The organism is Halobacillus sp. B23F22_1, from assembly GCF_043497005.1.
In the GTDB taxonomy this organism is placed as follows: Bacteria; Bacillota; Bacilli; order Bacillales; family Halobacillaceae; genus Halobacillus_A.
The window spans coordinates 749,035-806,705 of record NZ_JBIEKE010000001.1 but is presented as its reverse complement, the minus strand read 5'-3'; the positions used below and the strand labels follow the sequence as shown (position 1 = coordinate 806,705).

60 protein-coding genes and 3 pseudogenes (1 of these 63 running past the window's edge) are annotated in these 57,671 nt (G+C 39.4%); 11 read left to right on the top strand and 52 right to left on the bottom strand.

The window, feature by feature from the left end; genetic code table 11:
- From uxuA to ACGTNH_RS04055, 13 genes and pseudogenes are all read right to left on the bottom strand, one after another.
- Positions 1-987: the 5' portion of a mannonate dehydratase gene (gene uxuA, locus ACGTNH_RS04115; protein WP_394585170.1), read on the bottom strand. The gene continues 102 nt to the left of window position 1, outside the view; only the first 987 of its 1,089 coding nucleotides appear in the window; the start codon lies at positions 985-987; its stop codon lies off the left edge, out of view.
- Positions 987-2,399 (bottom strand): glucuronate isomerase, encoded by a 1,413-nt coding sequence (gene uxaC / locus ACGTNH_RS04110; RefSeq protein ID WP_394585169.1) that lies wholly within the window; start codon positions 2,397-2,399, stop codon positions 987-989. Before uxaC ends, uxuA begins: the two co-directional genes overlap by 1 nt.
- A gap of 37 nt (positions 2,400-2,436) precedes the next feature.
- Entirely contained in the window at positions 2,437-3,195 is a 759-nt protein-coding gene (locus ACGTNH_RS04105; RefSeq protein WP_394585168.1) for an SDR family NAD(P)-dependent oxidoreductase, read from the bottom strand.
- A gap of 17 nt (positions 3,196-3,212) precedes the next feature.
- Complete coding sequence (locus ACGTNH_RS04100; protein WP_394585167.1) at positions 3,213-4,490, bottom strand: TRAP transporter large permease; 1,278 nt, start codon at positions 4,488-4,490, stop codon at positions 3,213-3,215.
- Between the two features lie 16 nt (positions 4,491-4,506).
- Positions 4,507-4,983, bottom strand: coding sequence for a TRAP transporter small permease (locus tag ACGTNH_RS04095; RefSeq protein WP_394585166.1), 477 nt, complete (start codon positions 4,981-4,983; stop codon positions 4,507-4,509).
- 12 nt (positions 4,984-4,995) lie between these two features.
- Positions 4,996-6,009: a C4-dicarboxylate TRAP transporter substrate-binding protein gene (locus ACGTNH_RS04090; RefSeq protein ID WP_394585165.1), complete on the bottom strand. Its 1,014-nt coding sequence runs from the start codon at positions 6,007-6,009 to the stop codon at positions 4,996-4,998.
- A gap of 74 nt (positions 6,010-6,083) precedes the next feature.
- A complete protein-coding gene (locus tag ACGTNH_RS04085) occupies positions 6,084-6,767 on the bottom strand; it encodes a GntR family transcriptional regulator (RefSeq protein WP_394585164.1) in 684 nt (227 codons plus the stop codon).
- 403 nt (positions 6,768-7,170) lie between these two features.
- Entirely contained in the window at positions 7,171-7,632 is a 462-nt protein-coding gene (locus ACGTNH_RS04080; RefSeq protein WP_394585162.1) for a RidA family protein, read from the bottom strand.
- 7 nt (positions 7,633-7,639) lie between these two features.
- The gene (locus ACGTNH_RS04075; protein WP_394585161.1) at positions 7,640-9,253 is read right to left on the bottom strand and encodes an N-acyl-D-amino-acid deacylase family protein; all 1,614 of its coding nucleotides are present in this window, start codon (positions 9,251-9,253) and stop codon (positions 7,640-7,642) included.
- 11 nt (positions 9,254-9,264) lie between these two features.
- Positions 9,265-10,356, bottom strand: a complete 1,092-nt coding sequence (locus ACGTNH_RS04070) for an alanine racemase (protein WP_394585160.1) — start codon at positions 10,354-10,356, stop codon at positions 9,265-9,267.
- Positions 10,357-10,367: 11 nt separating this feature from the next.
- Complete coding sequence (locus ACGTNH_RS04065) at positions 10,368-11,855, bottom strand: sodium:solute symporter family protein (protein WP_394585159.1); 1,488 nt, start codon at positions 11,853-11,855, stop codon at positions 10,368-10,370.
- Positions 11,856-12,017: 162 nt separating this feature from the next.
- Positions 12,018-12,677 (bottom strand): helix-turn-helix transcriptional regulator, encoded by a 660-nt coding sequence (locus tag ACGTNH_RS04060; RefSeq protein ID WP_394585158.1) that lies wholly within the window; start codon positions 12,675-12,677, stop codon positions 12,018-12,020.
- Between the two features lie 273 nt (positions 12,678-12,950).
- Positions 12,951-13,556 (bottom strand): annotated as a pseudogene (locus ACGTNH_RS04055) (SDR family oxidoreductase); the annotation flags it as partial.
- Here ACGTNH_RS04055 and ACGTNH_RS04050 point away from each other — a divergent pair.
- From ACGTNH_RS04050 to ACGTNH_RS04035, 4 genes are all read left to right on the top strand, one after another.
- A complete protein-coding gene (locus ACGTNH_RS04050) occupies positions 13,528-13,638 on the top strand; it encodes a glucuronate isomerase (RefSeq protein WP_394585157.1) in 111 nt (36 codons plus the stop codon). The pseudogene ACGTNH_RS04055 and the gene ACGTNH_RS04050 overlap by 29 nt on opposite strands.
- A gap of 110 nt (positions 13,639-13,748) precedes the next feature.
- Positions 13,749-13,925 (top strand): hypothetical protein, encoded by a 177-nt coding sequence (locus ACGTNH_RS04045; protein WP_394585156.1) that lies wholly within the window; start codon positions 13,749-13,751, stop codon positions 13,923-13,925.
- Between the two features lie 22 nt (positions 13,926-13,947).
- On the top strand, positions 13,948-14,226 hold the full coding sequence (locus tag ACGTNH_RS04040; RefSeq protein ID WP_394585155.1) for an AbrB/MazE/SpoVT family DNA-binding domain-containing protein: 279 nt from the start codon (positions 13,948-13,950) through the stop codon (positions 14,224-14,226).
- A gap of 92 nt (positions 14,227-14,318) precedes the next feature.
- Positions 14,319-14,480, top strand: a complete 162-nt coding sequence (locus ACGTNH_RS04035) for a hypothetical protein (RefSeq protein ID WP_394585153.1) — start codon at positions 14,319-14,321, stop codon at positions 14,478-14,480.
- Between the two features lie 145 nt (positions 14,481-14,625).
- Here ACGTNH_RS04035 and ACGTNH_RS04030 read toward each other — a convergent pair whose 3' ends face one another.
- Entirely contained in the window at positions 14,626-14,970 is a 345-nt protein-coding gene (locus ACGTNH_RS04030) for a hypothetical protein (protein ID WP_394585150.1), read from the bottom strand.
- Positions 14,971-15,019: 49 nt separating this feature from the next.
- A complete protein-coding gene (locus ACGTNH_RS04025; protein WP_394585148.1) occupies positions 15,020-15,163 on the bottom strand; it encodes an anti-repressor SinI family protein in 144 nt (47 codons plus the stop codon).
- A 448-nt stretch (positions 15,164-15,611) separates the two neighbouring features.
- Between ACGTNH_RS04025 and ACGTNH_RS04020 the strand changes: the two genes are divergently transcribed.
- Positions 15,612-15,797, top strand: coding sequence for a hypothetical protein (locus ACGTNH_RS04020; protein WP_394585147.1), 186 nt, complete (start codon positions 15,612-15,614; stop codon positions 15,795-15,797).
- A 121-nt stretch (positions 15,798-15,918) separates the two neighbouring features.
- Here ACGTNH_RS04020 and ACGTNH_RS04015 read toward each other — a convergent pair whose 3' ends face one another.
- The 9 genes and pseudogenes from ACGTNH_RS04015 to ACGTNH_RS03975 all read right to left on the bottom strand — a co-directional run bounded on the left by ACGTNH_RS04015 (position 15,919) and on the right by ACGTNH_RS03975 (position 21,444).
- Positions 15,919-16,365, bottom strand: coding sequence for a hypothetical protein (locus ACGTNH_RS04015; protein WP_394585145.1), 447 nt, complete (start codon positions 16,363-16,365; stop codon positions 15,919-15,921).
- A gap of 103 nt (positions 16,366-16,468) precedes the next feature.
- Positions 16,469-16,804 carry a Spo0E family sporulation regulatory protein-aspartic acid phosphatase gene (locus ACGTNH_RS04010; RefSeq protein ID WP_394585144.1) on the bottom strand — a complete coding sequence of 112 codons (336 nt, stop codon included), beginning with the start codon at positions 16,802-16,804 and terminating at the stop codon, positions 16,469-16,471.
- A 283-nt stretch (positions 16,805-17,087) separates the two neighbouring features.
- Entirely contained in the window at positions 17,088-17,240 is a 153-nt protein-coding gene (locus tag ACGTNH_RS04005) for a hypothetical protein (RefSeq protein WP_394585143.1), read from the bottom strand.
- Positions 17,241-17,399: 159 nt separating this feature from the next.
- Complete coding sequence (locus ACGTNH_RS04000; RefSeq protein WP_394585142.1) at positions 17,400-17,771, bottom strand: zincin-like metallopeptidase domain-containing protein; 372 nt, start codon at positions 17,769-17,771, stop codon at positions 17,400-17,402.
- Between the two features lie 506 nt (positions 17,772-18,277).
- Positions 18,278-18,775 (bottom strand): annotated as a pseudogene (locus tag ACGTNH_RS03995) (ABC transporter permease); the annotation flags it as partial.
- 349 nt (positions 18,776-19,124) lie between these two features.
- On the bottom strand, positions 19,125-20,411 hold the full coding sequence (gene dnaB / locus ACGTNH_RS03990) for a replicative DNA helicase (protein WP_394585140.1): 1,287 nt from the start codon (positions 20,409-20,411) through the stop codon (positions 19,125-19,127).
- Positions 20,408-20,734: a replicative helicase loader/inhibitor gene (locus tag ACGTNH_RS03985; protein ID WP_394585138.1), complete on the bottom strand. Its 327-nt coding sequence runs from the start codon at positions 20,732-20,734 to the stop codon at positions 20,408-20,410. The genes dnaB and ACGTNH_RS03985 overlap by 4 nt, the downstream gene beginning before the upstream one ends.
- Positions 20,731-20,943: pseudogene (locus ACGTNH_RS03980) on the bottom strand (DnaD domain-containing protein); the annotation flags it as partial. The gene ACGTNH_RS03985 and the pseudogene ACGTNH_RS03980, both read right to left, overlap by 4 nt.
- Before the next feature lie 18 nt (positions 20,944-20,961).
- Positions 20,962-21,444, bottom strand: a complete 483-nt coding sequence (locus ACGTNH_RS03975; protein ID WP_394585136.1) for a hypothetical protein — start codon at positions 21,442-21,444, stop codon at positions 20,962-20,964.
- A 550-nt stretch (positions 21,445-21,994) separates the two neighbouring features.
- Here ACGTNH_RS03975 and ACGTNH_RS03970 point away from each other — a divergent pair.
- Together ACGTNH_RS03970 and ACGTNH_RS03965 are read left to right on the top strand one after the other, a co-directional pair.
- Positions 21,995-22,231, top strand: a complete 237-nt coding sequence (locus ACGTNH_RS03970) for a hypothetical protein (RefSeq protein WP_394585134.1) — start codon at positions 21,995-21,997, stop codon at positions 22,229-22,231.
- A gap of 543 nt (positions 22,232-22,774) precedes the next feature.
- Entirely contained in the window at positions 22,775-22,975 is a 201-nt protein-coding gene (locus tag ACGTNH_RS03965) for a Spo0E family sporulation regulatory protein-aspartic acid phosphatase (RefSeq protein WP_394586132.1), read from the top strand.
- A gap of 274 nt (positions 22,976-23,249) precedes the next feature.
- On the opposite strand, the gene ACGTNH_RS03960 is transcribed toward ACGTNH_RS03965, so the two are convergent.
- The 8 genes from ACGTNH_RS03960 to ACGTNH_RS03925 form a co-directional block, all read right to left on the bottom strand.
- Positions 23,250-24,215 (bottom strand): 2-hydroxyacid dehydrogenase, encoded by a 966-nt coding sequence (locus tag ACGTNH_RS03960; RefSeq protein WP_394585132.1) that lies wholly within the window; start codon positions 24,213-24,215, stop codon positions 23,250-23,252.
- 33 nt (positions 24,216-24,248) lie between these two features.
- Entirely contained in the window at positions 24,249-25,736 is a 1,488-nt protein-coding gene (locus ACGTNH_RS03955) for a xylulokinase (RefSeq protein WP_394585130.1), read from the bottom strand.
- 32 nt (positions 25,737-25,768) lie between these two features.
- Positions 25,769-26,593, bottom strand: a complete 825-nt coding sequence (locus tag ACGTNH_RS03950; RefSeq protein ID WP_394585128.1) for a class I fructose-bisphosphate aldolase — start codon at positions 26,591-26,593, stop codon at positions 25,769-25,771.
- A 25-nt stretch (positions 26,594-26,618) separates the two neighbouring features.
- Positions 26,619-27,656: a zinc-dependent dehydrogenase gene (locus ACGTNH_RS03945; RefSeq protein WP_394585126.1), complete on the bottom strand. Its 1,038-nt coding sequence runs from the start codon at positions 27,654-27,656 to the stop codon at positions 26,619-26,621.
- A 105-nt stretch (positions 27,657-27,761) separates the two neighbouring features.
- Complete coding sequence (locus ACGTNH_RS03940) at positions 27,762-29,039, bottom strand: TRAP transporter large permease (protein WP_394585125.1); 1,278 nt, start codon at positions 29,037-29,039, stop codon at positions 27,762-27,764.
- A 15-nt stretch (positions 29,040-29,054) separates the two neighbouring features.
- The gene (locus tag ACGTNH_RS03935) at positions 29,055-29,546 is read right to left on the bottom strand and encodes a TRAP transporter small permease (RefSeq protein ID WP_394585123.1); all 492 of its coding nucleotides are present in this window, start codon (positions 29,544-29,546) and stop codon (positions 29,055-29,057) included.
- 63 nt (positions 29,547-29,609) lie between these two features.
- On the bottom strand, positions 29,610-30,650 hold the full coding sequence (locus tag ACGTNH_RS03930) for a DctP family TRAP transporter solute-binding subunit (RefSeq protein ID WP_394585122.1): 1,041 nt from the start codon (positions 30,648-30,650) through the stop codon (positions 29,610-29,612).
- Positions 30,651-30,815: 165 nt separating this feature from the next.
- On the bottom strand, positions 30,816-31,682 hold the full coding sequence (locus ACGTNH_RS03925) for a MurR/RpiR family transcriptional regulator (protein ID WP_394585120.1): 867 nt from the start codon (positions 31,680-31,682) through the stop codon (positions 30,816-30,818).
- 405 nt (positions 31,683-32,087) lie between these two features.
- Here ACGTNH_RS03925 and ACGTNH_RS03920 point away from each other — a divergent pair, with 405 nt between their 5' ends.
- Together ACGTNH_RS03920 and ACGTNH_RS03915 are read left to right on the top strand one after the other, a co-directional pair.
- Entirely contained in the window at positions 32,088-32,387 is a 300-nt protein-coding gene (locus tag ACGTNH_RS03920; RefSeq protein ID WP_394585119.1) for a helix-turn-helix domain-containing protein, read from the top strand.
- Positions 32,388-32,740: 353 nt separating this feature from the next.
- Entirely contained in the window at positions 32,741-32,977 is a 237-nt protein-coding gene (locus ACGTNH_RS03915) for a hypothetical protein (protein ID WP_394585117.1), read from the top strand.
- A gap of 353 nt (positions 32,978-33,330) precedes the next feature.
- Here the strand turns inward: ACGTNH_RS03915 and ACGTNH_RS03910 are convergent, their stop codons facing one another.
- From ACGTNH_RS03910 to ACGTNH_RS03815, 20 genes are all read right to left on the bottom strand, one after another.
- Positions 33,331-35,109, bottom strand: coding sequence for a hypothetical protein (locus tag ACGTNH_RS03910; protein ID WP_394585115.1), 1,779 nt, complete (start codon positions 35,107-35,109; stop codon positions 33,331-33,333).
- Positions 35,110-35,112: 3 nt separating this feature from the next.
- Positions 35,113-36,255, bottom strand: coding sequence for a CapA family protein (locus ACGTNH_RS03905; protein WP_394585113.1), 1,143 nt, complete (start codon positions 36,253-36,255; stop codon positions 35,113-35,115).
- Between the two features lie 16 nt (positions 36,256-36,271).
- On the bottom strand, positions 36,272-37,549 hold the full coding sequence (locus ACGTNH_RS03900; protein WP_394585112.1) for a lipopolysaccharide biosynthesis protein: 1,278 nt from the start codon (positions 37,547-37,549) through the stop codon (positions 36,272-36,274).
- A 159-nt stretch (positions 37,550-37,708) separates the two neighbouring features.
- Complete coding sequence (locus tag ACGTNH_RS03895; RefSeq protein WP_394585111.1) at positions 37,709-38,632, bottom strand: glycosyltransferase family 2 protein; 924 nt, start codon at positions 38,630-38,632, stop codon at positions 37,709-37,711.
- A gap of 29 nt (positions 38,633-38,661) precedes the next feature.
- On the bottom strand, positions 38,662-39,693 hold the full coding sequence (locus tag ACGTNH_RS03890; RefSeq protein WP_394585110.1) for an EpsG family protein: 1,032 nt from the start codon (positions 39,691-39,693) through the stop codon (positions 38,662-38,664).
- A gap of 156 nt (positions 39,694-39,849) precedes the next feature.
- Positions 39,850-40,638: a glycosyltransferase gene (locus ACGTNH_RS03885; protein ID WP_394585108.1), complete on the bottom strand. Its 789-nt coding sequence runs from the start codon at positions 40,636-40,638 to the stop codon at positions 39,850-39,852.
- 21 nt (positions 40,639-40,659) lie between these two features.
- Complete coding sequence (locus tag ACGTNH_RS03880; RefSeq protein WP_394585105.1) at positions 40,660-42,021, bottom strand: phenylacetate--CoA ligase family protein; 1,362 nt, start codon at positions 42,019-42,021, stop codon at positions 40,660-40,662.
- Positions 42,022-42,085: 64 nt separating this feature from the next.
- Positions 42,086-43,252, bottom strand: a complete 1,167-nt coding sequence (locus ACGTNH_RS03875) for a glycosyltransferase family 2 protein (RefSeq protein WP_394585104.1) — start codon at positions 43,250-43,252, stop codon at positions 42,086-42,088.
- Positions 43,253-43,269: 17 nt separating this feature from the next.
- Complete coding sequence (locus ACGTNH_RS03870; protein WP_394585102.1) at positions 43,270-43,896, bottom strand: acetyltransferase; 627 nt, start codon at positions 43,894-43,896, stop codon at positions 43,270-43,272.
- 16 nt (positions 43,897-43,912) lie between these two features.
- Entirely contained in the window at positions 43,913-44,536 is a 624-nt protein-coding gene (locus tag ACGTNH_RS03865; protein ID WP_394585099.1) for a sugar transferase, read from the bottom strand.
- A gap of 5 nt (positions 44,537-44,541) precedes the next feature.
- Entirely contained in the window at positions 44,542-45,651 is a 1,110-nt protein-coding gene (locus ACGTNH_RS03860) for a DegT/DnrJ/EryC1/StrS family aminotransferase (RefSeq protein WP_394585096.1), read from the bottom strand.
- Positions 45,652-45,844: 193 nt separating this feature from the next.
- Positions 45,845-47,176, bottom strand: coding sequence for a UDP-glucose dehydrogenase family protein (locus ACGTNH_RS03855; RefSeq protein WP_394585093.1), 1,332 nt, complete (start codon positions 47,174-47,176; stop codon positions 45,845-45,847).
- A gap of 20 nt (positions 47,177-47,196) precedes the next feature.
- On the bottom strand, positions 47,197-48,075 hold the full coding sequence (gene galU / locus ACGTNH_RS03850; RefSeq protein ID WP_394585092.1) for a UTP--glucose-1-phosphate uridylyltransferase GalU: 879 nt from the start codon (positions 48,073-48,075) through the stop codon (positions 47,197-47,199).
- Positions 48,076-48,098: 23 nt separating this feature from the next.
- Positions 48,099-49,949: a polysaccharide biosynthesis protein gene (locus ACGTNH_RS03845; protein ID WP_394585090.1), complete on the bottom strand. Its 1,851-nt coding sequence runs from the start codon at positions 49,947-49,949 to the stop codon at positions 48,099-48,101.
- Between the two features lie 30 nt (positions 49,950-49,979).
- Entirely contained in the window at positions 49,980-50,750 is a 771-nt protein-coding gene (locus ACGTNH_RS03840) for a tyrosine-protein phosphatase (RefSeq protein WP_394585089.1), read from the bottom strand.
- A gap of 285 nt (positions 50,751-51,035) precedes the next feature.
- Positions 51,036-51,803 (bottom strand): tyrosine-protein phosphatase, encoded by a 768-nt coding sequence (locus tag ACGTNH_RS03835; RefSeq protein WP_394585088.1) that lies wholly within the window; start codon positions 51,801-51,803, stop codon positions 51,036-51,038.
- 312 nt (positions 51,804-52,115) lie between these two features.
- Positions 52,116-52,880: a tyrosine-protein phosphatase gene (locus tag ACGTNH_RS03830; protein ID WP_394585087.1), complete on the bottom strand. Its 765-nt coding sequence runs from the start codon at positions 52,878-52,880 to the stop codon at positions 52,116-52,118.
- Between the two features lie 106 nt (positions 52,881-52,986).
- Positions 52,987-53,313: a helix-turn-helix domain-containing protein gene (locus ACGTNH_RS03825; protein WP_394586131.1), complete on the bottom strand. Its 327-nt coding sequence runs from the start codon at positions 53,311-53,313 to the stop codon at positions 52,987-52,989.
- 280 nt (positions 53,314-53,593) lie between these two features.
- The gene (locus ACGTNH_RS03820) at positions 53,594-54,361 is read right to left on the bottom strand and encodes a tyrosine-protein phosphatase (protein ID WP_394585086.1); all 768 of its coding nucleotides are present in this window, start codon (positions 54,359-54,361) and stop codon (positions 53,594-53,596) included.
- A 135-nt stretch (positions 54,362-54,496) separates the two neighbouring features.
- The gene (locus ACGTNH_RS03815) at positions 54,497-54,826 is read right to left on the bottom strand and encodes a helix-turn-helix domain-containing protein (protein ID WP_394585085.1); all 330 of its coding nucleotides are present in this window, start codon (positions 54,824-54,826) and stop codon (positions 54,497-54,499) included.
- Positions 54,827-54,945: 119 nt separating this feature from the next.
- On the opposite strand from ACGTNH_RS03815, the gene ACGTNH_RS03810 reads away from it, so the two are divergent.
- Together ACGTNH_RS03810 and ACGTNH_RS03805 are read left to right on the top strand one after the other, a co-directional pair.
- Positions 54,946-55,725, top strand: a complete 780-nt coding sequence (locus ACGTNH_RS03810) for a CBS domain-containing protein (protein WP_394585083.1) — start codon at positions 54,946-54,948, stop codon at positions 55,723-55,725.
- Entirely contained in the window at positions 55,718-57,442 is a 1,725-nt protein-coding gene (locus tag ACGTNH_RS03805) for an ABC transporter ATP-binding protein (protein WP_394585082.1), read from the top strand. Before ACGTNH_RS03810 ends, ACGTNH_RS03805 begins: the two co-directional genes overlap by 8 nt.
- Positions 57,443-57,671 lie beyond the last annotated feature (229 nt).

Sequence of the window (57,671 nt, the reverse complement as noted above, 5' to 3'; positions counted from 1 at the left end):
TCCAGGCCTGCAGGTTTCATCCCAAATGTGCCGGCCATGATCCGGCCTTACATAACCGGTGAATCCTTGTTTACGATAAGCTTTTACAATTTCATAAATGTCTAGAGAACCATCTTCCGTCCGATGAGAGGTTTCTACAAAATCTCCATTGTCATAACGTTTTAAATTACGGATATGAGCAAAATGAATGCGCGGCCCGAATTTGTGAATCATAGAGGGGATGTCATTTTCCCCGTTTGCTCCTAGTGAACCACTACATAACGTAAGCCCATTATTTGGACTGTCCACCAGGTTAAGAAATCGACTAATATTCCTTTCATTCGTAATGATTCTAGGCAGTCCAAAGACAGACCAAGGTGGATCGTCCGGATGGATCGCCATGCGAATATCCAACTGTTCGGCTAGTGGGATGATTTCATCTAGAAAATATTTTAAATGACTCCAAATCATCTCTTCGGTAACTTCCTGATAGGCGTCAAACAGCTCTGACAGCTTGGCTAATCTTTCTGGTTCCCAGCCAGGTAATGTAAAGCTTTTTTCTTTTAAAATTTGTTGAGCCAGTTCATCTGGTTCTATACCTTCCACTTTTGCCTTCTCATAAAATAACGCTGTTGATCCATCCTCAAGCTCTTTAAATAACTCCGTTCGTATCCAGTCAAAAACAGGCATGAAGTTATAACAGATTACTTTCACGCCGGCTTCTGCTAAGTTCTTCATCGTTTGTTTATAATTTTCAATATAATAATCTCTTGTGGAACGTCCTAATTTAATGTCTTCATGCACGTTCACACTCTCAACAACGTCTATATTGAAACCAGAGGACTCCACCGATTTTTTTACTTTTTCAATTTCATGTAACGTCCACTTTTCGCCCGCTGGTATGTGATGCAGGGCCCATACAATCCCTTTCACCCCAGGGATTTGTTTGATGTGCGAAAGAGGGATATGGTCGTTATCCTCTCCGAACCATCTAAAAACCATTTCCATTAATCGTCACCCCGTTTGATTTGCAAATATTCCATAATATTGTTAAAACAAATATCTTCTACCATCTTCTTAAGCATGGAATGGTCTAAAGGGTATTCTCCATTTTCCACCCAATTGCCAATCACATTACATAGAATCCTTCGAAAATATTCATGCCTCGTAAAGGAGAGGAGGCTTCGTGAATCTGTGAGCATTCCAACAAATGCGGGCAATAGACCGCAATTTGCTAAAGCTTTTAGTTGTTCAACCATTCCATCCCGCTGGTCATTAAACCACCATCCACTTCCAAATTGAACTTTTCCTGGAATTTCACCCTGGAAATTTCCGATCATCGAAGCGATCATGTAATTATCCCGCGGATTTAAATTGTAAACAATCGTCTTCGGAAGAGAATCTGTATAATCTAATGAGTCAAGGAGGGAAGATAAATCCTCCGCATAGGCAAAGTCGGCAATTGAATCGAACCCTGCATTTGCACCGACTTGCTTCAACTTTTTCGTATTATTGTTACGCAATCCGCCTATATGAAGCTGCATGGCCCATCCTTCTTTAGCGTATAGTCTGCCTAATGACTGAAGGACGGCTGTTTTAAACTTAATAACTTCTTCTTCAGTTAACGACTCTCTTCGTCTCCCTTTAGTAAAAATTTCATTTACTTCCTGCATGCTGGCTTTCATATAAAAATTAGAGTCTAATCCGTGATCAGCTAATCGACACCCCTGTTCATGAAAGTAGTCCACTCTTACTTCTAAGCCGTTAATGAAATTCTCATAGGAATTGATTGGGAGTCCGGTCAATTCCTGCAGTTTTTCGATCCATTGTACAAAGGAAGCATTCTCAATATTAAGAGCTCCATCCGGCCGGAATGTGGGCAGCACCATTGCTTTAAAGCTTTCATTTTCCTTGAGCTCTCTATGGTACCTTAGATCATCCAGTGGATCGTCTGTTGTACAAAGACCATGAACATTTGAACGCTTGATTAGTTGTTGAGGTGTAAAATCTTCTGTGCTTAATAATTTATTGCTCTCTTTCCAAATCTCCTCCGCTGTCGCGGGGCTTAAAGGGGTATGGATGTTAAAATAACGCTGTAATTCTAAATGGGTCCAGTGATACAAAGGATTTCCTATAGCATAAGGTATCGTTTCAGCCCACTTATAAAACTTAGCTTTTTCATCAGCATCACCGGTAATGAACTCCTCATCTATTCCCATGGTTCTTAGAGCTCTCCATTTGTAATGGTCTCCATCCAGCCAAACTTCTGTTAGGTTAGAAAATGATTTATTCTCTGCTATCTCTTTTGCCGAAAGGTGACAATGATAATCAAAGATCGGCATATCCTTCGCATACTCATGATATAGTACTTTAGCTGTTTCTGTTTCTAGTAGAAAATTTTCATCCATGAAGGGTTTCATGGGGAGCCCTCCTTTCCAAGTGTTCAAAAACTATTCTTTAATCCATTAGAAGCCCGCCATTAACTTCAATGATTTCGCCAGTCACATAACTAGCAAGAGAAGACGCTAAATATAAGGCCGCACCTGCTACTTCCTCTGGCGTTCCTTCACGGCCGAGAGGTACCTGGCCGGCCATTTTCTCTCTTACATCAGTAGAAGTGTAACGGTCATGAAAAGGCGTGGAGATAATTCCAGGTGCAATTCCATTGACCCTGATATTGTCATCTACTAATTCTTTAGCGAGCCCTCTGGTAAATGTGCTAACGGCTCCCTTAGCAGAAGCATAGGCCACAGCACCTCCCCCTCCTCCATTTCTAGCAGCAAGGGAAGACATATTTATGATACTAGCTTCCTTCTGGCTCTTCAGCAAAGGCAATGAGGCTTGCGTAACGTGAAAGACAGAATGTAGATTAATATCTATTATATTCCTCCAGTCTTCCTCTTCTAAGTCTTCTATTTTTGAACGCGTGACCATAGTGCCGGCATTATTAATCAATACATCTAATCTTCCAAAATGCTCTTGAATTTCCGCTACCATCTTACTGACAGATTCTCTATCCGTTACGTCTCCAGCAACGAGCAGCGCGGAAACTCCTTTTTCTTCTACCATTTTTTTCGTCACTTCAGCTTGTTTGATGTTAGAGTTTCCGTGAACGACCACACTGGCTTCATGTTCAGCGAAAGCAAGCGCAATGGCTCTGCCAATACCGGTGCTGCTGCCCGTAATCCATACAACTTTCCCTTTAAATGAATTCACTTCCTCACCTCTTCAAGTTAGAATAAATTTGGTAAAAACATTGATATTTCTGGTACAAATGTGAGTAATCCTATCAATATAAAGATACATATTATAAAAGGAAATGATTCTTTCACATAATCTTCAATAGATACATTAGTAAGTGAACATACCGTGTACATCGTTACACCGACAGGAGGGGTCATTCCCCCAAACGTTACAATCGTCATCATTAAAATTCCAAAATGGACTGGATCCACACCTATCTGGGTAATAATAGGCAGAAAGATCGGAGTCAAGAGAAGCACCAGTACAGTAGATTCAATAAACATCCCGGCAAAGATAAGAAATATTAAAATTAAAATGAGTAATAAACTGGGGCTGCTTGTCACTCCTAATAGAAATTCAGCCGTACTCTGCGGCAAGCGATCATAAGTAATTAAAAATCCTAAAATAGAAGATGTAGAAATGATTAATAAAATAATCGCATTGTCCGTGACGGATTGGCCGACAGCTTGTTTAAAAGATTTCCAGTCCAGCTCCCTGTACACGAGGAAACCGATAATTAAAGCATAAACCACAGCAAAAGCTCCAGCTTCTGAAGGGGTAAAGACACCAAGACGAATGCCGACCACTAATATGACTGGAAATAATAAAGCCCAAAAGCTCTTACGGAAGGTGGTTAAGACTTCTTTGAAGGAGGCTCTTTTCATTACTTGTTCCTGATCATAACCTCTTTTTTTAGCTATAATATAAGCCGCCACCATGAGTAGAGCCATCATTAATATCCCTGGGATAATCCCAGCAAGAAATAATTCCCCAATCGAGACTTCTCCTACATATCCATACAGAATCAGCCCAATGCTCGGAGGAATCGTTGCCGTTATTAATGAACTTAACGCAATCACCCCTACTGTATATCCTCCTGAATAGCCCCTGGCCATCATTTGCGGACCAAGGATCCTACTTTGCATGGCAGCATCAGCGTTTGCTGAACCTGAGACACCACCCATCACGGTACTCAGAACGATAGACACATGGGCAAGGCTTCCTACTAAGTGTCCTGTAAGGGCCTGGGCAAAAGCCATTAAACGTTTTGTAATCCCAGAAGCATTCATTAAATTACCTGCAAGAATGAAGAAGGGGACGGCTAATAGTGGGAAAGATTGTGTCCCTGCAATCATTCGCTGCGTAGATATCTCCACCGGCAGACCCGGTTCAAAAAAGAAAAAAGTTACGCTTGAAATCCCGATAGCAAAGGCCACCGGCATATTTAAGAAAAGCAAAGCAAAAAATAGTATGGTGACAACAAGCATCTAATCCCCCCTCTCTCTAGCTCTCTGAACCTAAAGAAATTACTTTATCTTTTAGTTTGAAAATAATGCTGATTACCATAAGAAAGCTTGCAACTGGAATAGACACTGTAACGTAGAAATTACTAATGCCAAGGTTTCCGATAGTTCTTGAGGAGTTCTGAACACTTAATTCCCATCCGAAATAAATAAGGAAAAGGAGAAAAGCAGACATAAGAAGAAGCACCAGGATTTCAATGCTGATTCTGATTTTCTCAGGCAATTTGTTAGTGAAAAAATCCACACCAATGTGTCTGCCTTCTCTCAATGCCCGATTAGCACCTAAGAAAATCACCCATACAAACAGCAGGGTAGCGAACTCAACAGACCATGAAATAGGCGACCCCGCCCATCTCATGAGTGCTGCAATAAATACGAAGAACACGACACCTATCATTAATAAGTTAGTTATAAACTCTTCTATATTTACGTAAAGGCTGGAAATCTTTTTAATCATAAAGATCACTCACTACTTTTCTAGGATTTTGTTAATCTCTTCTCTCAAATCTTCGTACCCCTCAAATTTTTGGTAGACGGATTCGGTCTGCTCTTTAAACAAATCTTTATCTACTTCATGAATCTCTACACCTTCATCTTTAATATCCTGTTCAAATTCTTCTAGTGATTCTTCTGTATTATAGGAAGCTTCTTCCCCTGCCTTAGCAGCTTCTTCATAAATAATATCCTGGTAATCTTCAGGAAGCGTAGCCATCCAGTCAGCTCCCGCGACAATACCTGTAATCAACTGGAAGTGGCTTGTTTTTGAAATATGATCAACCACTTCGTAAAGGTTAGCTCCATAAACTGCTGGAAGCTGGGCTTCAGCACCATCAATTACCCCTTGAGAAATTCCAGGGTACACTTCTGACCAGGCCATTCCAGTCGGACTTCCTCCCATAGCTTTAATAGACTCCAGCCAGACTGGCGCTTCTGGCGTACGCAGCTTAAGCCCTTTTAAATCTTCCGGTTTCTCTACCTTTTTGTTAGAAAGAATATGGCGGTCACCTTGATACCAATTAAAAGAAAGAATGTCCAAACTTTCTTGCTCCACTAACTTTTCTTCCAAGTCTTTAAATAGATCCGATTGGACCACTGTATTGGCCTCATCGTAATTATCTACAATATAAGGGGCAGAAAGAATTCCCATCTCTGGCACTAATTCGGCCAGCCGCCCTGAATCAACAAGCACTGCTACGTTAGCCCCAGCTTTAGCTTGTTCAAGGATATCGGAGTCCTCTCCTAAAGAACCGCTCCCCATGATCTCAATATCTACATCCCCATTTGTCTGTTCTTCCACATTTTTTTCAAATTCTTCGATTCCCTGATAAATCGGATCAGATTCCGTAAGAGCCGTTCCCACTTTCAACTTATAAGTGGCTTCCTCGTTTCCATCCTCCCCGTCAGCACTGGATCCGTCACTACAAGCACTTACAATTAAGAGTCCACCTATCATCAACACACTGATTAACTTTTTCATTAACATACGTACGCCTCCTTGAAGATTTTTTTATAACTTATCGCTTTATATAAAGCGCTTTCACAAAGGATTAAAAAAAATTACTTGAAATATTTCATATATTCACTCGTCAGGCTTTCTTGTTCAAAGGTAAGTTTCTTCAGATGTTCCTCCATGAGCTGATCGGCTAAATCCGGGTTTCTGGTTTCAATGGCATAAATAATCGTTTCGTGTTGTTCTAAAATCAATTCCCAATTATAATGAGCGGCCAGACTCAATACTCTAATTCGATTTAGATGAGCATTCATTTGCTGGATTACGGACCAAATTCTCTCTTTTTCACTGCCAACAGCAATCGTGTAGTGAAACTCTTCATCTAATTCAAATAATTTTGTATAGTTCTTTTCTTCCACACTTTGCTTCTGCTTTGCCAAGTTGTCTTTCAATTGAAGCAGGTTCTCCTTCGACAGCACTTCACAGGCAACACGAACCGCAGCTCTTTCTAAATGTTCGCGAATAAACCGAACTTCTTCCACATGTTTTAAATCGATTAAGGACACGAAAGTACCCCTTTGTGGATACACTTCTAATAATTCTTCTTGAGCTAACTTCATAAAAGCTTCCCTGACAGGTGTTCGACTGACTTGCAGCATTTCTGATATTTCTTTTTCAGAAATACTTCTCCCTGGTGCCAGTTCTAATGAAATGATGTTCTCCCTCAGCCAGCTGTATACTTGATTTCTTGTTGAAAAACCGATTCTCTTATCCAAACTATGTTTCAGCATATTTCAACATCCTCCCTCGTACAACTACCATACTAACATGTTAGTATACTTGTATGGTAGTGTTTTTTTAAAAAATTTAGAATACTCTATTTTTATGTCGTATCAATCGCGTTTTTATCACGAAAAAAGACAGTCTTTTTCACCGCGTTCATTTCTAGGCAGGGTGAGCTAGGTGAAGGAGAGTCTTAATCTATCTTAAAGAAATCCCAAGGAGCGACGCCCCTTCCACTCCTGCGGAAGAACGAGGGAGCCGAGATCGCCGAGCGGGGGTTTCGCGAGGAAGCTCGGGCGCTCGTCCGCGGAAAGGGGAGGGGCTTTCCCTCCTGGCGGCAAGAAAAAAGCTTGTGGAGAAACAGGGGTTTCTCCACAAGCTGAAGCCAGCCGCAGCTGCTTTTTACCACTACTATTCAATCTCAACAATCATCTCAATCTCAACCGGCGTATTAAACGGCAGCTCATTCGATGCAATCGCCGAGCGGGCATGCTCTCCTTTTTCTCCAAAGATTTCTTCTAACAATTCAGACGCTCCATTAATAACGTACGGTTGTTCGACAAACCCGGGTGCTGAATTCACAAAGGCCAACAGCTTGACGACCTGCTTGATTCGGCTTAAATCACCGATCTCTGCCTGCAGGACGGCCAGGCAGTTAATCATTGTCTGGCGGGCCGCTTCGTATCCTTGTTCCACAGTCAGGTCACTTCCTAGTTTTCCTTCATACAGCAGGGTGCCGTTGACGCGGCAGTCCTGGCCGGAGGTGTATACTAGGCTGCCGACTGTTTTAGCGGGTACGTATACGGCTCCCGGCTTTGGTGCTTCTGGAATGTGAATGCCTAATTCGTTGATTTTTTCTTTTACGTTTAACATTTTTCGATCACCTCGTAAGCATAGTTTGGGATGCAGAATTAATAAAGCAGCCGCATGTTTCGGAAGTATGCTGCTTGTCTTTCGTCGTCAGTTTTCCGTTTACAAATACATATTCAATGCCTTCAGGATAATTTTTCGGGTCGCCATAAGTAGCTTTATCTTCGATTTCATTGCAATCAAAGATCACCACGTCGGCGGCGTATCCTTCCGTTAAAAGGCCGCGTTTGCCAAGTCCGAACCTTTTAGCTGGAAAAGAAGTCATTTTTCTGACGGCATCTTCTATCGTAAGGATGTTTTCTTGTTTTACATATTTAGAAAAAACTCGCGGAAACGTCCCGTAAAGCCGCGGATGGGGTTTTCCTGTGTAGCACGTTAAACTGTCGGATGCGATTAAAGCATTCTGGTATTGCATGACATGCTTAACGTCTTGTTCATCCATATGGAAAAAAACAATCCCGATATTTCCGTTTTCTTCTATTAATAGATCAAAAGCCTGGTCTGCTGGATCTTTGCCATTTTCTTTGCTGATAGAGGCTACGGAGCTGCCTTCATATTTCTTAAGCTGAGAGGAATGAATGGAGGAAATAATGACACTCTCCCACCCTGTGGAAGCCACAAGGTTATCCCACTCCTCTTGTTCTTCGCTGAGTTCCTGTTTTATTTCTTCTCTCGTGCGAGGATTTTTTAATCTTTCTAAGACGGAAGTTAATCCTCCCTCTAACGCCCAGGGCGGCAGTAAAGTGGTCAGCATCGTCGACCCCGCGGAATAAGGATACACATCACAGGTAACATCCATTCCTCTGCTTCTCGCCTTCTCAATTAATTCCATCGCTTCCTGGATCTTGCCCCAGTTTCTTCTGCCGGCGGCTTTTAAATGACTGACATGAAGAGGGACGTTTGCTTGATCAGCAATCCAGATCACTTCTTGTACAGATGGGATTAAATTGTTGCCTTCGCCTCGAATGTGTGTGGAAAACAGTCCGTTATACTTAGCGACCACCTGACATAATTCGGCCAGCTCTTCTTTCGTAGAGTAGCTTCCGGGAGAATACAAGAGTCCGATCGAAAGACCAATGGCTCCTGCCTTCATTCCTTGTTCGAGAATGTATTTCATCTCTTCCATTTCTTCTTTAGTTGGCGGTCTGTTCTCAAAACCCATTACCGCAATGCGCAATGAACCATGAGCGACATAGGAAGCCACATTTTCTGAGATTAGACTTTGATCGAGCTCATTGAAATAATCACTGATCGTCTGCCATTTCCAATCCTTATTGGCTTTTCCTAACACAGGTTCAACATAGCTCTGCAAATCTACTTTATAGAGCGGATTGACGGGAACCGGGGCTAACCCGCAGTTTCCTACGACTTCTGTCGTGACTCCCTGCTGAAGCTTAATCTCGCTTTCCGGGAAATCAAGAAGCATTAAGTCGGAGTGGCAGTGGCCGTCAATAAAGCCTGGTGATACCATTCTTCCCTTCGCATCGATCATTTCTTTCGCGTCATGCATGCGATCATTTCCGACGTAAGCGACTGTCCCATCCTTTATGCCGACGTTTCCGTAAAACCATGGATTGCCTGTACCATCTACGATTTTGCCATTAGTAATAAACGTATCAAACATGCTTAGCCTCCTTACTGCAGCATTCCTCTGGCTTCGACCTTCACCTTTTCATACTCACCGTTCTCTTTTTTCAAATAGACATAGTTATGAAGATTGATCGTGCTGCAAATATGGTTAGGGATCACCTTGACTTGTTCGCCGATTTTCAGCTCGTGATGATTGGTTAAAATTACCCCATGCTCTTCATTCATGCGGGCGAACTCAGCTTCTGGATAGCTTTGAATAGCCCCAAATCCTTTTAAATTAAGCGGCGCGTGATTGGGCTGCACATCTGTTGCAAACGTTTTACTTCCACCGTCGATGACCGCCCGCTCTTCAGACGGCCGGCTGACAACTGTAGTCACTACCTGCGCCGCACAATCGTCCCATTCACTTACGCCTAACTTCACTTGCATCGAATCGTTAAAGATGTAAGTGCCCGGGCGGATTTCTGTTACACCTTCGACTGCAGCGACCGAAGCTGCGGTTGGAGTGGAGCCTACACTAACGTCTTCTACTTTAATTCCGCTTTCCTTCAGCTGAGCAGCTAAGGCTGCCATCCGTTCCCCTTCCTCTACACCTGCCTTAACGGTGTCGGTCGTCGCTTCCCCCTTATAAACGGGACCTTTAAATGTAAAGATTCCTTGTAAATTCAGCGCCTCCAATGAGGTGATTTGTTCAGCTAATTCAAGGGCATACGGCTCACCCACGCCTGTTCTTGATAACCCTGTATCAATTTCTAACCGCACGTTTAAGGTCTGCTGATGCTTCTGTGCACACGTATTTAAAACCTTTGCCCCTTCTATGCTGTCTACGCCCACAATCAAATTAGACAGCTTTTGATTAAGAGCACAGAGTTTCTCTGCTTTCGCTTCACTGACAACGGGGTAAGCAATGAAAATATCATCAATCCCATACTCAGCCATCACTTCCGCTTCTGAAATTTTGGCAACGGTAATCCCGACCGCTCCTTCCGCTAATTGCAATTTAGCGATACGTGGGATTTTGTGTGTTTTAATGTGAGGTCTTAAATTCACCCCATTTTCTTTGGCTAATTGGCTCATGTTTCTAATGTTTTTCAGTAAAATTTTTTCATCAATTTCGATGTAAGGTGTGTGATCCATGTAAACTCCTCCTATTGTACTTTCTTCTGATCAGGGATAACGGTGGTCCCTTCGTCCAGTCTCGTCCGCTCTTCTTCCAATATTCGAAGTGCCTTTTCTTTTGAGATAGCTTGCGCTGGAGTGACCAGGCTGACGATAATATTAGCAGCTAACGCCACCATAATCGCGGGAAGAATTGGATTCCCCCAAAAGGCGGTCATACTCTCGCTGCTTAAAATAATAAACGAAGTCACCGACCCACCGATTAAACTGGCAATGCCTCCCTGCCAATTCGCACGGCTCCAGAACTTACCTAGCAGTGCAGCGACAAACAATCCGGCCATTACAGTAGATATAAAATTAGAAATGTACGTAATAATGTTGTTCGTAAACAAAGTAAAGAACAACGCAAACAGAAGGGTAAGGACAAGTGAAACTCTTGAATACAACACCATTTTTTCCTTCTCAGGAAGCCTGCCTGTAAAAAGTTCAAACACGTCTCTAAGCAAGATCGTTACAGCGGCAATAAAATCGGAGCTGCCGGAAGACATCGTGGCACTAAGACCTGCAATGAGAACAACCGCTCCAATCCATAACGGAAAGACTTCCGTAGCTAAGTAAGGGAAAGCATACTCTGAATCCATCCCAGGATTTAATATACTGGCTGACATCCCGACAATGGCAGGGAATAAAGAAAATAAGGCAAAAAGAATCCCCGTAATAAGGAAGCCTTTTTTAACCGTCAGGGCATTTTTACTAGAATAGATACGGTGTCGATAAGAAGGCGTGGCCAATACCCCGACAGCAATTACGACAGCCAGCGAGATGGCAGGAATGATGCCAACCTGCTGAAGCCCTAAGAAAGATCCCATTTCTGGAGTGACATTTGCACTTACTTCACTAAATCCTCCAATCGCAACGATGGAGAGCACAGTGAGTAATATAAACCCGACAAATAAAATCACTCCCTGTACAACATCCGTGTAGACAACCGCCAGGTAACCGCCGATTAACGTGTATAAACCAAATCCTAACGCTACAATAACTTTAGAAAGCACAGGATCAATGCCGGTAATCCAGCTTAAGTACAAACTCCCGCCGATAATGTGGGCCCCTAACCAGCCAATACAGGCGACATATAAAATGATCGAAGTTAAACCTTTGACTAACTTATTAGCTCCATAATAAAAACTGAGTTCTTCAGAAAATGTCATAAAATTATACTTCCGAACATCGGCAAACAACAGCAGCAATAGAAACATGCCGACAGATCCGCCTATGCCATAAAGAGCTCCCGCCCATCCATTGGAAAAGCCATAACCTACAGCTCCCATACTGGATCCTGTACCAACTAACGTAGCTAGAGTCGTTCCGATTAATAACGGCGTCGTTAAACCGCGTCCTCCCATCAGGAAGTCTTCCCCGCTCTTCACACTCCGGCTGACGATCACCCCGACAGCCACCATGGCCAAAAGAAATCCAAGAAACACTAAGAAATAGACCAACTGCGCTTCTCCCATTCTGTACCTCTCCTTTAATTCGTTTTCACATAGCCAAACTACATTAAAAACATTCTAGTCATGGAGAAAAATCTTCTTAGAAGCCGTTACCCATTCTGCAAGTTGTTCTTAGGTGTATGTATTATAAGGGATCCTTTTAATGAAGGATCCTGATTCAAATTTTCATTCCGCTCCGTTATCTCTGGCCTTCTCAAGATAGTTGTAAAGCGTATATTTAGAAATATCGAAATGGGAACAAATCGTCTCCCCCGCTTTCTTAATTAAGAAGGCTCCTTTTTTATCCAAATAATGAATGCCTTTCATCTTTTCTTCTTTGGTCATGCGGGCCACAGGTTTACCTACATGTTCCTGCGCCTCTGTGATCAGCATGTCTAACACATCATTGACATTGTTGACGAACACTTCGTTCACTTCGGTGTTAATATCGTCCGTTCGTGTAAACTGCCTGATCGTATTCTCCGCCATGACGAGATCCGTAATGTCTAAATTGATACAAATACAGCCAATCGGCTGCCCCTCCGCGTTTCTTATGTACATCGTCGTAGAACGAAGCATCTTTCCATCCTTCGTCTGGGTCATATAATTGTGCTTATCTCCAGAACTTTCTGTCCCTCTTAAAATTTCCAAACCTAAGTTTGTCCCCGTATCTCCCACCTTTCTTCCTGTAATATGACCATTCTCAATCGCTACAATTAAACCGCTTCCATATTCCTCATGATTGGAAACGTCGAGCAAAACAGTCTCACAGCTGTTGCCAAATTGATTAGCGATTCCTTTAATAAAAGACTTCAAAAAATCCAGTTCTTCGTTAATATGTTCCAAGTTAGTAACCTGCCTTTGTTTAATAGATTTAATTTTTAGAAAATTGTGTAACTAAACTATAAATTTATTCTTACTTTTTGTCAACAAACTTTTTTTTATCCTAACTAAAATTTTGTTTGGATATTAAATTAGTACATAATTGGCTGGAAATTTTGGAAATCACTATTATTGAATGCTGTTCTCTCCCTTGAAACAACAAGAACCCGAAAGCCAGGCCGCTTTTTGCACCTGTTTTTCGGGTTCTAAATACTATAAACTTTTCTCGTTATCCTTTTATACTCCTGAATAAGCAGAAAAACCACCATCTACAGGAATGACGACCCCATTTACAAACCTTGAAGCTTCTTCATTAACTAACCATAGTAAAGTTCCCACGAGCTCTTCTGGTTCTCCAAATCTTCCGTCTGGTGTCTGGTCTAATATTTTATTCGCCCTCTCACTAAATTCTCCATTCTCCTGAATTAATAACCCTCTATTTTGTTCGGTCAGGAAAAAACCTGGAGCTATGGCATTGACGCGTATGCCGACTTTAGAGAAGTGAACAGCGAGCCATTGGGTGAAATTACTGACAGCTGCTTTGGCCCCGCTGTATGCAGGTATTTTCGTAAGCGGCCGAAACGCATTCATGGAAGAGATATTGACGACTACTGCTCCTTTCTGGTCGAGCAGATCCTTACCAAAGACTTGGGAGGGAAGCAGGGTTCCAAGGAAGTTCATGTTGAATGTACCATTGATGGCATCCTTTTCAAGATCGAAAAAGGTGTTTCCCTCTCTAAGGTCATCTTCAGGAAAAAAGTGCTCCTGGGAGGTCGTAGCCTGCGGGTGGTTCCCTCCGGCTCCATTAATAAGAATGGAACAAGGCCCAATGTTTTCCCGAATGTTTGAGAATATCACCCAAATTTGGCTGGAAGGCTATAAATGGCGGCTGCTTCGGGCTAATGGAGTAGACGAAAAAAAGTAAGCATCATACCCTCAAAACAAGTTGATATAAACGAAGGGTTTTATACAGAGGGAGGTTTTCCAAAGCATAAACAAGCATTTCAATTTATCATTGAAAATGAAGATGAACAAATGCGGCTTAAGCTTCGCTTTGGGAATGCACCTCATGTGTTAATGGAAGCAGAAGTGCAAATACTTTTAGATTCATTGAATATAGAAGGTCAAAAGAAAATCTCCCCCAAACTAGACTGGATTAAAAATAAAGTTTTTAACAAGGAAGCAGAACCCATAGTTATTTATGTAGATTAAGTAGTAAAAAGGAGTATTTATAATGAAAAGCACTGGAATGGTACGTAAAATGGATGAGTTAGGACGAGTCGTCCTTCCAATGGAACTAAGAAGAGTATTAGATATTCATGAGAAAGCTCCTCTAGAAATTTTTGTGGATCATGACAAAGTGATCTTGCAAAAATACAAGGCGAATAAAGCTTGTGCCGTAACAGGAGAAATTTCGGATGATAATCAAGAATTTAAAGGCGACATTTGGTTGAGCCCAAGAGGGATGCGTATTCTTGCAGATGAGTTAGATAAAGCTCAGGTTTCCAAATAAGTGTTCTGGGAAGATTTTAAAATAAAAAATCAACATAATTCCAAAAGGGATCATCTGTAAAACAGCTGGTCTCTTTTTTTATTCGTTCCTAATTGAATAAAAAAAGCCTTCAGACATATAAGGTTAATAAAGCTTGTGCGGTCACAGGAGAAATTACAGATGATAACCAAGAGTTTGCAGAAGGCATTTGCTTAAGGCCTACAGGTATGCAGATTCTTTATGATGAATTATCAAAAACTCAGGCTGCAAATTAAAGAGCTTCTAGCAAGCTCTCAGTTGAAGTGAGTAAGGGGAAAGGCCGTAAAAAAAGACTTACTATTTATTAAATAATAAGTCTTTTGTTTTGCTGGTTACTTTGCCTTCTCGCACAGTTAAGGGTGCTTAGAGAAGGTAAGAAAATCAAGTTGACCAGATAATAGGAAAAGTTTCTTTGAGAAAAATCTTATGATTTGCAAACACTTTTGCTGAGTAATAAAGCATCCCATCAATTTCTATGCAATTTCCGCTTTGTCTAGAGAAATGGTGTTGTCCCGGTCTCACTGTAAAAACCACATCTGCACGCTTATTTCCTTTCTCGTCAAGTACTAACCAAGTTAACGTATGAGAGTTGTCAGGTATATTGACCGGCTTAGCTATAAGTTTCGGATCATCTTTAAACTTAATTCCTTCAGCTAATTTTTTAAATTGCTGTGGAATGTCCTCTCTCCAGTCTATAAAAACTCCAAAGGTTTCTTCGTATGACATCAATTCACCCCTCTTTTTTAAAATGTTTTAGCTAAATTATCCATTTGTATTAATTATTAGCAACACACTCTTCATTACTTCGTATGTAAGCTTGAACTTCATTTAAAGACAGACCTAACCTTTTTGCTTCCTTCATGAGATTGATCCACTCTGGGTCTAATGAAGAAAGTTGTATTTCACTCGTAGTACACACAGACTTCTCTCCTTATTTGGAAAAATATAGTTAATAATAGCACAGGAAACAATCATAATTTGTTGATTTTTGTAACCAATTAAAAATATATATGAAACGGTTATTTTTCCCTTGTTATTTGCTACTAAGAAGGTAAAAGCACTAGTACTAGCGAATACTAGTAATATTTAAAGTACTGTACTAGGAAAGTGCTAACAATTTTGAAACAACCTTATTTTTCAATGGAGGAATGCGGCTTCGAGGCATGGAGAGCAAATATCTTTATTGTCATTGTTCAATTCGATAGTTTACCGGGGGATTTATAAGGAATATGAGTAATCATAGAAGGGGGATACTGCCCCAGTGACTAGTCCTAATATGAGGTAAAAAAATAAAATACCTAAACATAAAATACACAGAAATGATTTTCATATATCATTTAATTTCAAATTCAACTTGGAGGATTCCTATGCGAGATAGTCTAATTCATTTTTCGAAGGAAAAAGGGGACCAACACAACCATACGGATGATTTATGCCTTGTTAAGGAAATTCAAAGCTGGATTTTGCAATTTCAGGATGAAAATTTATCTATAACAGCTAGAGAGAAAGCTTTTAACAAAATTATTGATGTAACAAACTTATTGGTCAATTAACCATGCTCCCCTCCTAACAAAAGACCCGAGTTTAGGGCCTTTTGAAGGGCGGTAAAGTTCTTGGATCTATATTTTGTGATCGATAAAAAGCTTCTACATTATTAAGTGTTCAGATAAACTGTTAGTTAAAAGCCCAATATTCTTCCTTGAGAATTTGTTTGGAAGTTCTTCTCTTGAATGGGGAGGAAGAATTTTGAAAGCTTTCATGCTGATCAAGCAAAAAATAATCAATTAGAAACTTGGGTTCTACTAACATCGCTTTTGTTTCTTCCAATAATATTAAACATAGTTTCATGTCTCCTGTTTTTTCCTCCGATAGTGCAATAAGATGTTTCAAATGTGATTGAGTAACTCCCCTAACTACTCCTTCTTTTCTTAACCTTTTAGAGGCCTCAATTGCCATTTTCTTAGAAAAAAATAAGGGGATGACATTACCCTCCATTCGAATATAATTACTTTTCACACCCTGTACGTAACTTGGATCCTTCTCCATAATTGTCCAGAATGGTTCCCCCATGACAGATTCGTCAGGTATCATTTTCTCTATCCATTCATTTCTACTTTTCATAAATATGTTTCTCCTTTCCTATATAAAATAATTGGATGACAGTTCTAAATTTGACTGTTTCTCAGAGCGTCTATGTTGCAATATTTAATAGAGATTATACTGTTCACTTTCTAATAGAAGTAGTGTTCATAATAGGTGTGATACAGACTATTATTTTTCTAGCAAGGAAGGTGAACATGGCGAAAATCAGCCTCCCTACTTCACGCCTTTTGTAATTAGGATAGACAAGTAAACAGGTTATGTAATTGCGTTTTACTGCTTGCCTACTCATAATATGCAAATTTTGATTAAAGAACTCGTATAAATTCAATAGCTGATCCAACTCTTGGCTACATTTAACAGCCTCTTTACTTGTGAATCCCTTTTCCAAAGCTAAATTAATCATTTTCTGTCTTTTTTTATTTATATACTGCAATAGCCTGTCTTCTACCTTGTTCAAAATATAAAATCCTCCTGTTTTCTTGAGATAACATGAGGTTTATTATGGAGGGATTTAGTTTTAATTGAAATAGCTTAGACAATACTAGTCATGACTAGACAAAATCAGATCATAGAAAATTTCTGAAAATACATAGAAGTAATTTTAAAAGAGGAATTCTACCTGAACGGAATAATTAAATTGGCGGTCATCAAATGTAATAAATCATTAAAAACAAAGAAAAATCGACTACGGATAGACCGCTTATTTAAGATGTATAATCAATAAAGGAAGAGCTGCGGTGTTACTGGATATAAGCCATATACAACGCTTCCGCATCATCCCAAATATACTCCTCTAAGAATTCAAGTTGTTCCTCTAGCCATTCTTTAGGAAGTTGAATCGTCCCTTCATAGCTACCTAACGTCACATAAGAAACCGTGGTCTTTCGTACCATTTCAATTCCTCCTTGCCCCTGCATGCTTTCAAGCAGGGGCAATTTTATTTATGAAACTTTGTTTTATGAAAACTCTATCCCTAAAATATGATCACTAGCTTTTTGAACTTTTTGAGATGCTTGGAGAATCAAGGTTTTATCATCCTTTAATTTTTTCAATCAAGATTGAATATAAGAAGCGCTATTATCTATCGTTTGATTTCCAATGCCTGTCACTCCGCAAAGCATCGAAGCTCCTAACTCTGCTATTAATTCCTCTTTACTATAGTTTTCACTTCCGAAACTGATTTTTCCTGTTACTCCATCTCGATCTAACCGATCTTTATGCCCTGTGCTGTGTACTATTTCATGAAACAAGGTGCTGTAATATTCGTGAACGTCTTCGAAATCTTTTTTCGGTGGGACATTGACACGATCTTCAAATGGCATATAATACGCTTGACCACTTTGAAAACTGTAAGATGGACCATTAAAATATTCTTCTTTGATCTTTTCAACTTCTTCGATCGGGTTATGATCCGAAAGTTTCATAGGTTCGTTTCGTCTAAGTTTTCCACTTGAGAGCCGAATTCAAAAACTCGATAGTACCGCAGCAAAGGGACTTTTTTTCTTCTTCCGTTTCTTCATCTTCAATCTATCGACACCGTGCTGTTGTTTGCGCGCGCTAATGTCGTGCTCTCAACATGAGTTATACGACAGGGTATCGTGCATGTCCTGCATATGAGCCGATCCCGTTCGGATTGAGACTGGGGGCACGGCACAATATGGTGGAGTATCTTTTTATGTATGTGCCCAATGTAAAACTCCGCATCTACACGTCTGCCATTATCGTGCGTGTCAAACGAATCACCGTCCCGTGTTATGAACGCATAAAAATGTAGGCTTTCTGTTTCATGGAGTCGACCTATCCCCCGTACAGCCAAATCTAATTTCGTTGTACGGCTTCCGTCTGCATAGGAAAACTGTAAAAACACAAAAAAGACGCACCTCATCGGATGCGCCACGATTAAACCTTTATCCAAGGGGGATATTCATCTTTATTTAAAACGTAAGGCATCTATTGGATGCAACTTTGCTGCCTTATTGGCAGGGAGCAGACCAAATATAATTCCGATCAACACCGAAAACAAAACCCCTATAACTATAACAGGCCAAGATACTATCGGTGGCCAGCCAGCAATAGTAGCTACCAAGTTGGCGCCACCTATCCCCATGAAGATTCCTATTAGCCCTCCTGTTAATGTAAGTATTATTGCTTCAATTAAGAACTGAAGCAATATTTTCTTTCTTGTGGCCCCTAATGCTTTTCTAATCCCAATTTCTGAAGTCCTTTCAGTCACAGATACTAACATAATATTCATAACACCTATCCCACCAACCACGAGGGATATACATGCTATTCCGCCAATAATAAGTGTCATTATGTTTGTAATTGAAGATAATCCCTCTTGCATTTCTTCTAAGTTATATACTTCATAGCTACCTTTGATATTAGTAGATAGTGTACTATTTAAGTATTCAGTCGCTTTTTCTCCACGTTGGGCCACCTTGTATGTTTTGCCTTTCCTACGGCTTGATTGATCCCCCATTTGAATGAGGAGATATCCCCCGGAATTTTCTCATCAAATATATTGTCGGCATGTTCATAGTATTGAGTTTCTTTTTTTGATTATGAACAATTGGAGGGCATTTATGAACATTTCAGCAGTTATATGAACATTCTCAAAAATTTATGAACATTCTCAAAAATTTATGAACATCCCTTCCAATAAAGCACTCATAAATCAACCAATCACCCACAACATCAGCCAGATAATCACACCCCACAGCGGAACAGACAACAGGCATGCGAACAAGCATCCTCTCACAAAATCACTCACTTGCTCATCCAATCAGCTCACCCTCTTCTACCGGAAGCTCCACAAACTTTCCATACTCTTTCTTAAACTGCAGCTGCACATCACCGACCGGACCATTCCGCTGCTTGCCGATGGAATACTCCACCTCGTCCCTTTCATCGCTGTGACGACTGTAGTAATCTTCGCGGTATAAAAAGCCGATCACATCCGCGTCCTGTTCAATATTGCCGGATTCACGAAGATCTGCCATTATCGGTCGCTTGTCCTTGCGCTGTTCGACACCGCGGGAAAGCTGAGATAGGAGGATGACCGGCACGTTGAGTTCAAGGGCCAGCAGTTTGAGCTGGCGCGTGATGGCGCCGATTTCTAAGTCACGGCGTTCGTAGCGGCCGGAGGGGGACATGAGCTGGAGGTAGTCGATGATGATCAGCGGCTTTGTTTCTTCATTCTTTCTCATTGATTCACGTACGCTTGCACGGATGCCTTCGACGGTCTGCTGATGTTCGTGGATATGGAGCTGCCAGCTGGCGACTTCTCCCATGGCGTTGAGGCAGTTTTTGTAATCGTCTGTGGAAAAATTCATCGTGCGCCATTTTTGTCCGTTGATTTCGCCTTGAGCGGAAAGCATGCGCTGCAGCAGGGCTTTCTGTCCCATTTCTAAACTGAACAGGTGGGCGCTGCCTTTCTGCTTACAGTGGTTGGCGGCGAGGTTTAAGGCGAAGGCGGTTTTGCCCATAGACGGACGGCCGGCGAGGATGATGAGGTCGCCGCGCTGGCTGCCGCCGGTCATATCGTCGACTTCTTTGTAGCCGGTCGCAAATCCGGTCATGCCGTCAGCGGGCGGCGAGATTAAATCCTGGGCGATTTCGACTAATGCTTCATAGGTTGTCGTCTCTTTTTCACCGATGCCTTCACCGCGGTAGGCTTCTAAACGGTTTATGAGCGTATCGAGCGATGCTCCGTTTGGATCGCTTATGTAGCGGCTTGCCTCTTCCTTCGTCTTGCGGTTGCGGTAGGCTTCCATGATGAGACGCTGATGCTGTTTTAAGTTCGCTGTTGTTGGAATCGACTGGGCGAGGGCGCTTAAGTAGCTGACGCCTCCGACCTGGTTGATCTGCTGCTTGAGTTCCGTCGTCACTGTCACGAGATTTACGGCTTCCCCCGCTTCATCAATCTTCCGCATCGCCTCGTAAATCATGCGGTGGCGCATGTCGGTAAAATGATCTACCCGCAGCGTGACGTCCTTAATCAGATCCCCTTCTAATAAAATGGTTCCAATGACGGACTGCTCAGCTTCTTTATTCGCAATCATTTTGACACCTTCCTTAACAGTTCATTAAATTTCTCTTCAAACAACCGTTTCGTTTCCTCCGGTACTTTCGCTGCTTCCTCGTCCCACTGCCTCATTTTCTCTAAGTGGTCATTCTTCTTCGGCTCATAAACCGCAATATCCGCAAGCGTCGGTGGAAAAGGGTGGACGACAGCATAATCAAACAGCTTCTCCATCACTGGAATGAACGCCATCCTCTCAAGCTCTGGAACAAATACATCCAGCTTTCGCTTCGTAATCTTAAACTTCCCGCTAAACAATTCCTCCATCGTCTCTAACACTTCTACCGCTTCATCATATTTCATGCATATCGCTCCTTTCTATATTCTTCAATCAAACGCTTCGCTTCCGATTTGCTGTCATCCTTCTCGACTGACGGCTTCTCCTCAAGCCGCTTCACGTCAGCCAGCGTCCTCACGCCCGCTTTCTCCCAGCGCCTTAAGATCCCCTCGCAATATTGAAAAAACAGCTTATTGTGCCTCACCGCAATTTTCATTGCCTCCATGACAAGCTCATCTGTGAGCCGATCACATCAATCCGTCAGCTTCTCAGCCATAAACGGTGTCAGCATGCCGATGTTTTGTTCGTAAAAGGTATGCGGCTGCATACGCGCTCCCCCTACTCTTTCTTTTTTTCTCTTTTCCTTTCTTTTAAATAATACCGCCGTCTCTTCCTTCATACCTTCCTTCACCTCTTCCGTCATCCCTTCCTCCGCAACGTCCGTCTGCTGTTCCTTCACCTGCGAAATCATGTGATACGTAGGAGCCTGGTTTCTCGTTCCAGCTACAAAGGTGATGTAGCCTTTTTCTGCTAATTCTTTACGCGCCCGAAGAAACGAGCTCTCACTTAAGCCCGTCTTCACTAGAATCGCCGACGTCGGCACAGTAAACTCCGACTTCCATCCCGTCTTGTTGTTAAAATGCATCAGCTTGTACCAGAGCAGGGAAGCAGAAACCGTTAACTCGTTTAATTCCACCTCGTCTTGAAACGCAATAATTTCTTTTAAATAATTCATAATGAACGGCCTCCTTCTTGAATTGAGGGCATAAAAAACTCCCTCATATCTATAATCGATAGAAGGAGTCATTTAGGTGTTACCTTTTTTTATTTTTTTTATAAAAACTTTTTGAAACAATAAATTATTTAACTTTCATAGGTTTGACATATAAAAAAACTTAATAACTCCCTATATATGGAAAAATACGACTGCCAGCCTGTAGTATATTTTCCTATATTATAGGAATATTGAACTATGAGTGATAAGAACGACAAGTAAGGCATCCATTCAGCAAAAACTCGATCACTTACATTCTCCATAACAGGGGTACTTTTTGTGAAACTTACAATGAAACGAGGTGTAACCAACAGACTGACAGTTGCCAAAGAAGAAGACTTAGTAGAGAATGCCTTCTTTCTATAGAAATAAAAGCATTCAATTCCTCAAGAAAAAACCCTCCATCACCTGTTTAAGCTGACTCCCTTATTTCACATTCTAAAATCTCTCATACTCTCTATTACGTTCATCGTTATTACTAAAAAAACATTTCAATGGAGGCGTTAATTCAATGAGATATACGATTTTATTCACCCAACTAGATGAAGATGGTATGCGCGGAATCCATATCCTCGATAAAAAGTGTCACTTTACTTTTCTTTATTACACGAATGAAATTCTTGAAATCCCTGATAAAGATATGAGGAACTTCCTTTTAAACGACTGGTTGAACATTATACAGGGAACCTACGATCAATATTTTAATCCAGAATTGATAGAAAGTTTCGCGGAGTACCATATAAACTGAACCTTTTTTATAAAAAAATGGAAGTAGATGCATAGGAAAACGTGTACGTACTAACATTACATTAGTAAAGACGCTGTACCAAAAATGGCACAGCGTCTTTTTATATTCCTTCATATTTCTGCACTGTACAGTCTTTTAGAATGACCCGTCTTCCCTGCACAATCTAAGCTTACTAATAAGGATTCAGTCGGTAAAACCAGAATTTAACAATACATCTTCCTCGAAAATATGCATAAAAAGGGTTCGCTGTTACGTTGGCGGGGTATTAATAGAATGGGATTAGCATTTGCGGAAACAAGTAGGACTGAAACCAAAAGTGAAATATCTTCTTGTTATTAGAGTTCCCTTTTTATAAGACTATTCAGCATTTAACCTTATAAGGGTGTAAGAAAAGTGTCTGTTTGTATTCAAGAATTACAAAGGTGGACTAGGGTTACTACTGAATGAGAAGCATCAAGGGAAGCAAACCAACTAGCTAGAGGATAACTATGGTTTAGTCTAAAGTTGTTTTAATCAGTGAACTTCTCCGCTTATACCTTACGGATGCAATTTAAGTGGAGAGGGAGTTTAGAACTGTCGAGTATTAAAGATTTACAAGAGAAAATAGAAGTACTCAGAACAAAAATGTATAAAACGTATGAAAATAACCCGAATGACCCGCAATTACTCGCTATTTCCCAATCGCTGGATAAGCTTTTAAATGAGTTGGAACGATCGAAGAGGAATGAGAAGAAACCTAAATAATAACCATTGACGGTTATTATTCTGTCATTCTTACTTCTCGAAATAACACGAAGATGTAAAAGGTTTCCAGCAACCTACTTTTAGTCTTTCGTGATGGGTTATTTTTGTATGTCAGCCCAATACTTTTATGATAAAGTATTGGGCTTTTCATTTTGTTGTTTTATTAGTAAGTCCTTAAACTCTTTTGACCACCTTTTGACTCATATCTGAAAAATTGATGGTAAAGACACAAAAAAGCCTGATTCTCCTCACTCGAGAATCAGACTTTTTAAACTTAGCTGTTTACAGGGGTAAGAGGAGATTTATCATTCAATACGTGAATGATATTATCTGCAGCTAATTGTGCCATTTGTAATCTTGTTTTCACACTTGCGCTGCCAATGTGAGGAAGAGTCACTACATTAGGCAAGGAAAGCAAAGGATGATCTGCAGATACAGGTTCTTCTTCAAATACGTCCAGGCCTGCGCCCCATATTTGTTTGTTCACTAACGCTTCGTACAAGGCTTCTTCGTCAACAATCCCTCCTCTAGACGTATTGATGAGGATCGCCTCTTTATTCATTAGTGCTAACTCGTCTTTTCCAATAAAATGATGAACGTGGGGGCTGTACGGGATCATCACACATACAAAATCGGATTCTTTTAATAACTCATGTAATTCACGGTATTGAATGCCGAGTTCTTCTTCTTTTTCAGTTTTTCGAGATCTATTATAGTAGAGAAGATCCATGCCAAATCCTCTCGCCCTTCTGGCAACTGCTTCTCCAATGCGGCCCAGGCCGATAATTCCGAGGGTGGATCCGTGAATTTCCTGGCCGGTTAGTAACATGGGCGACCATGTATCCCAGTTTCCGTTTCTCAAGAAATCTGATGCTTCGACGATACGCCTTGCTGTGCTCATTAGTAAGGTAAACGTTAAATCTGCTGTCGTTTCCGTTAATACCCCGGGTGTATTCGTAACAACGATTCCGCGTTGTTCCGCTGCCCCTATATCTATATTATTAAAACCAACAGCCATGTTGCTGATTACCTTTAAATGAGGGGCTCCTTCTATGACTTCTTCGTCTATTGTATCGGTCAGCAGACAGTAGATACCCTCTACATCCTTTGTTTCTCTCAACAGGACACTTCGCGGTACAGGTGTATCTTCTTCCTCCCACATTTTAATGTCAAAATGCTGTTCAAGACTTTTCACGATTTCATCTGGCAGTTTCCTCGTAATGAATATGGAGCTTTTCACTTATAATCTCCTCTCTATTCTCTAATAAAAATATTAGAGATTCATACTTTTAGCGAAGAACGGTTTTAATGAAGGATATAAATCATTAAAAATGTGATAATGCTTGTTATAAATGCTCACTTCTTCGGTGTTCGGTTTGAAGACACGCTTCGTTTGATTTTCTATAAGATCAGAAGCTTCTTCTAATGTTTTATAATATCCCGCCGAAGTTCCGGCAATCAAACAGGCTCCGTACACTCCTGTTTCTGAAACATCTTTGATTTCAATATCTTTTTCCAGGATATTCGCTTTCACCTGGGCCCACGTTTGATTGGAAGAACCGCCTCCAATGGACGGAAGGCTTTCAAATTGAACATCGTAGGCATCTAACAGAATGTCGTGGATTTGTCTTAAACCGAAAGAACATCCTTCTAAAATAGCTCTCATCATGTCGGCTTTCGTCGTATTAAGTGATATACCTGTAAACGTTCCTCTGGCATCAGGGTCCCATATCGGAGATCGTTCTCCCTGCATATAAGGAAGGAAAAATACACCGTTAGAACCGATGGGGGATTGCTTCGGAAGTTCTTCAAGAATGTCTCTTGAATCAGCTTCTTCTTTAAGAAATTCTTCGTAGAACCATTGAATGGCAGCCCCGGGGAAGGACATGGCACCATGGGATAACCACTGGTTTTTCTTAATGTGACAACGATTTAAAAATCTTCTATCTAAATGGTCGGGTTGCTTTATGCATGCGGTCAGGACATTAGAAGTACCAACCGATTCAAAGACTTCGCCCGGCTGGACGCCTAAAGCTAGAGTTGAACAAGCTGTATCCGCTCCACCCGCTGCCACAGGTATGCCGCTTATGGGGAGTTCAGAGCAAGTTAACTCACCTACAATGGTAAGCGGGTCTACAACTTCAGGGAGTTTCTCCATCTCAATCCCGACATCGGCACAGATTTCTTTTGACCACACATATTTTTCAATATCATACATCCCTGAAAAGGAAGCCTGCGTCCAGTCCATAACGAAAGAACCCGTGAGCTTATTCAATATGTAGGTCGCGAGATTTCCCCATTTATACGTTTGGGCATACAAGGAGGGACGGTGATTCTTAAACCAGAGGTGGGAAGTAATCGAATACATCCCCTGTTCCAGCCTGTTTTTCGTAATCTCATAGATTCTCTCTTCTGTCACTATTTCTTTAATCGATTCAGCTTCTTTTTTGCTTCTTTGATCTAAATACATGATCCCCGGGCACAACGGTTCCCCGTCTTTATTTAGAAAAACAGAAGAGTTACAAAAGGTGGATAAGGAAATCGCATCAACCGTTCCCATTCTTTCAACTTTAGTCATGACCTTCATTAACAATTCTTTTGTCTTAAGCCATATATCTTCTACATCAATTTCCACCCATCCTTTTTGGGGATAGTGGAGGGAATAGGACTGATATTCAATCAGCCCTAACTGCCCATCGTGATTCATGGCTCCTACTTTCATTCCACTCGTTCCTATATCTATTCCGATGACATGTGACATAATCCCCCACCCTAATTAATAGATTCGTTCGTTTAGAGGTTCGCTGGTTGATTAATTAATTCATTGTAGAGTTCAATTGTTTCATTGACAGTACCGTTCTCATGAATAATATTTTTAAACGCTTTCACAATTGCTGTCGGATTCTGGTTGTTCCATACAATTCTTCCAAACGTTATTCCAGCTCCTCCTGCTTCAACAACATCATACACCATTTGGAAATAGTCCTCTACATTGTTTCCAATGTCCCCTCCTGCAACGACTACTTTGCCTGGAGTAGAAGACACTACTTTATGGAAGGAATCCGGATCCCCTGTATATTTAGTTTTAACGATATCAATGCCTAATTCGGCACCCGCCCGCACAGCATAAGCGACATGTCTCCAGTCATTCTTCTCGTCTTCAGGAATCTGATTGCCTCTTGGATAAATGTGGGCGATGGTTGGCAACCCGTTTTTAGAGGCCTGCCCTGAAATGATTCCTAAGTTGCGTAATTGCTCCGGCTGGTCATCTCCCCCTACAATACATCCCATGGAAATGGCATCAGCACCCAGTCGAACCGCTTCATCTACTTCTGTCACCCATGTATCATAGTTAGGCTGCCATGGGGAAAACGTCGAAGCTTTAAGAATTAATCCTGCTTTCCCCGCATGCTTTCTAAAGCACGTATCCGCAATCCCTTTATGCATAGTAATGGCATCAGGTCCGCCTTCCACAATTTCACTAAGCTTTCGATCAATAGGCATTAACTCTTCAAAAATCCCCCGTGCCATCGCCTGATCTACCGCTACTGCCAGCAGCTTGCCGGAATCCTGATTCATTAAACGATTCATTCTAATTTCTTTACCTAATACTCCCATGCTCATACTCTCCTTTAATTGTTTTTTATATATGAATAACGGATTTCATCCCGTTACCATTCCGCACATCCATGATGGCTTGTTGAATATCGTCAAGCTTATAGCCTTTCGTCGTTAATACTTCAGTATTAATCTGTCCCGATGAAATGAGAGACAAAGAGTTATAGTAATCGGACCGCGTAAGCGCAGAAGTTCCGTTTACATTAATTTCGTTATAGTGAATGACATTGGGGTCTATTTCGCCCAGTACGCCTTTCGTAAAGCCCGCAAATAAGTTTAACGTCCCTCCTTTTTTTAATAAGGAGATGCATGAGTTCACTAGAGACGGCACTCCAATTGCCATGATGACTACATCAGCACCTAACTGCTCTGTTTTCTCAAATACGAGATTCTCAAGTGATTCTACTTCTGGATTAACGGCATGATCTGCCCCTGCTAGTAGAGCCTTTTCTCTTCGATGATCAATGGGTTCACTTAAGATCACATGTTTCGCTCCAGCCACTTTGGCCAGCTGAACATGCATTAAACCAATCGGACCGCCTCCAATAATGACGACTGTGTCTCCCATTTTCACGTTCGCTTTGCGCTGCCCATTTAAACAACACGCCAATGGTTCCGTAATGACGGCTTCTTCTAAGGTAACGTTCTCTGGTAATTTAACTAGGTTGCCAGACTTTAAAGCTGATTCTGGGATTCTTACATATTCAGCAAACCCGCCATCAAATTCATAACCAATAGCTGTACGATTCGCACATACGTTTTCTCTATCATTCATGCAGTAATAACACTTACCGCATGGGATCACAGGGATCACACCTACTTTTTCTCCCCTTGAGAATCCGTCGACGTCGATGCCTACTTCTTCAATCGTCCCTACGAGCTCATGCCCAATAATGGATGGTGTGCGCACGCCTTTTGTTTTCTTTCCTTCGTAAATGCGTACATCCGTGCCGCAGACAGCACTAACATTCACCTTCATTAATACTTCTTTACTGCCAATTACGGGTTTCTCTACCTCCTGTAACTGCATATCATTAGGTCCGTGAAAAACAGCTGCTTTCATTACAAAACCATCCTTTCTGACTTCAACCCGCCTGTATTTTGGCGGAGATTTCCTTCATAAATATAAGTAAAAAAAAGAAGATAACTGCCAATATTCTTCTTTCTTTTAAAAACCTAACCAACTGAGCGGCGTCATAATTAATTCTGGGAAAAATATAAAAAGTATTAAGGTGGCAAATGTAATTCCCAGCCACGGTAATGACGCTTTACTTAATTCTTCTAATTTTAATCCTGTAATGTTACAGGCCGCATATAAACAAACGCCAATAGGCGGCGTGATTAAACCAATAGATAGTGAAATCACCATAAAAATAACGAAAAACACGGGATCAATCTCTGCTACCGCAACGGTAGGCATCAAAATCGGAACTAAGATAAAGATAGCTGCTGTTGCATCCATAAACATCCCAACCACTAGTAAAAACACAAACAGTAACAGCATGATGACTAACGAACTCTCACTCACCCCACTAATAAATGCAGCGAGTCGCGTTGGCAGACCATCATATTCAAATACCCACCCCGCAGGCATCGCAGCCACAGCAATAAATAAAATCGTTCCCGTAAGGTTAACGGTTCTATGGAAAATATCAGGAAGCTTCCTAAAAGGCAGCCCTTTATATACAAATATGGAAACGAGTAATGTATATAAAACAGCGATCGCCGCAGCTTCTGTCGGGGTGAAATATCCGCTTAGAATTCCCCCAATTAATATGACGGGTGCTAATAAAGCCGGAAAGGCGCGAATAAATTCTTTTGAAACATTTTTCCACTCGAACTTCTGGTGCGTCCCAAGCCCATGTTTCTTACTATAGAAATAGTTATATATCATAAAAATTACCGCTATGATAACTCCCGGTACAAGACCCCCAATTAATGTCGCGCTGATCGATACACCTGCTGTCGATGCAGCTACGATCATTAAAATACTGGGTGGAATGATGGTAGCTAACATGGACGTAATAAGAGTTAAAGAAGCCGCGTATTTCAAAGGATAATTATCCCGTTTCATTGCATTAATCGTAATTCTGCCGGTACTTGCGATATCGGCTACAGATGAACCTGCCATCCCTGCAAATATAAGACTTGCAAAAATATTAACGTGACCTAATCCTCCAGTGATCCAGCCTACCACACTCTTCGCAAAATCAAATATTCTCTCAGCTATTCCGCCTTCATCCATAATGATTCCTGCAAGGATGAACAAGGGAACAGCTACCATGATAAAGCTGTTCATCGAGCTGTACATGGACTGAATGATAATGCTGACGGGCACTTCAGTAAATAACACAATTGTCGCGACAACAGAGAGTCCGAGAGAAATGGCTATGGGAACTCCTATAAAAACGAGCAGAAAGAACAGGACAAGCAGAAATATAGACATAGCTCAGGGTACCTCCTAAATTAACTCTCGGTTATACAATAAAGATTGAATGACATTGAGGATACCTATAACACCTGCACTCGGAACAGAGAGTCCAATAATCCACATCGGAATCATTACGACAGAACTCATTTCATTCGTAGCCACCTGTTGAAAGATAAACTGAACACCATATATGACCATAAACAAAAAGAATAAGATCGTAGCGATGGAGTAAATCCAAACCGATAGTTTCTGCATGAACTGAGGCAGCACGTTCATAAAGACGGTAACTCTAGCTGATTCTGCCTTTCTAAACCCTATACCGATGCCTAAAAAAATCATCCATACGAATATAAACCGTGTCAGCTCCTCTGTCCAAGGTGCCGGGTGCCCGATCAATCTCCCTATAACCTGCCAGATAACGACTACAAAAATCGAAACAGAGGCCATTATAGCGAGAAAAGAAGTTAGTTTATTAAAACCATGAAAAAGTTTTCTTATGATGGTTGAAAATTTCTTTTCCATTATTTATCCCCTTTTGTTACATAGCGGTCTTTATGTGCTAAAGACCGCATATTTCCACTCCATTTAGTCTTTACCTACAGCCTTCAGAACTTCATTAAAGAATTCTTCATCTTCAATTACTTCTTCAAATGCAGGATACGCCTCCTGGGAAAGCTCAATGAATTGTTGTTGTTGTTCTTCCGTTAATTCGTTGACTTCCATACCTTCTTCCTCAAGCGTTTCAATGATCGATTCCGCTTGTTCGGCATTATAATCGATGGACCAATCCTGCACTTCCTGAGTTGCTTCCTCAAGGACTTGCTTTTGTTCATCACTTAAACTGTCATATTTCTCTTGATTTAAACCAACTAACCAGCCATCTGCCATATGATTGGAAATGGTTAAGTAATCCTGTACTTCATGCATTTTAGCTGAAGAAATAACACCAAGCGGGTTTTCCTGTCCATCAATGGTACCTAATTGAAGCGCATTGTACACTTCGCCAAAATCCATTGGCGTTGTGGCTGTACCCCCGCCTTTGAAAAACTCAACCCATAACGGATTGTTCGGTACTCTTAACTTAAGACCATCTAGATCGGCGGGCTCTTCAATCGGATGTTTAGAGTTGGTAATTTGTCTGAAATCCCGTGCCCAATACCCTAATCCTTGAATATCAAGTTCAGAAACTGAGTCCAGCAGCTCATTGCCTAAGTCACCATTTAGAAAAGAAGTATACTGCTCCTCATCATCAAAGAGGTAGGGAACACTGATAGCACTGAACCTTGGTTCAAAGTTCGCATAAAGTGAAGTCGATAAAACTAACATGTCAAGACTGCCTGCTCCCAGTTGTTTAACAGCTGCGGAAGGATCTCCACCATACAATGTACCATTCGGGTGAACCGAAATTTCAATCGATCCATCACTTTTCTCTTCTACGACCTTCGCGAACTCTTCCGCCGCAACCGTAACATTCGATTCTTCCGGATCTGGTGTAGATAACTTGAAGCTGACTTTTTCATCCCCGCTAGAACCTTCCGCTTCTGAACCTGCCTCCTCACTATTCCCACAAGCTGCCAACACTAGAACAGAAACCACCACGAGTACCCACAATAACTGTTTCTTCAAAAATGACCCTCCCTTGGTAACGCTTTCAATAAAAACTTTTAAAAAAGCGCACCTGATTTTTGAAATTTTCAAATAATTGATGCGTTAAAGGTATCTTATCACACGGTGGTAATTTCCTTCAATATATTTTTAAAAAAATTGAATGTAATTTTCATAATTTGTTTTTTATAGCTTCTTGCCTATGGTAGACTTCCTCGTTTTCTGCAGATTGTTTAAGTAATGATCATACTTTTGGTTGGCAATAGACGCTACTAATATATCAATAATCGTTAATTGAGCAATACGTGAAGAAATAGCATCCGTACGGAAAAGCGTCTCTTTCGAAGCCGTCTGCAGCACAATATCCGATATTTTTGTAATCGGAGACTTCGAAGAGTTTGTAATACAAATCACGGTCGCCCCTGCATCTTTTGCTAATCTCAAAGCATTTAAGACCTCTTTCGTAGCCCCAGTATGTGAGATACCAATCACTACGTCCTTCTCGCCTAATACGCTGGCCGACATCGCCTGAAGAGTGGAATCATTATAAGCAAAAGACTTAATCCCAAGTTTTAATAACTTATGGTGCGCGTCTAAAGCCACCGTACCTGACCCGCCAGAACCATAGAATTCGATAAAGCTTGCGTCCGCAATTACCTCTACCGCCTTATTCAGCTCTTCATTATCACACACCTCAAGCGAATCATATAACGCCTGAATATTCGATTGGAAGATTTTTTTCTTCACCGTTGTCACATCATCATCTTTCTCAATCACTTCATGAATCTGCTGCTGAGGCTGGATAACTTCTCGCGCTAAATGTATCTTCAGATCCTGGAATCCCTTGTAACCAAGCCTCTTACATAGACGAACCACCGAAGACTCACTTGTTTCACTTCGTTCAGCTACCTCTGTAATAGAAAGGTGAATAATTTCTTCCTGATGGTTTTCAATAAACTCTACTATTTTACGTTCAGAACCTCGTAATTTTACAAATGTTGCTTTAAGTCTAGTAGAAAAACCGGGATTTGTATTAACTGATAAATCGTCCATAATCATCCTCCTAATACTCAAGTAATGTACCTTATTTTAATATATTAGAAAACCTGGGGCAATGTATACTCCTGCTTTTGAGTAAATTCCCTAGTGAAATTGTGAAAATTTCCTTCACTAAGACACATAGTAACGTAACGGGGACAAACCTTAAAATTAATAACAACAAAATCAATATATAATTTCATTAAATTGGCGGCTTAATATATTAAACTAAATATCACGATTAAATGGTAATAAACGCAACGCCACTTTCTCTTTTTATAAAACCATATGAAAGAATTTTTTTACCGAACTTCTAAAACCTCATTCTATCAATTCGTCATTCTGTCTTATCAAGAATTTCATAATTTCACGAAAAAAATCAATAATTTCCTTTATATGTAAAAATACGACTGTCAGTCCGTGTACTATTTTTTCATTCCATATGAAAATTTAAGTATGAGTGAAGAATTTGAATTATACGCAAGGAATCAATTCGGCAAACAACTGGCAGCACTCCGTAAAGAAGTAGGTATTACTCAAGAAGAACTGGCCGGTCGAACTGGTGTTGATCCCACATACATCAGTGCAATTGAAAGAGGAACTAGAGCCCCAGGTTTTAATATGGTCACTAAATTGGTTAAAGGACTTAAAATTGGTCACGTAGATCTCTACACCTCGATCGCTAATTGGGAAACTTATTCGAAAAATCATAAGAAATAGGAACCGCGTGAAAGAAACGGGCTGACATATGATAGAAAAGGAGGCATAACAGAAGAGGAGTCATCCTGAGCAGTTTCTATTTCTTAAATTTATCCTCGCACATCCAGTCATCTGCACTTTTTGAACGTTCTACTTCCCCACGAAAACACTTCAAATAGTATAACTCGCTGCAGTTGAACCCCTTACTATGATTATGAAATCTCCTTTCGTAAACACACTCTTATAATCAAATCACTCCCTTCAGATAGCAATATCACCCTATTCCATCCATTTCCTTAACTTACTGCCCAGCCTTATTACCCAACATTCAATCTACAAACATTAAAATAATTATTACTCGGAGGCATTATTTAATGAGATATTACATTTTATTTACCCAATTAGATGAAGACGGCATGCGAGGAATTCATATTCTCGATCGAAAGTGTCATTTTACTTTTCTTTATTATACGAATGAAATTCTGGAGATCCCTGATGAAGACATGAGAAACTTTCTTTTAAACGACTGGTTAAATATTATCAAGGGCGTCTATGATCAATACTTTAATCCAGCATTGATCGAGAGCTTTACAGAGTACCATATAAACTAAACCACTTTCATATAAAAATAAGGCATGAGATTTCCGATTAAAGGAATCTCATGCCTTATTTTTTGCGAATGTTTGCAGCGCAAAGTATAAAACCTGCAACGAGCGCCGTGTACCAAGTACTGAAATTCACACTTGGCACTTCGCTTTTTTACAGCTTTTCGGTACCTGGTACCCTTATGGGTTTCATTTTTTCTATGCTGTAATATTTACTTTATAAGAAAAGCGCACCACCAACAGAAAACAAGTGGTGCTACACTACCCTTTAGTTCGCTAACGTAGCGGGGACAGACCCCTAAATTTTATAAATTTAATAATAAAAAGATCTACACTTTTAAACTCTACATTCTCAAACTTTATCTATTTATAGTATTGGTTCTTTTTTTGGCACTAAGGTATAATATTTGCATTAAATTAATTCGTTGTACGCTACTTAAATAATTATCGGAAAATAGATTTCCTATATTTTTTTCCTTTAGAAAAGAAGTTAGATTAATTAGGCCAGGCGAATAAGCTTCTTTAGCTCTTTCCCAAGATTCGCTGTTCATAACGGCACTCCACTCCCCCCAAGAACCTTGGTTACCTTTAATTATCCCAATCCTTCTACCTGCTTGTCTGTATGTCCACATTATAAAATCAACGAAGCTGTTCACATACCAGGGATAATAAGGTAAGCGCCCATCACTGTGCAATAACCACTTTGTCGGTTTTAATAATGGTTTAGCTGCCTTTTGAAACAATCTACGGTTGAGTTTCCATTTTTGTGGAACTGTAGCACTAATTTTCACTACGTCCTTTGCCATAAATGGTTCGTAACTACGAAATAGGCGACGGTTAGCATGAAGGTTTGGTATATTCATATTCATGGAACTAGGCCAAAGCTCAAACCATTCTTCAAATGATTCGTGCCTGAAACTTTTCACATAATTCAAATGAACTTTTCTACGATTATCTAATTCCACTAAGATTTCAGGAGTAAAAAGAGTAGAACTCAGCGGCCTGCTTGGTGAATAGTTTTTCTTCTTAATTTGAGGGAAGAAAGGAAGTCTTCCTGAGCCACGTAGTTTTTTTATCCGGGCACCCTTTAATAAAGCGTCAGCAAACAAACCACCAAAAACTGCTGAGTAATCATCTAGCTTAGATTTTTTATGAAATCCAAAAGTATGAGCATGGTAATACTGCGCCCCTCCTCCGACCATATCTGAACACGGAGGCATTATTTCTAAATAATGTGTTTTACTTCTGGTTTCCATCTTAAAATTTGCTCCATAAATACTTGCAGCTTTTTTAGCCTTTTCACCTTCTCTATTCATGTTATCTAAAAATATAAAGGCATTCCTATTATAATCACTCAATAATGCCGAAAGAGTACGCGAATCTTCACCACCACTAATAAATTGGGCAATTGAAGGTGCTTCTTTTGTAATAGTATGAACATATCCCATTAAACTTTTTCGTAAATCTTTTGCTGCTATATTTATTGATTCATATATATGATTTTCTTCTGGAATCCAATAAGGTATAGATTTCATTTCAAGAGAGTTCTCATCAACAATATGTTCAGCTGCCGGAACAACTTGACGTAAATTTTCATATAAACTATATGGAAAAGTTACTACCCCATGAATAATAAAATCTACCATAGATACTTTATCAAAATTCTCCTCCTGACCAGAAACCCTCGCTAATACGTCAACATGAGTTGATAGTATTCGATTACTTGAACCTTTATGTGTATAAACTGGAATAAATGACATTAGGTCAGTAATACAAGTAACCTCAGCAGATTCTTTGTTTATAAATAATATTACAAAAGGTCCACTTAAGTCTTCACCCCAATCTATCTTTCCCTCCAACCACCTACTATAAATAGCTTTCGTTCCTATATCACTTGAATCAATTTTTAAAAAATTGTTATCTCTAAAACATAGGACTGGTCCCCCAATAACTACAACAATGTGATGAATAGTTTCATAAGGCTGGAAACCGTTATACAGGTTTTTACTTGCAGCCAAGGAACCCCATTTACCATGAAATTCTTCTACAGTTGGTTCATTATTATAATAAATTGAATGTAATTCATTTTTTAATGTCCCTTTTTTCACCCTTTTTCGTGAATAAATAAAATCACTCATACATTATCTCCGCCCATATTTATCTTTTGATATTATTTCCATTGCATGTTTTGTTGCATAATAATAAGCTTCGTTTCGAAGCAAATGGAGAGAAAGCAATGTTTTATCTTGTTTCTTTCTTTTGTTAAATATTAAACTTAATGATCTCTTAATTGTTGACTTAATATTTCCATCATAAGGAAAAGAAAGCAAAGAAAAAATTAGGTTTTTTTTAATCGTTTTATTATAAATCTCTAATGACATCTCCTCATGCAACTCTTCGTAATTTTCTCCTAAATTAGCATTTAGTAAATCTAAATTGACTTGTTGCTCTCGAGGAGACAGTTGCACATAACCATTCTCTTTATGATGAAATAAAGGATCAAATCTTACCTTCTTATTTTTCTCTAAATTTAAATTTAACGAATAAGAGCGATCTTCTTTTAAACGATAGTTTGATGAGTCAAAATAAAAGTTACCTAAACTATAAAAGATTACTGAGTTATTGTAATATTCGTACCCCTGTGGAACATGTGGATGAGATCCTACGATGACATCAGCTCCTAAATCACAAAAATGCTTATAACGAACCCGCCATTCTTTCTGGGGTATATTATAATGTTCTAATCCAGCATGGGATAAGACTATAACAAAATCACATTCTTCATTTAATACAGAAATTTTCCGGTCTATTTCTTTATGGTTTATCCATGCATAGCCAGGGTGGTCTTCGGCTGAATAATAATCCTTTACACCAAACTGAGCTTCGCAAGCATTAATAAATCCAATTTTCAGATCGTTAACTTCCTTTACTAACGGTTTATAAGCATCATGAAAGTTAATACCAGCCCCAACTGTGTCTATTTTTAAAGAATTGGCCTCGTCTATGGTTGCTTTTAAAGCTGCTATTCCATAGTCCATTATATGATTATTAGCCAAACACATCATGTTAAATCCTTGTTTTTGTAAGCCTTTTATTGTCGATTTACGTTGAAAATGGTGACGACCAGATTTAGGACTTGGAGTACCGTAGCCTTCAATAGGTGCTTCAAAATTACAAATGGAATAGTCAGCATCAGAGATAACCTTAGATATTTCATCTGAGCACACTAACCCATCACTATGTTCATAATTAATTATATCTCCTGTTATAAATAACTTTACCATCTTGGTCATTCCTCCATTAGTTGTAGCTCTGACTTATTCGCAAGGTAATTATAATTAAAAAAATATTAAGTACAGCACCAGATACTCCAAATAACGCAACGGCAATTGTGTCACTTGAAAATATAAAATATCCAATAGCTAACAAACCTGTTCGTGTTACCAGAGTGACAATAGTAAATCTCAGATGAAAAGCTTGAGCTGCCATTACAGGTAATGCTTTTACACTTGGCTGATTAATAAACAAGAAAAACATCCATAGTGCTATCCACCTAGCATATTCACCTGCTGTGACCCAATCTGCACCAAATACGAAACTAAACAGCCATGGACCAAATATAAATACAATTACATAAGGTAAAAATCCTACTACTGCTAAAGCAAAAGTCGCTTTTTTTATCAAATATGTAAGATTTTCACCGTTATGGGATGCTTCAGATATACGTGGATAAAAAACATCTCCTACAGATTTACCAATAAGTTGAGAGGGTATACCTAATACAGTCCTACCAAGAGTATAAAATCCTGCGGAAGCAGGTCCAAAAAAACTTGTTAACAAGAGGATAGGAAGATTTTGTGAAATGGAATTCATAAAAACTTGTGGTGCTCTAAATATTGGAAAATCTTTGTATCTTTTAGTAAGTTCTTTAATAGTATGTGAAGTACTAGTTTCTTGAGTAGTACTCTTATAACTAGACTTTCGGGCAAAAAAAACCATTAACAATGCTTTCATTCCGTTTGTCATAGCTGAAAGAATTATAAGAACAGGAGCGATTGGATGAAAAAAACCAATACCTACTTTACTTCCATTTAATATAATCGCTTGAAAAAAAGTGGCTTTTGCATTAACGCCAAATTGCTTTGTGCGTATAAACCATTGTTCGGTAACCTGTAAAAAACCAGCAAATATTATTACTATGGGAATAAGATACAAATAATTTGATATAATTTCTATTTGAAACATTTTAACAATCTGATCATTTAGAAAAAACAAAATAATACCTACACTCAATGCAACACCTATAGTAATATACAAAGAAAGTAGTATTAATCCTTTTGCATCCTTATCACTTTTAGGGAGAACAATGGCAATTGGATATGTTAATGCCACTATAGGAGCAATAATAGCAACGATAGCCAAGAATGTCCCCATTAACCCATAGGCTTCTGGTCCATATAAACGAGTAATGAAGGGCTGCAACAAAATATTTACGAGTTGAGCAGCAGCTGTTCCTGTAGCCATAATAATAACATTTCGTACAAATGGTTTATTAATAATTTTTTTGAATTTTTGCATCATATCCCCCTACCTCATTTTCTTGCTACTTATATTTTCACTTAATTATTTTTTATAATAATTAAGGTATTAAATATATTGGGGACTTGAGAAGTAACACATTCGCTCCTCCCTCTAAAGCCTATATTATACAAACAATTAAATAAGGAATTTAATAAATTAATAGTTACTTTCATAAGAATATAAAGGTTTTCCTTGTAACTTTTTTAAAAGTCCATTAAGTAAAAACTTATTAAATACAATCGGAGCTATTTTCATCATTTTTATATATAGTTTTATAGCACCAACTGTATTTTTATTTTTTAAATAATTAAACAATACACCTCTATAACGACTGGAATATATTTCTTTCTTTGCATTTTTATATTTCCTATCACAATCCATCAATTGATTATAATAGTACTTAAAAAAAACATCAAAATTCTTTTCATTTTCAATAGAGTTAGCCACATTTGATCGATCGGCTAAGTCGATAAAAACTAATGCTTCTTTTACTAGTCCTATCTTTTCGCCAAGGTTAAAATACCTAAGAATAAACGCTACATCTTGATTCCGTTTTAACCTTTCATCCCAGCCTCCAAATACCTCTACTATATTTTTTTCTATCATAATCATATTTGTATCAATTATATTATTACCGATAAACTGCTCGTAAGTAAGATCGCCTGATCTATATGGGTGAATAGTTCTGTTTCCTACCTTCCATCCACAATAAACAGCTTTATATTCTGGATTACTTTTTAAGTATTTTACTTGCTTTTCTATCTTTAAAGGAAAGAAGTAATCATCATCATCCAAGAAGCATAAATACTTACCGGTAGCGTGCCTAATCCCAGTATTTCTTGCAACACTACCATTTCTATTTTTATTATGCTTAATATATTTAACTCGGGAATCACCCTCGTAATCTTTCATCTTGGCCTCCGTAGTTCTTCTGTAATCCGTATCTGGATTGTTATCATCTACTACAATTACTTCAACATTTTTATAAGTTTGGTTAAGTATAGAGTCAACTGCCCTTGCTATCATGTCCGCTCTTTTGTATGTGGGGATAATAGTACTGACTTTACTTTCTTTTTGCATTATATCACCTCTTTAAAAATTTAAATTAGTTACATACTAAATACAGTTTTATACTTTAAGTTTTGAGTATCACCCTGATAAATCCCCCAAATTGAAGCTAGAAACTTTAAAATGAAGAAAAAAATAATAGCAAGATTAATATAAAACATCAAGTTTTGCAAGCCTCGTTTTTTGGTAAATAAAAAAGGGATAACTGCTATAAGAGCCAACTGACTATATAACGTTAGTCTGTTAACAATAAAGCTATTCAAGGTAAATAAAAAAATACTATACCCAAGTACATAAGTTAATAAGAAAGGATAAATTTTATGGCGATTATTTGGGGCACATGCCCACCCGATGATTGCTAAAAAGACGAAAAATAACACACCTAAACCCGCATCAATAGTAAAATTATAATCTGAATCCAAATATCCTGCGTATTTTTCAGGAGTTATAATTCTAATAAGAGTGGATGATATATTTGAAAAGTACAAAATAATACCTAAAAAGAATAGTATAAATCCGAGCCATATATTTAATCTCAAGTTTTTTATAAAGTAAAAAGGTATAAATATAAAGGCTGTTGTATGAAATAATCCAGCTATAACCACAGTTCCCACATATTTTTTGAAGTCCGTTCTAGTTATGTATCTAAATGAAAACAATAAAATTAATCCAGCAATTGTTTGTCTTACTAAGTTAAAGGAAACAAAAAGAAGGCCAGTTATAATAAAAAGTATAATTACATTTTCATAAGGTATTTCTAGGTTTTTTGCTATTAAATAAAGAAGGTAAAAAATTATACTACCAATAAATAGAGAAAATCCCCAAAAAGGAATATGCAAATAATTAAATAAGTTAATAAGTTGATCATAAAGGAACTCTCTATCTCCAAGGACTCCAGATGAGGTATTGTAATACAACTCGTATTGTAGATAATCTATACCAACATCGTACCGGATGCCATAAATGACAGACAAAGTAACAAAGATTGTAAAATCTATTATTTTTTTTTCTTTTATATTTCTTTTTATAAACGCAAAAATTAAAATGCTTAAAAGTAATATTACATAAAACATATATCCTCTCCACTTTCTTTAAGAATCAAAATAAAATCATTAGCAGTATTTTAACTAATTCTTACATTGGCACGAATTCACATCTCCTATTATTAACTTAAGCGGAGTACTTATTAGTATAAAGATTTCTCATATTATATGTTTAATGAAGTATAATTAATTGATTTCCTTGTAATTTTTTAACCCTTTAATCATATACCTATATGCTTCTAATAGCTTCATATCATTTTTGAATAAGAAATATCTTCTAATAACAAATTGGAGAATTAAAATTTTTGCAAACTTTGGAGATATAGCTCGGAATAAAGCACCTTTATCAATAAAAAACTTTTTATTATAACCATTAAACCAACTAGACTCATGGTTATAAATATTGGCAATTTTTTGGGGGCTAGTATAAATTTTCAATCCCTTTTTCAAACAGTCTGTTATAAAAATGCTATCTTCACCAGAACCATATTTTGTGCCGCCACCAAATAAAAGAGAGAAATGGATATTTTTTTTTAATATTACATCTCTTTTAAAAGCTATTCTCACAGCTCCATATTTGAAGGAATTAAAAAATCTCACCCTATTTCTCTTTAGTTTCTTAAACTTTTCCCCATTATTATCAATAATTTTCACACTAAAGATTATTACGTCAGCTTTAGGATTTTGTTTAAACTCATCAAGTATCTTCTCTTCATAATCATCCTCATAAACCGCATCATCATCAGCCATGACACATACATCAGCATCTGATCGCATGATTGCACTATTCCTACTTTTTCCAACACCGCGTTCATTAAAAGACAACATCCTAATACGATTATTTTCTTTATGAATTTCATTATAACCATAATAATTACTTTGATTTATAATAATTGCATCTGTTGAAATATTCATTTTATTTACTAGAGATGTGTCTTTTTGAAGCATAGTAGAAACTAGTAATTCTAATTTCATTTTTAATTATTCCTCCATAATTTATTGATTGATATTTCTAATAACATACCTTACTTTTCCAGCATTATTTTTTTCAAGTTCATCTACAATGCTCCAATTAATTTCCATTTCTCCTAAATAATCTTTAGCTAATTTTAATACTGCTTCCATTGAATTGGGGTCAAAGTGTTTTGTAGGCAGAACATTAATATTTATACACCCAATATCATTTTGAATTATTTGCATTCCTAACACCCCTTTTGCTGGGCGCGCAATAAATCCTAATCTACTAATTTTTCTTCCTTCTGAAGCAATAATATAATCATCAATTCTTCCAATAATTTTTTTAAAATATGGCGTATTCCATCCACATCCACATTTACTTTCTTCTAGAATCCCTAGATCTCCAGTTCTGTACCTAATAAACGGAGCATCAAAGGAATGTAGATCTGTTACTACGATCTCGCCGCTTTCACCATTTTTAACCTTAAAACCATCTTCGTTTACAACTTCTACGTAACATCTATTATTTAAAATGTGGTAATGATTATTCTTACATTGAATCCCAATCATTCCTACCTCACCTAATCCATATGTCTGGTAAAGTGGGCAACTAAAAGCTTTTTCTATCGTATCTTTCTCTATATCAGAAAGACCCTCACTATCAGTAACAATACCTTGAATATTTGGTGGTCTGCTTTCACTATCTATTAAGTATTGAGAAAGAAATAGCCACGCAGATGGATACCCTGTACCTAAATCAACTTTATAATCTACAAGGGCATTTAGATAATAATTATATGTGCTCTTATTAATATGATACGCTGAAAATTGAAGTTGATTAAAAACTTTTATAAAATACCAAAAGGGAGGTTTAAGATTTTCTGATTTTAATATATTAACTCCAGATATTCTAGCTTTCACACAGTTCTCCTTACCAGCTAATGAATCATACACTGTATCATATATTGCATATTCAAATTGCATACTTTTTCTATCTCTGAAAAACTTTAAAGGTGTGCCTGTAGAGCCGCTAGTACTTGAATGCCACAAAGATCTATATTTTTTCTTATTTATGAAATTATAAATATCCTGCTTCATTTCTGACTTACTAGTCAATGGTATCTTTTCCATTTCGTCGTATGAGTTGATATAGAAACTTTTTGTACTTCTCTGATAATAAGGAATATTATTTTTAGCATAATCGAGAAGTTTATTTATCTTACTAATTTGATCTGTAGAATTGTTGCTAACAAGTGTATTAGATATACAAACGTTTTTAATATATTTTTTGTAGCTCCCTCCTCTTCTGTATATATTTCTTCTAAAACCTTCTATGTTTGCCATTGCTTTTTTAATAAAGAAGGGTGAATTTAAATAAATACTCTTTAGTAATTTACTCATCTCCAAGTATTCCCCTTTAGCCAATAAATTAATTTATTTCCTTATATTACCCATAATCTTATTATTATCTAGTACTCTCTGCCTTTTCCCAAAATGGCTTTGCTTTTCCAGTCATAATGTTATACACTCCTACCCATTGAGCAATAACTGTAATACAATAGTAATAGATTAATGTTAGAATTTTATTATTAGAATTACTAACTACTCTAAGGAGTGCCAAAAGATAAAATAGGAGTTGACTAATTAAAGTAAATATATAAAAAACAGAATCTGTTACCAATAATAAATTAGAAATTAATACAATTAGATGCGAAATCCACAATAAATACCTACATGTTCGATGGCCAAAATAAAAATATGAAAACCATTTATACTTAAATATGTTGAATATTCTTTTATCAGGTAATATTTGTTTTAAAATAATTCTGTTCATCCTTACTTTTCTGCTAAACTCATCATCTATTATTTCTGCAGCTTTTTCATACGCAATTGCTTCATGGTTAGCAATTGCTCTTTTCCCTTGGAGGGCATAAAAAGGAGGCATCGCACTATCATGCGATTGGATAGGGTCAAAATCATAATATTCTGATGTCCTGCATGCATATAACGCCCCATTTCCTGCAGTAATATTTTGTATTCTTCCTTCAATCTCTCGGATTACCATATCACTATCCCAGTAACTGGTTTCTGCTTTACTCACGTCACTAGATTCCTGGTTAACAATAGCTAGTCTTCCAGAAACATAAGCAATTTCTTCAGAAGTAAAGGAGGCCATAAGCTCTTTAACTGAATCTTTTTCCAATATAGAATTAGCATCTGTCATAGCTAAATATTCTGTGGTTACTGTCTTTTGCGCTTCATTTTGAGCATTTGTCTTTCCTTTACGAGCCTTCACCTCATAAAGTCGAATGTTTCGCTCTTGATGAACTTTAATAAAATTTCTTACAATCTCATTGGTTCTATCAGTACTATTATCAGAAGCTATCAAGAATTCCATTTTCTCTTTAGGGTAATTTAGTTCAATGATGTTATTAAGTTTTTCTAAAATAATCTTTTCTTCATTATGTGCGACTACCATAACTGTTACTGTTGGTTGATGAGAATAAGTTTTCTCGAGCTTTCTATTACTATACATTCTACCGATCAATTTTAATGAGACGGGGTACCCGACCATAGCCCACACTATTATGAACCCACTTAGATAAAATAAAACTTTATAGAATAATTCCATCTGTATACTCCCTTACGCTATTCACCATCTATCTTCCTTGCTGGTGTACCGACATATGTTCCAGATTCAGTCAAATCTTTAACGACCACCGCTCCTGCCCCTATCTTACAATTCTTTTGTATGCTTACATTATTACTTACTATACTCCCGATTCCCAGCCATGTATTTTCTTTGACTAGCACTGTGCCCGCTAATTTCACTCCAGGGGAAATATGTACAAAATCCTCAATTGTATTATCATGATCAAGAGAAGCCCCTGTATTAATAATGCAACCTTTTCCTATTTTTGCACCTGAATTTATTATTGTACCAGGCATAACTACCGTTCCAAATTCTATTTCTACTTCAGATCCAATAATTGCACTTGGATGAACTAGTACTGGGACGCTTGTCCCTATTTCCTCTAACTTTTCGAGGAGAATTTCTCTAATTTGATTATTGCCGATGGCTACGAAAACATCATAACCTTCCTTATATTGGGAATAATCTGTAGCTTTACCCACTACCTTTATCCCCAGTATTGATGTGATACTTTCGTCATCATCTAAAAAAGAAATGCTTTCCCATCGATTCATTGCTTTAGCAATGTCAGCAACCACTTTTCCGTGACCACTGGCTCCAATAATTACTAAGTTACTTTTCATCTCAAAGATCCTCTCCCTAATTCCCTTTAAAAGGCTCCATTGTTGCAGCAGTATCCGAGTTTATGCCTTCTTTATTAATCACCTTTTTAAAAGTAAGAAATATGATCTTTACATCACTGAAAAAACTTACATTATCAACATATTTTACATCTAACTTAAATTTTTCATCCCAACTAATACCATTCCTACCACTTACTTGTGCCAACCCAGTTAATCCAGGTCTAACTTCATGACGGCGTTGTTGATGTTCATTATAGAGTTTTAGATATTGAACTAGTAGGGGTCTTGGTCCTACAAGGGACATATCACCGTTAAGAATATTAAAGAGCCCTGGAAGTTCATCTAAAGAACTAGCTCTCAAAAATTTTCCGAACTTCGTCAGTCTTACCTCGTCTGGAAGAAAGTCATCATTTTTATCTTTTTCATCAGTCATTGTCCTAAACTTATACATAATAAATATTTGCCCATTTAATCCTGGTCTCTTTTGTTTGAATAGGATAGGGTGACCGAGTTTCTTTCTAACCATTATTGCCACAGTTAACAGAACTGGACTTAAGACAACTAATGATGTTAATGATAATATAAAATCCAGAGATCTTTTTATATATCTTCTATAGATACCATTTACAAAATGCCCCATCACTCTCACCACAATCCCTTAATAATCTCTACGACTTTATTTATATCACTATCTGTCATCTTCGTATCACTTGGTAAACAAAGACCGTTTTCAAACAAACCTTCTGCTACATTACTGCCCACAAAATCATAGTTTTTAAAGTAAGGCTGTAAATGCATTGGCTTCCAAATTGGTCTAGCTTCAATGTTTTCCTTCTCCAGAGCTTCAATAACATCAATTGGTCTAACTTGCCCATAAAGAGTGACGCTACTTAGCCAATAGTTTGGTTCATCCCATGAGTTCTCAGGCATAAATGCGATCCCATCAAGGTCCCTCAGTTTCTGCTTATAGTAATTATAGATATAATTTTTCTTAATAACTCTCTGATCTAATACTATTAATTGCCCTCTACCTATTCCAGCGGACACATTACTCATTCTGTAGTTATAACCTAATTCACTATGTTCGTAGTGGCGAGCTTGGTCTCTGGATTGCGTTGCCCAAAAGCGAGCCTTTTCAATTCTTTCTCCATCGTTTGAAACGAGCATTCCCCCGCCAGAAGTAGTAATTATTTTATTTCCATTAAATGAATAAACACCATAATCGCCAAAAGTTCCTGTTTGTTTACCTTTATAGTAGCTACCTAATGATTCTGCCGCATCTTCAATTACTTTTACATTATACAGACGACAAATCTTCATAATTTCATCCATGTTTGCTGATAGTCCGTAGAGGTGTACAATAATAACAGCTTTAACATTGGGGTGTTTTTTAAAAGCTTCTTCAAGCGCTTTCGGGGACATATTCCATGTCGATACTTCACTATCTATAAATACAGGCACTGCATTTTGATAAATAATTGGGTTTGCTGTCGCAGAAAAGGTCAAAGTAGGGCAGAACACGATATCCCCATCACCTACACCGATTGCTTTCAATGCTAAATGTATAGCAGCAGTGCCTGAACTTAGTGCTGCTGCATGCTTGCTTCCTACCTTATCTGCTAGCTCTTCTTCAAACTTATTAACGTTCTCTCCTAGAGGTGCAATCCAATTTGTATTAAAGGCTTGCTTCACGTACTCCATTTCAAAGCCTTCATCACTCATATGAGGAGATGATAAAAAGATCTTATCTTGCATTAAAATTACTTCCTTCCTTTAACGACTAAGTCAGTTATGTAAATTGCTTCATATATTTAGTTTCTTAGTACTCAACTGGAAGATTGTATCTTTCCAATAAATTACTAAACAACTAAATTTGATTCTTATGAACACATATTAGTGTCTCCTCCCCATCGAGGAGACACTAATAAATATTTCTTTATCTATTCAATTATTTTAATAAAACTTGCTTAACCTCACTTGAAACTGAAGGTCTTCCTACAGAGTGATACTCAATAAATCTCTTTTTCATCTCTTCAATACTTAAGCAGTTACGTCCATCAATGACGAGAGGATAATTCATAGAATCGAAGACTTTTATTTCAACATTCTTAACTTCATCCCACTCGGTAAGAATTAAAGCAGCGTCACTACCATTGACAGCCTCCTCTACACCATTCGCATACTGAACCTCATCATTAAGAATTCTCTTGGCATTATCCATGGCAATAGGATCATAAGCTACAACTTCAGCGCCCAAATTAATAAGTTCTTCAGTCACAACTAATGAAGCAGCTTCCCGCATATCATCCGTATTTGGTTTAAACGCTAACCCTAACACAGCAATACGCTTGCCTTTCAAGTCAGGTATACGTTCATTAAGCTTCTCTAGTAGAAGACCTTGTTGCTTTTGATTCACTTTGACTACACCTTTTAGTAATTCAAAGTCATACTCTACGTTACCGGCAATTTGGATTAGTGCCTTCGTATCTTTAGGGAAACAAGATCCACCATAACCAATACCAGCATTTAAGAACTTATCGCCAATTCGCTTGTCCATTCCCATGCCGTTCGCTACGTCTTCTACGTTAGCATCTAAACGCTCGCAGATGTTTGAAATTTCATTAATAAAGCTAATTTTCGTCGCAAGAAAGGCGTTCGAAGCATATTTAATCATTTCGGCACTTTTAGTATCTGTTCTAAAAACAGGCACGCCGAATGGCTGGTTAATTTCTTCAATCACATTTGCTGCCTCTTCGCTTTGAGTTCCTACAACGATACGATCTCCATTAAAGGAATCGTGTATAGCTGAACCCTCTTTAAGGAATTCAGGGTTAGAGACTACTTCCACTTTTACATTGGCAACTAGATGATGATCAATAATAGACTGAACGCGATCGTTCGTTCCTACAGGTACTGTACTCTTTGTTACGACGATCGTATTCCTAGAAATATTAGTTGCGATATCTTTAGCTACTTGTTCTACAAACGCTAGGTTGGCTGATCCATCTTCTTTTTCTGGAGTACCTACAGCTATGTAAATCACTTCAGCATTCTTAAAGCCTTCTTCATGCTGTGTCGTAAAGAACAAGCGTTTTTCATTTAGATTTTTAGTCATCATATCAGATAATCCTGGCTCGTAAATAGGGGACACGCCTTGTTGCATTTTCAGCACTTTTTCTTCATCAATATCAATACACGTTACGGTATGACCAATTTCAGATAAGCTTACTCCTGTAACTAAACCAACATACCCAGTACCAACTACGGCTATCGTTCTCATCTATATTCCTCCATCCAGTGTTATTGGCTTACTTTGTTGTCGACAAGTGATTCTAAGAAGACTTCTACATCTGCCCCAATTTCTTCATTTTTCAATGCGAACTCAATCGTTGTTTTAATAAAGCCGAATTTCTCTCCAACGTCATAGCGGCTTCCTGCAAAGTCATAAGCAAAAACACTTTGCAATTCGTTTAATTCCTGTATGGCATCAGTTAATTGAATTTCTCCGCCAGCACCTGTTTTATGCTGCTCTAAAAAATCAAAGATTTCAGGGTTTAATACATATCGTCCCATAATCGCTAAGTTTGAAGGTGCTGTTCCTTGCTTCGGTTTCTCCACAAACCGATTCACTTGATAAAGACGCTCGTTTTTATCCGATGGATCAATGATGCCGTAGCGATGCGTTTGATTGTCATCTACCTGCTGTACGCCAATAATAGAAGAATTAGTTTCTTCATATTGATCAATGAGCTGCTTCAAACAAGGAGTATCTGATTCTACGATGTCATCCCCTAGAAGGACTGCAAATGGTTCATTACCGATAAACTTACGGGCGCTCCAAACGGCATGTCCTAAGCCTTTAGGTTCTTTTTGGCGTATGTAATGAATGTCTACATTTGACGTTTCATTAACCTTTTCTAGTAAATCAAACTTTTCTTTTTTCATTAAGTTATCTTGTAATTCAAAGTTATTATCAAAGTGATCTTCAATGGCACGCTTCCCTTTACCTGTAACTATGATAATGTCTTCAATGCCAGATTGAATCGCTTCTTCAATGATGTATTGAATGGTGGGTTTGTCTACGATCGGCAGCATTTCTTTCGGCATGGCTTTTGTGGCTGGTAAGAATCTAGTTCCTAATCCAGCTGCAGGGATAATTGCTTTTTTTACTTTTGTCATATGAATTCCTCCCAATATGCAGGTTATTTCGTTAATGTCACTTCTTTATTTTCGATTAATTTAAAAACTGTGTTTTTAATATCATCAGGTTCGATATGCTCAAATTCTACATCTATGAAGTTATATAAGCTTTCGATCGGCACATCGTTGTTCTTACCAATATAAATCTTCGGATAAATTTGTTCTGGGTGGACTTCATTATCACCGAGCAGTTCTTCATACATCTTTTCACCGGGGCGTATTCCGTTAAATTCGATGGGAATTTCTTTTTCCGTAAAGCCTGAAAGTGAAATGAGGTTTTTCGCTAAGTCCACAATTTTCACCGGCTCACCCATATCAAGTACGAAAATCTCGCCGCCTCGTGCTAACGCCCCTGCTTGAATAACTAATCGCGAAGCTTCAGGAATCGTCATGAAATACCTGGTCATTTCTGGATGCGTAACTGTCACTGGGCCACCGTTTGCAATTTGTTTCTTAAATAGTGGAATAACACTGCCGCGGCTGCCTAATACGTTTCCGAAACGTACAGCTACGAATCTCGTTTGACTGACTTTGCTTAACGATTGAATGACCATCTCAGCCACTCGTTTTGTTGCCCCCATAACGTTCGTTGGATTTACAGCTTTATCTGAAGAGATCAATACAAAGTTCGGTACACCTGCTGAATCCGCAGCTTCTGCGACATTCTTAGTACCAAACACGTTGTTTTTCACGGCTTCTTTCGGGTTCGCTTCCATTAACGGTACATGCTTATGAGCGGCGGCATGATAGATATAAGAAGGCTGGTACTCATGCATAATTTCAAAGATACGATCACGATCTTGAATGTCTGCAATTACCGTCATAAGTTCAGTTTCTGTATCGAATTGCTTTAACTCCATGTGAATGGTATAAATGCTATTTTCGCCATGTCCTAGTAAAATTAGCTTTTTAGGGCCGAATTTAATGAGCTGTCTGCAAATCTCGGAACCTATGGATCCGCCGGCTCCTGTGACGAGGACGGTTTTTCCATTAATTTCACTTGAAATAGACTGAATATCTAACTCCACAGGTTCGCGACCTAATAAATCTTCAATGGATACATCGCGAATACTGCTGACCGATACATTACCTAACGCAATATCTTCGATCATCGGCAGCGTTTGTACATTTTTAACGACGCCTTTTGCAGTTTGTATAATTTCTTTCATTCTCGATTGTTCTGTCGAAGGCATAGCTATAACAATATGATTAACATGATACTTTTTAGCAACGGCTTCTAAGTCACTCGTCCCTCCTAATACAGGAAGACCAGCTATCGTTAAGTGCTGCATCGTAAAGTCATCATCAATAAAACCGACCAGGTTAGAATTCACTTCATTGGAATTTTTCATTTGCCTGGCCAGCATCTGCCCTGCTGATCCTGCTCCAATAATTAATGTCTGTTTGGCATTTGGATTATTACGAACGAGTTTGGCTTTTTTCCCTTTAGGATTAAGAGTGATTCCGTAGGTCTTATAGTAGCGCCACGCAAACCGCACACCGCCGATAAGTAAGATATGTAGCATCCACGTGATAATCAGCGCTCGTTGATAGATTAGTTCAAAAGCTAATAATTGGACAATTGCTGCCGATACAATAGATAAGGACACAACTACAAGAATTCCTAATAGTTCCTCCATACTGGCATACCGCCATTTTCTTCGATACATTCCAAACATACTTGAGAATAAATGATGAGTCGCAAGTAACGTAAGTGCAGATACAAACATCATTAAATCAAATACAGTATCAGACGGACCTAAGAAAAAGTGCGAGAAGTAAATAGAAAACGAAACAATAGACGAATCAATCAGAATTAAGAGAAGCAATCTTTTTCTAAACGCTGTAGTCAAAGAAAATCACTCTCCTTTCATTTACATAGATTAAAAGATTCCTAAGATTTTTTTCTTTTTCTTTATCGGCTGCGGTGAATCAGCCGCAAGCACTTCACCGTTTACTACATACTCTGCGTTTTCCGCAAACAAATAAACCATGGATGTTCCATAGTTTTCCTTTAGTACGTCGTATGCATCTGTTAGACAAAACCCTCGGCTTGTGGTGTTGTGGGCATCAGATGCAATCAAGTGGGTTAAGTTAGCTTCGATTAATTGGTGGGTGAATTTCTTTATATTTTTGCCAAACCGACCGGTTAAGCTGGCGGCAGTGATTTGTGTATAGGCTCCCTTGCTTACCATGTCGAACAGGAGACTGGGGTGCTGGATGATTTGTCGGTTGCGTTCTGGGTGTACGATGATGGGTTGATAGCCCTCTAGTTGAATATCAAATAAAAGCTGTTTCGCGTATCTCGGGACGGCATCGGAAGGAAACTCGACGAACACGTAGTTCCCTTGATTCGTTAATGGGAGAATCTCATCTGCCCGAAGTCCTTCGATCATATCTCCGTGAATTCTCGTTTCTTGCCCGGGTAAAACTGTGAGCGGTATTTGAGAGATTTCTAGATTACGATTAAGCTCGGCGGTTCTATTTAAGATGTTGTCTTTCACGTTCGTATACTTGCCATTCTGATGGTGTGGGGTCGCAATAATTGTATGTATACCATCTTCAACAGCTGCTTTCGCCATCTCTAAGCTTTCTTCTATTGATTGAGCGCCATCGTCTACTGCAGGTAGAATATGACTGTGGATATCGATCACTAAAACGTTCTCCTCTCTGACGTTCACACTTCGTTCACTTTAATGGATTAGATTGGTACTAGTATAGCAGGTTTTTCCTGTGATTTGAAGGCGGTTCTTGAGAGATTTACACTAACTTTGTAAAATATTAACGAATTAAGGTGACACAACAAGGATTTGCCAATTGTAAATATTTTAAGGACTTTTGGCGTATCCGCTTTCATTCTCCGGATTTTTTCCTAAATCAAAATAACTAAGCCTGAAAATGGATAGGCTTAGTTATTGGCTATTGGCTTACCTATTCTGTTAAAAGATCCCGAGTACTTTCTTTTTCTTCACGTGAAGAGGCGGGTCGCTTGCTAAAGGCTCGTTATCAATGATGTACTGCGCGTTATCAGAGAAATAGTGCATCATCGACTGGCCGTAATGCTTGCGGATGTCGTTGTAGGCTTCCTTCATATGAAAGGCGCGGCCTTTTGCATTGTGTGCATCAGATGCAATCACATGCGTTAAGTTCGCATCGATCAATTGATAAGAAATCTTTTTAGCTGATCTTCCAAATTTACCAGCAAGACTCCCGGCGGTTAGTTGGGAGAAGGCTCCATTTTTCACAAATGAGTATAGGAGATTTGGGTTATCCTGGATTTGTTCGTTTCGCTCAGGGTGCACGATCACCGGCTGATAGCCTTCTACTTGTAAGTTAAATAGCAGGTTACTCGCATATGAGGGGACGTGATCATGAGGAAATTCGACAAAGACGTACATGCTTTCTTCATTAATCGGTAGCATTTCGTCATTTTGTAAATCCTCCACCATTCCGGCATGAATCCGGGTTTCCTGGCCTGGCAGGACGGTAAGTGGAATGTCGTTTTCTTGTAGGATTCGATTCAATTCACTGACCTGGATTAAGATATCGTTCTTGTAGTTATTAAAATGACCGTTCTGATGATGTGGTGTGGCTACTATGGTATCGATTCCTTCCTGAACGGCAGATCTAGCTAATTCAATGCTTTCTTCCATCGTCTGCGCTCCGTCGTCGACACCGGGTAGTATGTGACTGTGTATATCGATCATAAAATCCCTTCCCTTTTCTTAGACTATACCTATTCCCGTTTCGCTAGAATTCTTTTTTGTATATTCCAGGGGTTAATGACCCTTACCACTATTCCTGCCTTCATAAACCAGGGAATTCAAAAAGGGGTCTTTTCCCTCAGTTGATTAAACGTTCACTCGTGCAGCCATAGAGACTTTTGGTTGGTTTCGCAGGATAGGATACCCTCCGCGCTCACCTCTTCACTTTATTCAATTGTCAATGTACGAACCGTCAATCTTTTTTCAAGGAAAAGAATCACTAAGCCTCGAGAAGCTTAGTGATTACGTTCGAGCTTAAAACAACCCGAGCAATTTTTTCTTCTTCACTCGTTCTGGCGGATCACTGGCTAACGCCTGTCCATCAATGACGTATTCGGCATTCTCCATAAAGTAATACACCATCGACTGGCCATACTCTTTTTCCAGCGTATTGTAGGCTTTCTTCATATAATAGGTGCGTTTCTTCGTGTTGTGGGCATCTGATGCGATTAAGTGAGCGAGGTTCGCGTCAATCAATTGCATCGCTGTCTTTTTAGCCGTTCTTCCAAAGTCCCCTGTCACACTTCCAGCAGTGATCTGTGAAAAGGCGCCATTATTAATTAAGGAATATAATATATTAGGACTCTCTTGAATTTTTAAATTACGCTCCGGATGGACAATGATCGGCTGATAGCCTTCCACCTGAAGGTCAAAAAGCAGCCTGCTTGCATAGTGAGGCACATCGTCGTGTGGAAATTCAATGAAAACAAACGTACTGTCTCCATTAATCGATAAGATTTTTTCATTTTTCACATCCTCGATCAGTTCATCTGATATGCGAGGTTCTTGGCCTGGTAATACTTCCAGCGGTATGTTCTTTTGCCGCAGTATGCGATTCAGTTCGCTCACCTGGATAATAATGTCATGTTTAAAATTGCTGTATGTTCCATCGTGATGAGGTGTAGCCACGATTGTGGTGATGCCTTCCTTCACTGCCGCTTCGGCCATTTGAATACTTTCTTCCATTGTCTGTGCTCCGTCATCAACACCCGGCAAGATGTGACTGTGAATATCAATCATTTGATTTCCCCTTCCCTATATTTCCTATCCCTATTTTCATCAGGTTCTCTTTTTTTGTCCTGACTTTTCTCTCTACATTTCTCTCTTACTCGCTGTCTTGCTAAGGTTATTTCTTGTCTTGTTTCTTACGCCATCTGTTGAATTCGAGATATTCACGAAACTGTTCCTTCGTTACTCCTGAATCCATGGCTTCCACGATGAGCTCAATCCAATCCTCGTCGAAAGGAACTTCGTTGTTCTCACCTAAAATGAGATAGTTAACAGAGACGTCTAATTCTAATGCTACCTTCTCTACGAATTGAATAGACGGATTGGATTGAACTCCCCGTTCGATGGAGCTTATGTAAGACTTCGCAAACCCCGTTCGTTCGGCTAACTTGATAATGGACATTCTCTTGCTTTTCCTAAGCGCCTGAATCCGATCCCCAATCACTGGTTTCACCTACTTTACCTGCTCAGCCATCAAAATTTCGTTAATGGAAAATACGTGAGACTTTTTATTTATTAATATACCACAGGACGTACAATAAACCAATATATAGAATAAATGTTTTTTATAAAGAATGCGTTTTCTTTTGAAGTGCTTGATATAGGACTTCTTCGGTATTCGAAATAAATGTAAAGGTCGTTTGTTCATTATAATATGAAATTATTTGCATAGGCAAAAAGACACATTTCTTTGTCGAAATGTGTCTTTTTGTGACATCAAATTATTAAAGAATGGAAAATATCTTCTTGCGTTTTGGACGTTCAGGGGGTTCACTATAAAGTGACTCGCCTTCGATGATGTAATGCGCGTTATCCATTAAACTGTAGGTAACGGCTTGACCAAAATGCTTTTCTATAGTCGTAAAGGCCTGGCTCATATACAGCCCTTTTTGGGTGACTTCGTGCACATCAGAGGCAATCACATGAACTAAATTAGCTTCGATGAGCTGCAGGGAAAGCTTCTTCACTGCTCGGCCATACTTCCCGCAAAGGCTGGCGGCTGTCACTTGCGAGCTGGCCCCGTTTTTTACGAGAGTGTAAAGCAGCTGAGGGTTCTCCTGGATTTCAGGATGACGCTCGGGATGAGCAATTATCGGGCAGTACCCTTCTAGCTGCATCCTAAAGATCAGGTCCGTCGTAAAGTGAGGCACGTGATCTTTCGGCAAATCGAGGAGCACGTACTTATTATGATCATTGATTGTTAAGATGTTTTTGTTGAAGAGGTCTTCAGCCATGTCACCATAAATAGTTGTCTGCTGGCCGGGGATGACCTTAACGTCAATGTCTCTTCGCGCGAAGGCCTTATTCAGCTTCCTCACTCGCTCGATAATATCTTCTTTATCGTTCGTGTGGTCCCCATTTATATGATGAGGTGTGGCTACCAACGTATCGATCCCTTCCGCTAATGCCGCTTCTGCGATCTCTATACTTTCGTCGATGGTCTGTGCGCCATCATCGACTCCCGGGAGAATGTGGCTGTGAATATCAATCATGACTTGTCCCCTCCTGCTACCCTGTATTTTTTTACTTATCGTAGCACCTGGAGGAAGAAAAATTTGTCAAATTGGCGCCCCTTCGTTAGCTTTTTTTGACGAAAAAAAATCACTTGATCAATTGATCAAGTGATTCTAATTATTGCGATTTGTCCGCCACTTATTAAATTCGAGGTATTCACGGAATTGCTCTTTAGAAAGTCCGGAACTCTGCGCTTCCTGGACGAGCTCCAGCCAATCGTCGTCTAAGTGGACTTCTTTCTCAGCTGAATCCCCGTGGAGGAGATAATTCATGGAGACATCGAGTTCTCTGGAAATTTTCTCAAGAAACTGGATCGAGGGGTTGGATTGAAGATTGCGTTCTATTGAGCTTAAATAGGACTTGGCGACCCCTGCGCGTTCGGCGAGTTCTGATAATGATAAATGACGTCTTTTTCGAATCTGTTGGATGCGATCACCGATCATCCTATCACCTTCTTTCAATTATATGACCCCATTGTAGCATAATTTGTCGTTGTGTTCTATTTAAAGCACACATTTTTTGATAGTAGATGTTTCCTATTTTTATAATAGGTTACCCTTACGTGTGGAAATCGTGTACTTTAGTTATAATAATAGTAGTACAAAAAGGTGGTGTTCGGATGAGTGAATTAGTGGCCCGTTTTGAACTGGCATTTAATCAGATTCATCAAATATTAAAGGAAATGAATCATTTTCCAAAAAACGATAACTTCGTGGAGCTGCTGCAGCGTTCGAAGGAGCGCAGCGTCATTAAGGAGCACTTTGATGAGCTCCGGCAGTATGCGAAGCTGCGCAATGCGATTGTGCATGAACGCGTAAGGGATGATTACTACATTGCCTCGCCTCATCTCGAGGTTGTCGAGGAGCTTGAGCTTATTAAACAAACGCTTGACCAACCTCCAAAAGCGCTTGATATCGCGTCTCGGCCGGTGATGTTTTTTTATACGGACTCGGAATTACTTGAGGTGATGAATGCGTTTCGTGAGCATGGGGTCTCGCAGTTTCCGATCTATAACGGCATGGGCGGCCGCTTCCTCGGCCTGCTGACGGATACGGCGATTGTGCGCTGGATGAGCCGTCATGCCGATAATGGCAGCGTGTCTGTTGAAGGAGTAAAGGTACGTGACGTGCTGTCTCACGATATCGCAAAGAATGTGGAGTTTCTGCCTGAGAAAGCGACGGTCTTTCAAGTGGAAGATATCTTTGAAGACAGTCATATGGCCGGCCGGAAATTAAAAGCCGTGATTGTGACAAAAGACGGCGGTTACGACAGCTCGCCTCTGGGTATTGTAACAACGTGGGACTTAATTAAAGTGGACGCTGAAGGAACCCAGGATGAGTGATCAGAAGCGTTCGGTAAAGGACTTTTTTTCTTACGTAAAGGCGGGCTTGCCGGCTAAATGGCTCGTCGCTGTAGCGCTATTGTTAAGCTTGCTTGAAACAGCCGCTAGTTTAGTGGTTCCCTTGTTTACGAGGGATCTTGTCGATCAGCTGGCTGGCGGAGGGTTAAGTACGGGCTTGATCGTGTTTCTGGCGGTGACGTTTTTGGTTCAGACGGTGTCCGGCGGTTTTTCCTACTATATCTTAGCTTATATCGGCGAGCATATCGTTGCGCATATCCGACGGCGGCTGTGGAATCACATCCTGCGTCTGCCTGTCCGTTATTTTGACGAGCATGAGTCGGGCGAGACGATGAGCCGGATTACGCAGGATACGACGACGGTGAAGAACTTGATTACGAATCACCTCGTCTCCTTTGTCACTGGAGTGATTACGATCATCGGGGCGGTTATCATTTTACTGACGATTGATTGGAAAATGACGGTGATCATGCTGTTGTCGGTTCCTGTCGCATTGTTCGTTTTAATGCCCCTCGGCCGAGTGATGTATCGCGTATCGAGAAGGCTGCAGGATGAGATGGCCGATTTCAGCGCCAACTTAGGCCGGGTGCTCAGTGAAATCAGGCTGGTGAAGTCTTCAAATGCTGAAGATGCCGAGAGCCGTAAAGGTGCCGGCGGGATTGGCCAGCTGTTTACATATGGATTAAAAGAAGCGCGCATTCAGGCCGTCATCTCCCCGTTCGTTACGACGATCATTATGGTCGTGCTCGTCGTTTTGATCGGATATGGCGGTGTCCGGGTGGCTTCAGGCGCGCTTAGCGCCGGGTCGCTTGTGGCTGTCATCATTTACGTATTTCAAATTATCGTCCCGTTCAGCCAGATGGCAACGTTCTTTACAGCTTTTCAAAAAGCGATGGGAGCGACGGAACGAATTCAATCTTTGCACGAGATCGATGTGGAGAAGGAAGCAGGTGATAGAATGATTGAAGTCGATAAACTCGCGTTTCGCAATGTATCGTTTGGTTATGCGGGAACGGAGCGTGTCATTTTAAAAGGAGTAAGTTTCGCTGTGCTCCCGGGTGAAACGGTGGCGCTGGTCGGACCGAGCGGTGCTGGGAAAACGACGGTTTTCTCGTTAATTGAAAGGTTCTATGCACCTGTGGAGGGTGAAATTGTAGTCGGAGAGGACCCGCTTCACTCCATTGAACTTGAGGAATGGCGACGGTCGATTGGCTACGTATCCCAGGACAGCCCTGTCATGTCAGGGACGATTCGTGATAACATCTGTTACGGGCTAAAGGGCGACGTGTCTGACTTTCAAATTGGCGCGGCACTGCAGCAGGCGAATGCGATTGAGTTTGTGGCCGATTTAGAAGAAGGCATCCATACGCGCGTCGGTGAACGCGGCATCAAGCTCTCCGGCGGGCAGCGCCAGCGTATTGCCATTGCCCGGGCACTGCTTCGTGATCCTGATGTGCTTTTGCTTGATGAAGCGACGTCGAATCTTGATTCGGAGTCTGAGGCTGCGGTGCAGGAAGCGCTGCGGACGTTAATGGAAGGTCGGACGACGCTTGTGATTGCGCATCGTTTGTCGACGGTGGTGGATGCGGATCAGTTGTTGATGCTTGAGGATGGGATGATTACGGGGCGCGGCCGGCATGAGGAGTTGTATGAAGGGAATGCGCGGTACCGGGAGCTTGTGGATCAGCAGATGCTTTAAATTCTAATTAAGCTCGCGCGTTGTTCATTCTCACGAATCGCTTATCGGTGGATGCTTGCCGCGGGCACTTTTCTAACGTTATATAGAGTAAAGGACTTTAGGAAACGACTCCCTTTCCACGGGCGAATGGTGTGCCTCCTCAGGCTAACGCCTTCCGGGGTCACACCTTATTCGTCTCTCCCGTAGGAGTGTCGCCGTTTCCTAAAGTCCTTTGCGTTAAATAGTGGGT

Bases quoted from the DNA above. Each gene is read 5' to 3' on its own strand.
- ACGTNH_RS03940 (WP_394585125.1), bottom strand. From the start codon at position 29,039: ATGTCTATATTTCTGCTTGTCCTGTTCTTTCTGCTCGTTTTTATAGGA.
- ACGTNH_RS04075 (WP_394585161.1), bottom strand. From the start codon at position 9,253: ATGTTTGATACGTTTATTACTAATGGCAAAATCGTAGATGGTACAGGC.
- ACGTNH_RS04005 (WP_394585143.1), bottom strand. From the start codon at position 17,240: ATGGTACGAAAGACCACGGTTTCTTATGTGACGTTAGGTAGCTATGAA.
- ACGTNH_RS03905 (WP_394585113.1), bottom strand. From the start codon at position 36,255: ATGGTAAAGTTATTTATAACAGGAGATATAATTAATTATGAACATAGT.
- ACGTNH_RS03815 (WP_394585085.1), bottom strand. From the start codon at position 54,826: ATGATCGGTGATCGCATCCAACAGATTCGAAAAAGACGTCATTTATCA.
- ACGTNH_RS03875 (WP_394585104.1), bottom strand. From the start codon at position 43,252: ATGGAATTATTCTATAAAGTTTTATTTTATCTAAGTGGGTTCATAATA.
- ACGTNH_RS03935 (WP_394585123.1), bottom strand. From the start codon at position 29,546: ATGGAAAAGAAATTTTCAACCATCATAAGAAAACTTTTTCATGGTTTT.
- ACGTNH_RS03890 (WP_394585110.1), bottom strand. From the start codon at position 39,693: ATGTTTTATGTAATATTACTTTTAAGCATTTTAATTTTTGCGTTTATA.
- ACGTNH_RS03965 (WP_394586132.1), top strand. From the start codon at position 22,775: ATGCAATTTAAGTGGAGAGGGAGTTTAGAACTGTCGAGTATTAAAGAT.
- ACGTNH_RS04015 (WP_394585145.1), bottom strand. From the start codon at position 16,365: ATGAAAAGTAGAAATGAATGGATAGAGAAAATGATACCTGACGAATCT.
- ACGTNH_RS04050 (WP_394585157.1), top strand. From the start codon at position 13,528: ATGGAACAAGGCCCAATGTTTTCCCGAATGTTTGAGAATATCACCCAA.
- ACGTNH_RS03945 (WP_394585126.1), bottom strand. From the start codon at position 27,656: ATGAAAGCAGCTGTTTTTCACGGACCTAATGATATGCAGTTACAGGAG.
- ACGTNH_RS04045 (WP_394585156.1), top strand. From the start codon at position 13,749: ATGCGGCTTAAGCTTCGCTTTGGGAATGCACCTCATGTGTTAATGGAA.
- ACGTNH_RS03895 (WP_394585111.1), bottom strand. From the start codon at position 38,632: ATGCAAAAAGAAAGTAAAGTCAGTACTATTATCCCCACATACAAAAGA.
- ACGTNH_RS04020 (WP_394585147.1), top strand. From the start codon at position 15,612: ATGCGAGATAGTCTAATTCATTTTTCGAAGGAAAAAGGGGACCAACAC.
- ACGTNH_RS04080 (WP_394585162.1), bottom strand. From the start codon at position 7,632: ATGTTAAACGTAAAAGAAAAAATCAACGAATTAGGCATTCACATTCCA.
- ACGTNH_RS03915 (WP_394585117.1), top strand. From the start codon at position 32,741: ATGAGATATTACATTTTATTTACCCAATTAGATGAAGACGGCATGCGA.
- ACGTNH_RS03870 (WP_394585102.1), bottom strand. From the start codon at position 43,896: ATGAAAAGTAACTTAGTAATTATTGGAGCCAGTGGTCACGGAAAAGTG.
- ACGTNH_RS03830 (WP_394585087.1), bottom strand. From the start codon at position 52,880: ATGATTGATATTCACAGTCACATCTTGCCGGGTGTTGATGACGGAGCA.
- ACGTNH_RS03975 (WP_394585136.1), bottom strand. From the start codon at position 21,444: ATGAATTATTTAAAAGAAATTATTGCGTTTCAAGACGAGGTGGAATTA.
- ACGTNH_RS03955 (WP_394585130.1), bottom strand. From the start codon at position 25,736: ATGTCACATGTCATCGGAATAGATATAGGAACGAGTGGAATGAAAGTA.
- ACGTNH_RS04100 (WP_394585167.1), bottom strand. From the start codon at position 4,490: ATGCTTGTTGTCACCATACTATTTTTTGCTTTGCTTTTCTTAAATATG.
- ACGTNH_RS03910 (WP_394585115.1), bottom strand. From the start codon at position 35,109: ATGAGTGATTTTATTTATTCACGAAAAAGGGTGAAAAAAGGGACATTA.
- ACGTNH_RS04095 (WP_394585166.1), bottom strand. From the start codon at position 4,983: ATGATTAAAAAGATTTCCAGCCTTTACGTAAATATAGAAGAGTTTATA.
- ACGTNH_RS04030 (WP_394585150.1), bottom strand. From the start codon at position 14,970: ATGTCATACGAAGAAACCTTTGGAGTTTTTATAGACTGGAGAGAGGAC.
- ACGTNH_RS03970 (WP_394585134.1), top strand. From the start codon at position 21,995: ATGAGATATACGATTTTATTCACCCAACTAGATGAAGATGGTATGCGC.
- ACGTNH_RS03925 (WP_394585120.1), bottom strand. From the start codon at position 31,682: ATGGACGATTTATCAGTTAATACAAATCCCGGTTTTTCTACTAGACTT.
- dnaB (WP_394585140.1), bottom strand. From the start codon at position 20,411: ATGATTGCGAATAAAGAAGCTGAGCAGTCCGTCATTGGAACCATTTTA.
- ACGTNH_RS03880 (WP_394585105.1), bottom strand. From the start codon at position 42,021: ATGAGTAAATTACTAAAGAGTATTTATTTAAATTCACCCTTCTTTATT.
- ACGTNH_RS04070 (WP_394585160.1), bottom strand. From the start codon at position 10,356: ATGGATCACACACCTTACATCGAAATTGATGAAAAAATTTTACTGAAA.
- galU (WP_394585092.1), bottom strand. From the start codon at position 48,075: ATGACAAAAGTAAAAAAAGCAATTATCCCTGCAGCTGGATTAGGAACT.
- ACGTNH_RS03900 (WP_394585112.1), bottom strand. From the start codon at position 37,549: ATGCAAAAATTCAAAAAAATTATTAATAAACCATTTGTACGAAATGTT.
- ACGTNH_RS04065 (WP_394585159.1), bottom strand. From the start codon at position 11,855: ATGGGAGAAGCGCAGTTGGTCTATTTCTTAGTGTTTCTTGGATTTCTT.
- ACGTNH_RS03805 (WP_394585082.1), top strand. From the start codon at position 55,718: ATGAGTGATCAGAAGCGTTCGGTAAAGGACTTTTTTTCTTACGTAAAG.
- ACGTNH_RS03885 (WP_394585108.1), bottom strand. From the start codon at position 40,638: ATGAAATTAGAATTACTAGTTTCTACTATGCTTCAAAAAGACACATCT.
- uxaC (WP_394585169.1), bottom strand. From the start codon at position 2,399: ATGAAACCCTTCATGGATGAAAATTTTCTACTAGAAACAGAAACAGCT.
- ACGTNH_RS04040 (WP_394585155.1), top strand. From the start codon at position 13,948: ATGAAAAGCACTGGAATGGTACGTAAAATGGATGAGTTAGGACGAGTC.
- ACGTNH_RS03860 (WP_394585096.1), bottom strand. From the start codon at position 45,651: ATGCAAGATAAGATCTTTTTATCATCTCCTCATATGAGTGATGAAGGC.
- ACGTNH_RS03950 (WP_394585128.1), bottom strand. From the start codon at position 26,593: ATGGGAGTATTAGGTAAAGAAATTAGAATGAATCGTTTAATGAATCAG.
- ACGTNH_RS03835 (WP_394585088.1), bottom strand. From the start codon at position 51,803: ATGATCGATATACACAGTCACATACTACCCGGTGTCGACGACGGAGCG.
- ACGTNH_RS03865 (WP_394585099.1), bottom strand. From the start codon at position 44,536: ATGGGGCATTTTGTAAATGGTATCTATAGAAGATATATAAAAAGATCT.
- ACGTNH_RS04090 (WP_394585165.1), bottom strand. From the start codon at position 6,009: ATGTTAATGAAAAAGTTAATCAGTGTGTTGATGATAGGTGGACTCTTA.
- ACGTNH_RS04085 (WP_394585164.1), bottom strand. From the start codon at position 6,767: ATGCTGAAACATAGTTTGGATAAGAGAATCGGTTTTTCAACAAGAAAT.
- ACGTNH_RS03820 (WP_394585086.1), bottom strand. From the start codon at position 54,361: ATGATTGATATTCACAGCCACATTCTCCCGGGAGTCGATGATGGCGCA.
- ACGTNH_RS03855 (WP_394585093.1), bottom strand. From the start codon at position 47,176: ATGAGAACGATAGCCGTAGTTGGTACTGGGTATGTTGGTTTAGTTACA.
- ACGTNH_RS04000 (WP_394585142.1), bottom strand. From the start codon at position 17,771: ATGAAACTTTCGGATCATAACCCGATCGAAGAAGTTGAAAAGATCAAA.
- ACGTNH_RS03985 (WP_394585138.1), bottom strand. From the start codon at position 20,734: ATGAAATATGATGAAGCGGTAGAAGTGTTAGAGACGATGGAGGAATTG.